Raw genomic sequence first — 57,671 nt, 5'->3', positions numbered from 1 at the left:
TTCGCGCAGGCGCTCTCGAAGCTCGACGAGCACGCCAGCCGGTACCCGAGGGGCGTGCTCTCGACCGAGCGCGAGGCGTCGCGCGCGATCGCGCTCTGCCGCTCCGGCCGCGCGTCGTCCGGCAGGGCGATCGCCGCGAGGCTGCTCGCGAAGAGCCCGGGCTCGCCGCTCGCGACGCGCGTGCGCGCCGCGTGCGGACAGGAGGAGTAGAGTGCGCGGGTGCACGTCTCAAGGTGGGCGCATGCGCCGTCGATCCTGCCGGCGCTGATCGTCGCGGCAGGGCTCCTGCCCGCGCGCGCGCTCGCGGCGCCCGCCGAGCCGCGCACCATCGATCTTCGCTGGGAAGCGCCCGAGGGGTGCCCGCCGGTCGACGAGGTCCGGAACGAGATCGCCCGGCTGCTGGGGACGTCGGAGCAGCGCCAGCCGATCGAGGTCGAGATCGCGATCGCTCGCGAGCGCGGCGAGCGCCTCCGGCTCGACCTGCGCATCCGCGCGCCGGCGCCGGGCGAGCGGGTGATCCGTGGCGACGACTGCGCGTCCATGTCGCGGGCAGCAGCGCTGATCGTCGCGATGTCGATCGATCCCGACGCGGTCGCGCGGAGCGCTGCCGCGCAGCCCGCGCCACCCCAGGCGGTCGCCGCCCCCGCCGCCAGCGCGCCGCGCCTGCCGCCTCCCGCGCCGCGCCGCCCACGTCCCGCGCCGGCGCAGCCGTCCGCTGCGAACGAGCGCGACGTGGAGGGAGCGCTCTGGGTGAGCGCGCAGCTCGAGCAGGCGCTCGTCCCGACGATCGGCGTCGGGCTCGCCGCAGGCGGCGGGATCCGCAGCGGCTGGTTCCGCGCGGACGGCGCGGCCGGCGTGGTGCCGTCGAGCTCGAGCCACATCGCGGGGCAGGCTGCAGGCGCCGAGTTCCGGCTCTGGTTCCTCGAGGTCGACGCGTGCGCGCTCCCGCTCGAGCGCCCCATCCGCGTCTACGTCTGCGCGCTCGGCCGCCAGCACTGGCTCCGCTCCAGGGGGCGGGACGTCGATGAGCCCTTCACCCTCACGACGCCGATCTTCGCAGCCGGGCTCGGGACGCTGCTCGAATGGCGCATCGCCGCTCCCGTGAGCGTCGAGGGCGCGCTGCACGCCGTCGTCCCGCTGAGGCGGCCCCGCTTCGTCGTCGAGAACCTCGACGGCATCGTTTACCGCCCCCCGGCCGTAGGCCTCAGCGCGCGCCTCGGTCTCGCGCTGGCCTTCTGAGCCTCAGGGCATGTCCGGGCCCGCGCGCCACGCGGCCTCGATCGCGCAGCCGGCCAGCGCCCCGCGGTAGAGGCGCAGCTCGTCGTAACGCCCTCCGAAATACGGATCCTGATCGAAGTGGGACCGCCCCAGCCAGTTGTTCGCGTCCTGGATGGCCGAGAGCGGAAAGCCGACCGGCGTGCTGCCGAGGAGCGCACCGTCGAGGTAAAGCGCCAGGGTCCCCGCCGCGCCGTCGAAGACCGCGGCGAGCTGATGGATCTCGGCGTCATCGAGCGTGGGCTCGGTGGTGACCTGCACCTGACCCGCGGCGCCGCTGTCGCTCGCGAGCGCGGCGATACCCGGCGGATCGAAGCCCGTCGAGGGGGTGATGACCAGGTAGGACCGCCCAACGCTCGCGTCGCCTTCGACGGGATCCTCACCTGTGCTGCCGATGCCGAAGTCGACGACGCGCAGGTACGCCCCTCCGCCGTTGCGGGCGACCCAGACCATGACGGTGACGTCGCTCAACCCTGTGAGGAGACCCGCGGGCAGATCGACGTAGTCGTCCTCTCCGTCAAGGGTGAGCACCCCTCCGCCGTCGAGGCTCGCGCCGCCGAAGATCTCGCCGTCGGCGCCGCCCACCGTATCGGCGACGACCTCCCCCACCCCGTCGAACGTGTACCGATGAGCCAGCGCCGGCAGCGCATCACAGGGGGCCGCGCCGCTGCCCCCTTCGCCGCCGCTGCCCGCCTCGCCGCCGCTCCCCGCCTCACCGCCGCTCGGCGCCCCACCACCACGCCCCCCTTCCCCGCTGCCACTACCACCTTCCCCGCCGTCGCCCACAGCCGACGTCGGAGTCATACGCCCCACCGCAATCTCCACATCTGCCCCACATCCGGATAAGCCGAGGAGCAGCGCCATCATCGTAGTCTTCCGCGCGCACGACACGGGCTGATCCTAGCGCGGGCGTGCGGTCGATTCGATCACGAAAGGCGCGCGCCCCGGCAACGAGGGGGAGAGTGCTGATTCCACACGCGGGAGCCGACCATGATGTGCCGACTTGACCGAGTGTTCGCAAGTCCCTGGCTCGTCGCCGGGGGATGTCTCTTGAGCATCTCGTGCACTGGCATCCTCGGAGCCGACGACGCTCCGGGACCGGGGCTGGAACCGGGAGACGACGCCGCCGCGCCAGGCGGGATGCCTTTGCACCACATGACAGCATCGGAGTACAACAACACGGTCGCCCACCTCCTGGGCACGCGCCTGCGGCCGGCGGACGGATTCCCGGCCTCCGGCGCGAAGGGCTTCGACGCGAACGCCAGCGCGCTCTCGAGCCTCTCGCAGGTCCTCGTCCAGGGGTACTACGACGCCGCCAAGAAGCTGGCGGCCGACGCGTTCTCGAACGAGGCGCAGCGCGCCCGGATCCTCGTATGCGACCCGGCGGAGGGCGCGGATGACGGGTGCGCGCGCGAGATCATCGAGCGCTTCGGGCTGCGCGCCTTCCGGCGCCCGCTCGAGGCGGCGGAGGTCGACCGGTACGCGGCGCAGTACGACGACGCGCGCACCACCCTCGAGATGTCCCCCGTCGAGGCGGTGCAGCACGTCGTCCGGACCCTGCTGACGTCGCCCAATTTCTTCCTGCGGATCGAGGTCGGCCCAGACTCGAAGCGATCGCCGGGCGCCCTCGGCGGCCACGAGATCGCGTCGCGCCTCTCGTACCTCCTCTGGAGCTCGCTCCCGGACGAGGAGCTCTTCGACGCCGCAGAGAGCGACGAGCTGGCCACCGAGGACGAGCTCCGGCAGCAGGTGGATCGCATGCTGTCCGACCCGAAGAGCGCCGCGTTCTTCCAGAACTTCTTCGGGCAGTGGCTCGGGACCCGCACGCTCCCGAGCCACACCGTCGACACGACGCTGTTCCCGGGCTGGAACGACGAGGTGAAGGGCGCGATGATCGAGCAGGCCAACGCCTATTTCACCGGCTTCACGACCGGCGAGCGGCCGTGGTCCGAGTTCCTGACGGCGCCCCACCCGGAGAGCCCGCTGCTCGCGCCGCTCTACGCGAACGACCCCGAGGCCGGGCGCGGCGGGTTCCTGACGCTCCCCGCGTTCCTCACGCTGTCTTCCCGCGCCGAGCGGACCTCCCCCACGTCCCGCGCGAAGACGATCCTGGCGCAGCTCTACTGCGCCGACCTGGCCCCTCCCGCCGGCGTGGATATCCCGGAGCTCGAGGCCGCGGGAGGCGACTCGGGCCCCGTCGACAACGTCCGCAAGAAGCTCGAGAAGCACCGCGAGTCGCCCGACTGTGCGGGCTGTCACGATCTCCTCGATCCCATCGGGCTGAGCCTCGAGAACTTCGATGCGATCGGCGCCTACCGGACCGAGTATCCGAACGGCGACGCTGTCGACGCGACAGGCAAGTACGGGAGCGCGGAGTTCCAGGACATCTCGGGCCTCATCCCGGAGCTCCAGAAGGACCCTCAGCTGGGGATCTGCCCCTCCGAGCAGCTCTTCACCTATGCGTTGCGCCGGCGCCCGAGCGGCGGCGACAGGGACACGCTCAAGGAGATCGCTGCGCGCTGGGAGAAGGGGACGATCGCGGATCTGGTGAAGCAGGTGGTGACCAGCGACGCGTTCCGCCTCCGCGCGGCGAAGGTCGGGGCGAAGTGAAGCCGCAGGCGTTGTTTCCTCACGGAACCAGGCACGAAGGAGCGATGCGCACATGAAACGCGGAATGACACGCAGGAACCTGTTGCGCGGCGCGGGCGTCTGCCTGGCGCTGCCGTTTCTCGAGAGCCTCGCCCCGCGCAGGGCGCGCGCCGGGGAGCCCGGCACGCCGAAGCGCTTCTTGCTCTGCACGTTCCCGAACGGGGCGCCCCACCACTGGTGGGAGACGGCGCCCGCGTTCGGCAAGACGCTGAAGGGCGCCGATTTCAAGCTGCCGAGGGTGCTCGAGCACTTCGCGCCGGTGAAATCGAAGATGCTCATGATAAGCCGCCTCGGCAACCACACGTGGAGCAAGGAGCAGAACGCGTTCCTCGAGCCGTCCCACTCGCGCTGCATGGCCGCGCTGTCGACCTGCGTGGACGCCGATGAGCTGGGGAGGGCCGCCGGGCAGGACCTCGGCGAGTGGGTGGGCAACGGCGTCTCGGTCGACCAGCTCATCGTGCAGAAGGCAGGCCCGGAGCAGGCGACCCGCATCCCGTCGCTGCAGACGGGGCTCGGGGTGAAGCCCGGCTTCTTCGACGGGCGCAGCTACGCCTACAATCAGGCCGTCTCCTGGAAGAGCCCGCGCGAGCCCCTGAAGCGCTCGGTCAACCCGAAGGCGGTGTTCGACGCGCTGATCAACGCGGGCGCCGCGAGCGCGCCTTCGGTGCCAGGGCAGACCGACGAGCAGGCCAGGATCGAGGCGGAGCGCCGCGCGGCGACCGAGAAGAGCGTCATCGACGCGGTGCTCGCGGACGCGAACTCGCTCATGCGCAAGGTAGGCTCCGACGATCGCAAGGTCGTCCAGCAGTACCTCGACGCCCTGCGAGAGACAGAGAAGAACGTGACCCGCATCCAGTCGACGATGACCCCGTCGAGCCTGGGCTGCAGCCCGATCGGCGAGCCCGGAGTCGTCCCCGAGCCGCCGGGCCAGCAGGAGGGGCTCAACGAGAACGACAGCACGGAAGCCGGCGAGTACAAACACGACGATCACGCGAACGTCATGATCGATCTCATCGTCATGGCGATTCAATGCGACGTGACGCGCGTGATAACCCACATGCTCGACGACGCGCGCTCCGAGTTCGAGTACCGGTGCATCCCGGCCGACGTCCGCGCGAAGGTGGGCCTCGAGTACAGGGAGGGCAGCAGCCTCCATTATCACGCCTGCCAGCACGGCCCCGGCAACCTGGGCACAACGGACGAGGGCGGCCGCTACGCGGTCGTCGAGGAGAGCAACCTCGATTTCGCGGCGATCAACTGCTGGCTCGGCCAGAAGACGGCGCAGCTCGCGCAGCGGCTCGACGCGATCCCCGAGGGGGACGGGACGGTGCTCGATCACTCCGTGATGGTCTACATGAGCGAGATGCGTACGCACGACCACGACGCGTACGATCTGCCCATCGTCCTCCTGGGCGGCGACGGCGTCTTCCTGAACGACGCGCACGTCGCGTATGGCCCCCTCGGCCAGGATCGCCAGCTCCGCGATCTGTGGTTCACCATCATGAACCAGTACTACAACCTCGGCGTCGCGTCGTTCGGCGAGGATCGCCGCGGCGTGCCGAACGCGCTTCTCGAGGAGATCCTGCGGTAGCTCTGCGGGTCACGGTCTCGATGGATGGGCTCACACCGGAGGTCGAAACGAGATGTTCGAAAGCCGCTCACGTCGGTTGGTGTCCGGGGGTCTCCATGTCGCGCTCGGGCTGCTCGTGACCTGCGCAGCAGAGCTCGGGTGCTCGAGCGACCCGTCGTCCGCGTCTCCCGCGCCGGAGTCGCCCTCGCCGGAGTCGCCCTCGCCGGGCGACGGGGGCGGTCGGCCAGGCGAACCGCCCTGCGTGGAGACGAGCGACGGGCCAGCGCTGCCGCAGGCGTTCGCGCTGAACTGCGGCGGCTGTCATAGCGCCCACGGCAAGCCGACCGGCGGGTTCCCCGATCTGTTCGCCTTCGACGGCACCCTGGAGGAGTTCACGGCGCAGGTGCGCACGGGGGATGCGCGCATGCCGGCCTTCGGCGAGCAGCAGATCGCGACGGCCGACATCGAGGCGATCTACGCTTATTTCTCTGCGGGAGCGCCGCCCGCGCCGGCCTGCGACGGCGGCCAGGTCGATCCCGGCGAGTGCTCCGGCGTGGACGGCGACATCTCCCCGCTGTTCCCCTCGGCGACGGAGGGCAGGCCGATCACCACGATGGCTGCCGATGGGACGATCACGCTCGAGGCCGCGGGGCGCGTGCGCGGGCGCCACGAGAAAGAGGAAGAGTTCAGCCCCTACCAGCCGCGCTATTTCGAGAACCGGAGCTACAAGTTCATCGTCGAGGACACGATCCCGGCGGGCGGCAGCACCATCAAATTCACCTGGCTCCCCAAGGCCAACGCGTCGATGAACCAGACCATCAATTTCCGCTGCTGGTACTCGGGCGAGGGCAACGTGTTCGACTCGAACAACGGCATGGAGCGCATCACGAGCACCCACTGGGAGTTCGTCGTGGATCGCAACGCCAGGGAGAGCAGGGAGATCCGCGCGGGAGATCTGCTCGAGTTCGAGTTCGGGGTGTTCCTTGACGCGGGCACCGTCGAGGGGAGGACGAGCTATTACAGCGACACGTTCCGCTACCGCGTCGGCAGCGGCGAGCTGACGCCGTTCAACGAGCCGAACGAAGTGGCCCTGTCGGGCGGCGACGGGACGATACCGTACATCTACGAGGAGCCTCATCTCTATTACGAACAGATGGCGCTCAACATCCAGGAGAGCTCGATCCAGCCCTTCCTCGAGGGGCGCCGCCTGTTCCATACGGACTTTGCCACCGGCGAGCACAGCGAGGGCGGCAACCCCGTCTTCGAGGAGCAAGCCGGCAAGGCGGGGCCGCTCTCGAACCAGGCGGCGTGCGTGAGCTGCCACGTCAACAACGGTCGCGGCGCCCCGCCCGAGCCCGGCGAGGCGATGGAGACGGCCGTCGTGAAGGTGTTCGGCGCAGGAGCGAACGCGGACGGACGGCCCACCGCAGATCCAAGCTACGGCCGGCAGCTCCAGGACAAGGCGCAAGGCGGGGGCGCCAGCGAGGGCACGGCCACCGTGGCTTACACCGAGGAACCCGGGCAGTTCCCCGATGGCACGCCGTACGTCCTGCGAAAGCCCACGTTCCGCTTCGACGGGCTCTCCGCAGGGCCGATCGCGAGCTACTCGGTCCGGGTGGCCCGCCCGCTCGTGGGCATGGGCCTTCTCGAGGCGATCGCGGAGGACGCGCTGCTCGAGCGCGCAGATGGGATAGACTGCAACCAGGACGGTATCTCGGGCCGTCCGAACCTGATCCCGGACCCGGTCTCGGGGGCGCTGCGCATAGGGCGCTTCGGCTGGAAGGCGAGCAAGGTGAGCGTACCGCATCAGGTCGCCGACGCGCTGGTGGCGGACATGGGCGTGACGACGAGCCTGTTCCCGGTCGAGGAGTGCGGCGAGGCGCAGACGGGTTGCCAGGCCGGCACGCGCGGAGATCCCGAGCTCTCCGACGACGATCTCGACAGGTTGGCGACCTACATGCGCATGCTGGGCGTGCCGCCGCGCCGCGACACGGCGGACCCGGCCGTCCAGCGCGGCGAGGCGCTGTTCAGCCAGGCAGGGTGCGCGAGCTGCCATGTCCCCTCGATGAAGACCGGGAGCCGCCACCCGCTCGTCGAGCTGCGGGATCAGCTCATCCAGCCCTTCAGCGATCTGCTCCTGCACGACATGGGAGAAGAGCTCGCGGACACGTCGACGAGCGAGCACCTCGCGGGGCCGCGCGAGTGGCGGACGCCGCCGCTGTGGGGCATCGGGCTGCTCGAGGCCGTGAACGGCCACACCCAGCTGCTCCACGACGGCCGCGCGCGGAACGTCGTCGAGGCGATCCTGTGGCACGGCGGCGAGGCGGACGCCGCGAAGCAGCGCTTCATGGCGCTCCCCGCGGAAGATCGCGACGCGGTGGTCGCCTTCCTGCGCTCGCTCTGAGCACCCGCCCTGCTGCGCTCGCTCCGAGCGCCCTCTCCCCGCCCCCGCCGTCCTTACCGCTTGGTCGGGTGCTCGACCCGCCCGGCGTTCCCGGCGCAGGGGGGCGCGCGCCGCTCAGAACCCCGAGCGGCGCGCCATCCGCTTCGAGAGCCAGCGCATCGGGCCGGGCGCCACGCGGGCAGCGAGGCTCGCGGTCTTCACGAACAGGCTCGTCTCCAGGACGTCGCGGCCCGCATCGACGGCGCGCACGATCATCTCGGCGACCTCGTCCGGGCTCTGCTTCTTGTGGCCGGGCGGGCGATAGCCGACGTTGTCGTCGGTCACGACGGAATTCGCGTGGAATGGGGTCGCGACCGGGCCCGGCCGCACCACCAGCACGCGCACGCCGCGCGACGAGAGCTCCGCGCGGAGCGACATCGCGAGCGCCTCCAGGGCGAACTTCGACGAGGCGTACGGGCCCATACGCGGCGCGGCGACGAGCCCCGCGATCGAGGAGACCATGACGATCGTGCCCTTCGTGGCCGCGAGGGGCTCGATCGCGAGCTGCGCCAGGTGCACGGGGGCGACGACGTTCAGCCGGTAGATCGCCTCGAGCTCGGCGGGGTCGATCTCGATCGACGGCGTGTAGTAGCCGCGCCCGGCGTTGTTCACCAGCACGTCCAGCCGGCCGTACGCGCCGAGCGCCCGCTCGCAGAGCGCCTTGCGATCCTCCGCGACGGTCACGTCGCCGGCCACCGCGAGGGCGTCGCCGCCCGCCGCGCGCACCTCCGAGGCGACGCCCTCGAGCGCGTCTCGCCCGCGCGCGCTCAGCACCACGCGCGCGCCGCGCTTCGCCCAGGAGAACGCGAGCGATCGACCGATTCCGCTGGATGCACCGGTGATGACGACGACGGGAGCCATGTCGGCGAGAGTACACGACATTCGGATCGCGAGGAGAGACTTGCTGCTGGCGGCCGCCTGCCGCACGGCGAGGGGGCGGGCAGCCGGCGCCGCGATCCCAGCCTCCCCGATTTCGTGCGCAGCTGCCTGAAGGCGCGGCGCCTGCTCTCGCGGGAGCAGCAGTATCGGGCGATGGCGTTCTACCGTTCCGGCACAGGACCGTCGCAGAGCTGACAGCCCAATCGTTCTCGAGCAGCGATGTGCTGGTGCTCTACCGTTCCGGCACAGGACCGTCGCAGAGTTGACAGCCGAATCGTTTTCGAGCACCGATATCCGATGCTTGCGTTCTACCGTTCCGGCACAGGACCGTCGCAGAGATGACAGCCGAATCGGTCTCGAATGGATCAGCTCACCGACCGAGGACAACAGGATCACGCCATCACAGGACACAGTTCGGTAATACGTAACACAAACTTCGCGCATTTCTTCTTCGCGCCGATTATAGTCCGCCCCACACGAAGCCGCCGGGGGGGGGGGTGGCTGGCCTTCTCCTCGCATAGCGAGCTATGATGTGTGGGTCTCGATTGCATTGACGCGCCCGAATCGCGCGAATGCGTGAGCGCTCGAGCGTGTCACCATTGCATTTTGACGCGGGGTGACCAGCGGGGGCAGGAGCGCGGCTCGTCCTCGCTCCGCCGGCTGGTAGCGTCGCGGCGGCAGTTCGCGATCGTGGGGTGACCCGAATGGGTCCGGCCATCGGCTCCATGCAGCCATGGCCGCTCAACCAACCTGTTTGGCGTGTCCGGCCGGCGCGCGGTCTCGGCGTTGCGTACTCATCGCGCGCCTGGCGCCGACACTCCACTTACGCACGGAACGTAATTTTCTCCGTGGTCATGTGGCTCGTTCTACGAGCAAGCAGGTGCGAATCGATATAGGACGGAATCCGGTTCCGGGGAGGGAATGGGGGAAGCACCGTGTGTGCACGCAGTTTGCCAACGCAGTTCGGAATGGGGCGCCGAGCGGGATCGTGACGGGCCGCTGACGAGCGTGAGCGAAAAGAGGCAGCGAGCGAGAGCGCGCGGAGCGACGCTTTCGACGAGTAACGCCTGCACGCGGCGCAGCCGCGGCATCCACAGATTCGTGACAGGAGATCTCGCGAGACGCTCTCAACCTCAAACCCTGATAGAGAATGAAATGAAGAAGAAGTCGATTGTTGCCTTGTCGATGATGGTCGGCGCCGCCCTCGTGGCGCAGGCGGAGCCCGCGAGCGCCGGGTATTGCCCGGCGGCGTCCGCGGGAGACATCACGGAGTACGCCATTCCTTCGAACGCCTCGCCGGGGAACATCACCTTCGGCCCTGACGGCCGCGTGTGGTTCACCGTGCTCTCCGGCAGCAAGATCGGGGCCGCAAATTCCAGCGGCACCGTGACCGAGTACCCGCTCGCGGCCGGCGCGAGCCCGGTCGGCATCACCGTCGGTCCGGATGGCCGGATCTGGTTCACCGACGCAGGGAGAAACCAGATCGGGGCGATCACGAAGACCGGCGTCGTGACCGAGTACGCTATCCCGACGAGCAACTCGAGCCTGTCCGCGATCACGCTGGGATTCGACGGGAATCTGTGGTTCACCGAGGTCCTCGGCAACAAGGTCGGACGCATCACGCCGGACGGGGTGATCACCGAGTTCGTGCTGCCGACTGCCGGCAGCCAACCGCGCGGGATCGCGGCGGGAGTCGACGGAAATATCTGGGTCGCGGAGTCGCGCGGGAACAAGATCGCGCGGATCAGCACGTCCGGGACCGTGACCGAGTACCCGCTGCCGCCCTCGGCCGCGCGCCCCAACGCGATGACGCTCGGTCCCGACCTCAAAATCTGGTTCACCACGGCGGGCGAGATCGCGAATATCGACACCAACGGAACCGTGACGGAGTTCGCGCTCCCCGCGCTGGGCCTCGGCGTCTCGTCCATCACGCTCGGGGTGGACGGCAATCTCTGGTTCACGGAGCAGTCCGTGGACAAGATCGGACGCATCACCACGAGCGGCGTCATCACCGAGTTCGCTCTCCCGATCGCGGGCTCTCGTCCGCTCGGGCTCACGCTGGTCCCGACGCTCCAGGGGTGTGGCTTCCTCAACCTCTGGTTCACCGAGGCGGGGGGGAGCCGCCTCGGCAAGATCCGCACGGTGACCACCCACTGAGCGGCACGCATCGGGAGAGATAGAGACTTGACCGCCTGCCGGCGAGCGTTTCGGCGGCCAGGCGGTTTTCCTTGGATTGTTGGCTCGATCGATGGGCGCCGGTGCACCGAGACGATCGAGGTGCACAGGCGCACCGTCACTCTGAACGATGGAGATGAACATGAAGAAGATGGGCAAGTTGGTCCTTTCGGCGCTCTCGGTCCTCGGCCTCGCGGCGTGCGCCGTGGGCAGCACGGACGAGGAAGTCCTCGGCGAGTCTCAGGAGGCGCTGATCAACGGCACGGAATTCTACGGGTCGGACACGCTGTTCAACGCGACGATTGACGCGATCGCTCGGGCGGGGCTCAGCGCGTCCCTCGACTACCTCGGTACCGGGTCGAGCAAAGGCGAGGAGTGCCTGGAAGGCACCGGCGCCGCCCCCTGCAACACGAAGGCGCAGACGATCGCTCCGATGTCCAGGGACCTGAAGGGCTCTTGTGACAGTGGTCAGAAGAGCAATCGCATCGCGCTCGACGCCGTCGCGCTGTGGGCGAACGCCTCCGCGCCCGTTTCCAACCTGTCGTCGGCGGCTGTCAAAAATGCGTACTGCGGGACCTGCACAGCTCCGTGGACCGGGGCAAAGCTCTATCGCCGTGACGACATCTCGGGCACGACCGACACCTTCAGGTCCCTCAACTCCTGCTCCACCACTCTACCTTATTCCTGGTGCCCGGGCATCGAGGCTGTGGAGGAGAACTCCACGACCGGACCGCGGCTCCAGAGCGACGCGGCGGGGACCTCGTCGCTCACGGGCGTGGGACTCCCCCCACTCACCCCCCCGGCCACGTGGACCTGCTTGGTCGCCGACTCGGTCACCGATTGCATGGGCAAGATCGCCGCGAAGGACGTCAACAATCTCGCGTACGCCGGCCTCGACGCGGCCACGGCGGGTGCCCAGGCGCTCAGCATCGACAGCGTTGCCCCGACCCCTACCACGATCCGCTATCTCGTCAACAACGGGGGCACCCCGTACAAGTATGCTCGCTTCCTGTACCTCAACGAGGGCAATGGATCTCGCGCTACAGCCGAGACGAACTTCCTGAACTGGATCATCGCGAACCCCGCGAACTTCGAGGACGCGCTGACGGACGCCGGCTTCATCGCGTGTGACCCGGGAAATCCTCTCGAGTGCGGTGCCACCGGCACCACGTGCCCCCGCAACAGCAGCCTGCCGTGAACTGATAGGCTGATGACGAAGGACGGAGCGCGCCGCGCGAGCCATCGCGGCAGGCGCGCTCCGTTCGACGCACATGGCCAGCGCGGCGCGCTCAGGTACTCCCCCTTCCCATCACCCACTAAGTACCGTGCGCCGCGGGAGGCAGCGACTTCACCGTCTGCCGGCGAGCGTTTCGGCGGCCAGGCGGTTTTCCTTGGATTGTTGGCTCGATCGATGGGCGCCGGTGCACCGAGACGATCGAGGTGCACAGGCGCACCGTCACTCTGAACGATGGAGATGAACATGAAGAAGATGGGCAAGTTGGTCCTTTCGGCGCTCTCGGTCCTCGGCCTCGCGGCGTGCGCCGTGGGCAGCACGGACGAGGAAGTCCTCGGCGAGTCTCAGGAGGCGCTGATCAACGGCACGGAATTCTACGGGTCGGACACGCTGTTCAACGCGATCACGGACACGATCATTCGGTGCAATTGCGCCCTCGACTACCTCGGTACCGGGTCGAGCAAAGGCGAGGAGTGCCTGGAAGGCACCGGCGCCGCCCCCTGCAACACGAAGGCGCAGACGATCGCTCCGATGTCCAGGGACCTGAAGGGCTCTTGTGACAGTGGTCAGAAGAGCAATCGCATCGCGCTCGACGCCGTCGCGCTGTGGGCGAACGCCTCCGCGCCCGTTTCCAACCTGTCGTCGGCGGCTGTCAAAAATGCGTACTGCGGGACCTGCACAGCTCCGTGGACCGGGGCAAAGCTCTATCGCCGTGACGACATCTCGGGCACGACCGACACCTTCAGGTCCCTCAACTCCTGCTCCACCACTCTACCTTATTCCTGGTGCCCGGGCATCGAGGCTGTGGAGGAGAACTCCACGACCGGACCGCGGCTCCAGAGCGACGCGGCGGGGACCTCGTCGCTCACGGGCGTGGGACTCCCCCCACTCACCCCCCCGGCCACGTGGACCTGCTTGGTCGCCGACTCGGTCACCGATTGCATGGGCAAGATCGCCGCGAAGGACGTCAACAATCTCGCGTACGCCGGCCTCGACGCGGCCACGGCGGGTGCCCAGGCGCTCAGCATCGACAGCGTTGCCCCGACCCCTACCACGATCCGCTATCTCGTCAACAACGGGGGCACCCCGTACAAGTATGCTCGCTTCCTGTACCTCAACGAGGGCAATGGATCTCGCGCTACAGCCGAGACGAACTTCCTGAACTGGATCATCGCGAACCCCGCGAACTTCGAGGACGCGCTGACGGACGCCGGCTTCATCGCGTGTGACCCGGGAAATCCTCTCGAGTGCGGTGCCACCGGCACCACGTGCCCCCGCAACAGCAGCCTGCCGTGAACTGATAGGCTGATGACGAAGGACGGAGCGCGCCGCGCGAGCCATCGCGGCAGGCGCGCTCCGTTCGACGCACATGGCCAGCGCGGTGCGCTCAGGCACGCCCCCTCCTCATCACCCGCTGAGCGCCGTGCGCCGCGAGAGATGGCGACTTTACATCTAGCAAGGATCGGTGCGCATCCACATATCCGCGCACGAGGACGTGAGACCCAGCGAGGAGACTCCGCCGCACCGCGCTGAGCGTTCAGCCCTTGCGAGGCCCGCCGACACGAAAGCTCCAACCCGCCGTCGCCCAAGCAGCTGGGCATACAATCATTCCATGCCCTCGCGTCGCATCCGGAATCTCTCGGGGCGCGGCGTTTCGCGCAGTGCGCTCCGGCGGTCACCAGGCCGCGGCCTGCGCAAGAAAGGACGCCTTTCCCATGCGAAAAACATCGATCCTATGCGCATTCGCCGTCCTGGCGATAAGCGCTTGCACCCTCGACTCCCGCACCTCGGGCTCCGGCGACGAGGGCCCGATCGGCGAGGCGGCACAAGCTATCGTCTCCGATTGCGACTACCTCAACCCCGCGTTATGGCCGTCGCTCGCCTTTCCCGTCGACTTCGACCGCGAGCTGCTCATCCGCGACGTCGCCGTCGTCGATGACCCCTGTCGCACCACCTGGTCCGGCTTCTGCCCGTTCGGCGGTACGCCGGGCGCGTGGACCTTCGGCGCGCTCATGAGCCAGATGGCGGGCACGACGCCCCCGCAGCAGTTCGTGGCCGAGTGGCTGCATCAGTGGGAGGTGCCGCTCGTCGTCAACGGCTTCGCCGCACCGGCGCGGCCCGGCATCCGGCCCGTGCTCATCGATCCCTGGCTCGTCGCCAGCGGCTGCCCGGCGGGCGCGCCCATCGTCGGCGCGGGCGCGTGCCCGCTCGATCTCCAGCAAGCGCCCTTCCGCCTACTCGCGATCCTCAACCGCGCGGATCTGCAAGACCCCGCGCCCCTCTACGGCGGCCCCCCGAGCCCGGGCGAGGTGCGCTTCGTGTTCGGCATCTTCGATCTTCCGAGCGGCAATCCCCTCCCGGCCACGGTCATCTTCGAGTACCTCCTCCCCTCGCAACGCGGCGGCGCTCCGGCCACGACCTTCGACTGGGCCAACGACTTTCACCAGCTGAGCGATCCGACGCTCGGCCCCATCGGCTCGCCTTCATACCTCGCCGTGCTCGAGTCGCTGCTCACCGACATCACCTCGCCCGGGGCCGAGCCCGGCGCGCTCAACGCAGGCAGCGCCATCGGCCAGGTGCGCACCAACGAGATCGTCTTCGGGCCCGACTGGAAGCTCCGTGAGAGCACGCTTCAGCAGGTCGGCCTCGGCCCGAACGCCGCGCTGCTCCTGCCGGACACGACCAAGCAGACGCCGGACGACTCGCTCAATGCGTCGGGCGTGCTCGACGGCTACCTCGACGCCAACGCCTTGTTCACCGGATCGATGAACCTGATTGACTTCATCCAGACGCCGGTCCCGCCCGCGATGCTCGGCGGCGAGTCGACCTCGCCCCCGCCGCCGCCCGCGCCGGGGCCGTTCTGGGATCACACCCTGCCAACTCCCCTCCTCCCGGTGGAGCGCCATCACTTCGCGTTCGCCACCTGCAACGGCTGCCATAGCCCGACCGAGCTGGCGACGCCCTTCACCCACATCCACCCGCGCCCGGCGGGCGCGCAGTCCGGCGTCTCGCCGTTCCTCGCCTCACCACCCATCCCCGCCGGCGGCCCCACGGGCCTGCCCGCGCCCGGCACCGAGCTCACCGTGCCGGACCCGGCGGGAACGGGCGCCGTGTTCTCGTACCACGAGCCCTGGCGCCGCGTCTGTGAGACGACGCGCATCCTCAACGGCGTGACCATGCCGTTCACGCGGGCCAACGGCGCGCACTGAGCCGATCCTTCTCCCTCGCTGACGCCGCCCGGGTCCGCCCCCGGCGCGCCGACGGCCAGACGTCTGGCCATGGACAGCCAGACGTCTGGCCACGGAGACCCCACCGCGCCGCCCGACCCGTGGCGTACGGCGGAGCGGTGATGGCGCGAGCTGGCACAGGTTGCGGTGATGTCGTGCCGATCCAGCAGGCGAGGGCCGCGGAGCCTTTCTCGAGGGGCGCGTAGATCGCAGTGGCTTCGGCCCGGCTCGATTCTGTGACGACCGCGGGAAACGCCCCGTAATCCTTAGCATGAGCCTTTCTCGTCCTCCGACCGCCCTGGTCCAGCACAGCGCCTGGACATCCATGCACACAACCGCCGTTCATGTCCTCCCTGGCATGCTCCGGTTCCTCGGCGTCGCCGAGGACGACCTCGACGACCTGTGCCAGGACGTCCTACTGGGCGCCTACCGCAGCTTCCCCCGGTACGACCCCATGCGCGCCAGCAGCGCGCGCGACGCGGCCCTGCTGGACTCGCCAGACACGCTGGGCTACGCCGCAGCGCCCGCGCAGGCCGCCGTCGCCGCAGACAGCGCGCCGAGCGACACACCTCCTCGCCCGCGCAGCACACCCACGGGCACGCCCGATCCATCTCGACCAGAGCGCCTCGGCGAGCACTGGAGAGCGGAGGCGTCGTGGCTCTTCGGGATCGCCTGGCGGCAGGTCCGTCATCACCTGGAGCGCGCCTACCGGTGCCGCGAGGTGCCTGTAGGGCTCGCGGACGCCGACTGCTTCCAGCGGGCAGACGCCGCGCCGAGCAGCGAGCATCACATCGCCGCGAAGGAGCGGCTCGCGCTCGCGATCCGCCTCCTGTCGGAGGTCGCGCCCGAGCGCCGCGCCATCCTCCTCCTGGCCGACGCGTACGATGTCCCGATGCGCGAGATCGCGCGCGCTCTTTCGCTCAACGAGCACACCGCCGCGAGCCGGCTGCGCCTCGCGCGCCGGGACTACCGCGCCGCCGAGAAGCGGCTGCGCCCCGAGGAGAAACAGGCGCTCCGGTCCAGCGTCCTCGTGCTCCCGCTGTTCTCCGCGACCTCCTTGCGTTCGCTCCGCGAGACGATCCTGCCCGCGAGCGACCCGGCCGCGCCGCGCTCCCGAACACGCCTCGATAGGACACGGTGGCGAGCACGCCTCACGCGGGCCCTTCGCTCGGCGCTCGGGTGGGGTGCGGCAGGCGTCGCCAGCGGCGTGCTCCTGGCCACGGCGCTCGCTCCAGCACCGGTGACCTGGGCTCGCCACCTCGGCCTCGTCGCGATACCCCTCCTCATCGCGCGGAGCACACACCCGGCCCCGGCGCCGGAGCCACGACCCCGGGGCGTCCTCGATGAAGCGCCGCGCTCCGACGACGCCACGCGCTCCGACAACACCCAGGGCCCCCGAGCGCCCGCAGCACAGACGACCGAGGGGCCAGGCCAGCGCAAGCCCGCCGCCTCGACGCACGCCCCGGCGCCCGCAGACCAAAGCCAGGATCGGCTCGGCGAGGAGCTCGCGCTGCTCGATGCGGCCAAGGAGGCGCTGTTGCACGGCGAGCGCGCCGCCGCCCTCGAGCACATCGATGCGCACGCACAGCGGTTTCCACGGAGCCGGCTGACGTTGCTGCGCGAGCGGCTTCGGTCGAGGACGGAGGCGCTGCCGGTGACGACGACCGGCGGCACGGCGGGGCACGAGCGGCGATGAGCGCAGAGCCGCCGCATCACGCGCGCGTCGCGTCGCACGCCCCTCGACGGGGAAAGCAGGCATGGCGCGCAGCGTTCGCTTGGATGGTCGCGCCCCTTGTCGCGCAGCTCGCGGCCGCGCCGGTCCGGGCCGATTCCGGACCGCGCCGGGCCCGCGTGCGGATCGAGCTCACGCGCGGCCCAGGCACCGAGCGCTGCCCCGACGCGCAGTTCCTGCGCGCGGAGATCGCCCGGCGCATGGGCTTCGACCCCTTCGACGCGGAGTCTCCGCTCGCGATGGCGACATCGATAGAACAAGCGCAGGGCGAGCTCATTGCGTCGATATACCTCCGCGATCGCCGCGGCCTGGTGCTCTGGGCCGACGACTACAGGACCCGCGGCGACTGCAAGACGCTGGTTTCGACGGTGGCTCTATCGATCGCCGTGCAGCTCGACGACACGGGCGAGCTCCCGCCGCCGCAGGCAGCGCCGGCCCCGCAGGAAGAGCCCGCGCCGCCGCCGAGCAAGGCGCCGCCCGCGCGTCCGCCAGACAAAGCGCCGCCCGCGCGCGAGCTGTCGCCGGTGCGGACGCCGCCCCCGAGCAGCGCGGGGCAAGCTGCGGCGGAGCGCTTCCGATGGACCGTTGGCGCCGGCGCCGCGATCGCGCTGGGGCTGACGCCCGGCCTTGCCGTCGGTCCAACGTTGTCGGTCGGCGGACGCTGGCCGGCATGGTCGGTCGCGCTGGAAGCCCGCGGGCTGTCGTCACTGGCGACCAACGTGGAGGGCGTGCGCGTGACGGCATCGGCGCTCACCGCGAACGGTGCCCTGTGCCTTCACCGGCACTTTCTCTTCGCGTGCGGGGTCGGAGAGCTCGGCGTGCTCCGTACTGTGCCCGAAGCTCCAAGAACCGCGAGATCGGTGATGCATCTTCGTGCCGGAATCGGCGCGCGAGCCGGCGTCAGGTGGCCGTTGTCAGAGGGCCTCTCTGGGTACGGAACTGCCGAGGCGGTTCAGCGCATGGTCGATGCGTCACTCCTCCGCCGTGGAGGCATCGCCGAATCAGAGCGCACGACCTGGAGCGCTCCCGCGCTCGGTGTGGCGTTCGGGATCGGTCTACAAATGAACCTATGAGGCGGATCCAGCGGCAGAGCTATCTGCCCTCCAAGGTGAGAAGGATGAGAAATTTTCCTCGATTCAGGGAATGCTCAACGCGCACGAGGCCTGCTGAGAGAAAGCCGCCTTGCGCTGAGGACCATCGTTCATATAGGGTACGACGCATGCGTGTGATGGGCTTCGCCTTTGCCGGAGTGCTATTAGCCGCTAGCTGCACCCAAGCCCCCGTGGTCATTGAGGGCCCATGTTCGGACGAAGAGCGCGTCCTCTATCCTGAGTGGTGCGAGAAGTACGGCGGTCAGGGCGGCACTGACGGTCAAGGCGGCGACGGCGGTCAGGGCGGCGCTGGCGGTCAGGGCGGTGACGGCGGTCAGGCGCACAGCGCGCTGTGCTCCGGTCAGTGCGTCCCCCCCGCGCCGCTCGGCTGGTCCGGCCCGGCGCTCCTCTGGTTCGGCCCGCCGGAGGCGACCCCCGACTGCCCCGCCGACGCGCCGACGATCGGGTACGAGGGCTTCGCCGATCTCCAGCAGGTGCCGAAGACGTGCCCGACCTGCGCGTGCGACCCGCCCGAGGTCTCGTGCGCGCTCCCCACCGCGTGGGCCGCCGCGTCGTCGTCCTCATGCCCCGGCGACGAGCCCGACGCTGTCGCGACGCCGTTCGCCGCGCCCGACGCATGGGACGGCGCCTGCACCGCTGATGGCGCGATCCCCGCCGGTCAGGACTGCAACGGCGAGCCCTGCGTGCAGTCGCTGGCGATCGCGGCGCCCTCGATCACGGCCGGTGCGTGTACGCCGCGCATCGAAGTCCCGCAGCCCATCCCCCAGAACGCGCTCTGGTGGGCGACGCGCGCGGCGGCCTGCGTCGCCGGGGCGCACACCGCGTGCGCCGACGCGACGACGTGCGCGCCGGCAGCGCCGCCCGCGTTCCTGACCTGCATCTACCACGAGGGCGACGCCTCCTGTCCGGACGGCTACGCCCAGAGGCACGTCTTCTACAAGGACGTGCTCGACGGCCGCGATTGCACCCCCTGCAGCTGCGGCGAGGCGACCGGCGCCTCGTGCACGATCATGGCGTCCGTTTACCGCGACGCGGCGTGCACCGACCTGGTCGCGTCGAACCTCGTCAGCTCGAGCGTCCCGTTCTGCGTTGTGACACCGCCCGGCGTAGGCCTGGGGAGCAAGTCGGCCGCGGTCGTGGCGGTGGAGCCGGGCGCGTGCGCACCGCAGGGCGGCGAGCCCGTCGGCGAGCTCCAGCCGGCCGAGCCATCCACGTTCTGCTGCATCGCCTGAGTTCGCCAGAGCCGCCGCTCCCGCCGGGCGGCGGCGGCTCCGGCGGGGGCGGCGGCCGAGCGCCGGCCGATGTCTAGGAGGTCGCGGGCGCGGGGGTCCCAGGCGCGGGCGCCGCCGGCTTGCCGTTGGCCTGTCCGGCCTCGGCGGCCTTGCGGGCCTTCTCGCGCCGGGCCGCCACGCGCCGGCGCCGCTCGTAGGCGCTCGTTACCTCACGGGCGATCTCGGGGTGGCGCCGGAAGACGTGCGCTGCGGTCTTCCGGATGGCGCCGACGCGCTCGACCATGAGGTGCAACATCTGGTTGCGGATCGTGGTCGCGGCGGCCGAGGCGACGCCTTCGGGGACCGCTTCCAGCGCTCGCCGTTGCAGATCCTCCGCGAGCTTCCTGGCCTCGGCGATGAGGCGCACGTCGAACTCCTCGTCCGCCTCGACCAGGCGGTCCTTGAGCGCCTCCGCGAGCCCCGCGTAATCGCGGAGCGCCTGGGAGAGGGCGCTGGAGCGCTGGCCGTCCTGCGCGTGGAACTCCTTGATGCGCGCGAGCTGCGCGTCCGCGGGCTCGTCGACGTCGTCGTCCAGCAGGAACTCGAGCGCGGACTCGAGCTCATCGACGACGAACCGGGCGCGCTCTCCGACATCGGTGACCGCGGGATCGACGATGAGGAGCAGCCGCGTCTGCGCCTCCTGCACGGCGTGCACGATGGAGAGCAGCTCCTCGCTGGTCGCCGCGGGCAGGCGGCTCTTGACACGCTTGAGGCCGGGGCGATCGCCGTCGGGCTCCCAGTACTTCTCCACGAACGCCGCGGCGGCGACCGCCTCGCGCACGGCGATGTCGTACGGCACCTTCAGCGGGTTGTCGGTCCGCCCCGTCTCGGCGGCGGCCTTGACCCAGCGATCGTAATCCTTTCCCTGCTTTGCCATGGCGATTGCTTGTTCCCTCCTCCTGCGTCCCGCGCCTTCTTGGCGCGGCGCGAAGCAGCAAGGATGAGCTCGCTCGCGGAGATGTCTACGACGAAAAACTGCTGGTCCGGACGCGAGCGGAGGACGCCCGGGGCGATGAGGTAGAGCCACGGCGTACGGAGCGCGGGAGCGCGCGTCCGGATGGTCCAGGGAGTGTCCGGATAGCCGGGGGCATGTCCGGATGGCCGGAGGGCGCGTCCGGATGGCCGGAGGGCGCGTCCGGATGGCCGGGGGCATGTCCGGATGGCCGGGGGCGCGTCCGGATGGCCGGGGGCGCGTCCGGGTGAGCAGAGGCCGGTGTGCGAGCGGAGCCCTGGGAACACTTCTGACCGGGAGCCGCAGGGACACTTCCTTGAGCCACGGCCCCGTGCGCCGGGAGGACTGGAGACAGGGACCGGATCCTTGTCGATGCGACACGCTCGCCGAGCTCGACCTCGGGCTCCCGGTACGTCGGAGGGTCGGGCAGGTTCGCAACGCAGCGAACTGCAACTGTAGTACCAGAATTCGTTAATCGTGGCACGTGACTGGCGAGACGAACGCATCGATGAACTGAGGTCGAGCCGACGAACCATGCAGCCGAACTCCGAGCTCAACACGGCGTCCTATGGCGCAATACAGCTTCGGCACCGGCAGCCCGAGCGGCAGCCCACCCCGCAACACCGCCCAGCGTAGGAGGTCGGGCCGGTGAACGCTTACTCCCCATCAATGGCCGGCGGGAGAGGCGAGCTTGCGGCGCGTAAATCAATGAAAGCGCAATCATCTACGTCGATGGGACCGCAATGGCGTCACGGATCCGTGACAGCCGGAATTCACGGTTGTTCCAGGAGCTCACCGGTGTCATTTCGGCCGCCGCGACGGTAGGGGGTTCGCCGCTGCGAGCCCGGGGAGCTGGCAACGATGGGTCAAGGTCGGCGTTGGGTGACGATGAGATCGATGGTGCTGTTGCTCGGGGTCGTGTCCGTCGCCGGGTACGGCTGCGGAGGTGACGACACCGGTGAGCCCCCGGGGGGCACGAGCGGCGGCGGCGCTACCAGCGGTGGTGACGGGGGCGGCAGCGGCGGGACCGGCGGCACCGGCGGGGTCGGGGGCGGCAACAACAACGGCGGCGGCGGCGGCAGCGGCGGGACCGGCGGCAGCGGCGGCAGCGGCGGGACCGGCGGCAGCGGCGGTGACGGGGGGGGCACGCAGCCGCGTCAATGCGCCCCTGCCCGATCGCACGAACCGATCCCGCAGCGCCACTCGGCGACGGTCGAAGATGCCCTCGATACCTTCAGCAACCTCTCGGGGGAGATCGAGATTCAATGTGGCAACTGCCACAAGGCCCCGGCACAGCAAGGAGATTTCTCCTACACGGGCACCCCGGAGAACCTGTGCAATGCGCGCGGCAAGAGCGGCAAGACGCCCGTTGACGTCATGCTCAGCGGGGAGATGCCCTACAAGATCGGCGGGCAAGAGGCGCTCGGCCGGCGGCTGCAGGCGTGGATCGAGCAGGGGTGCCCCGTCGGCACGTACGTCCTCCCGAAGGGCGACATACACGTCGATCCGGACGTAGATTTCGTGACCCCGCGCGAGATTGGCGATGCGCAGACGGAGCTCGGGAACTGCATCCCCGACGCCGAGATCGTCGGTCGAGACGAGGAGGTGGATGAGCGCTTCGCTGCGATGGGATCGTTCGAGGACCTCCCGATCAAGCTGTCGGAGACCGATTTCGTCTCGCTGGACGCCGAGGTGCTCGCGCGCAGGGGGACGCTCGCCTACGCGCCGACCTACCCTCTCTGGTCAGACGACGCGGCGAAGCTGCGCTTCGTGCACGTCCCGGCGGGGCAGGCCATCACGTACGACCCGGAGGCGAAGAGCCTCCGCATCCCCCCGAACACCCGCTTCTACAAGACGTTCTTCAGGGCCGTGGTCGAGCCCGACGGTGTCACGCGATACCGCAAGATGGAGACGCGCATCATCGTGACGCGCGAGCATGCCGACGACGCGATCTTCGGCACGTACGTGTGGAACGCGGAGGAGACGAGCGCGAAGCTCCTCGGGACCGGGCTCGATCCGGCGTCACCGGACAGCAGGGAGCTCTACCTGAACGGAGAGCCGTTCCCCGACTACGTCCGCCCTTACACGGGCGACGAGACCACCGGCACACTGCAGAGCTACGCCGTGCCCGGCGCGACGCGATGCGTGGCGTGCCACTCGGGCTCGGAGAGCGAGAGCTTCGTCCTCGGCATCACGCCCTTCCAGCTCCACAAGCGACCCAAAGGGGAAGGCGGCGTCTACACGCCGGACGTGCTCGCCGACGAGCTCAATCAGCTCGAGCGTCTCCTCGCGTACGGTGTCGTGCGCGGCACATTGGCGACCCTCACGCCCGACGACTTCCCCAAGCTGGAGGAGTCTGCGCTTCCCCGCCGGCCGCGCAACGCCGACGAGCTGAACATGCAGGCGTACATGGCGGGCAACTGCGCCCATTGCCATAACCCGCGCGGCTACGCGGTGGCGAGCAAGGCGACGCTCCGAGGCCTGGATATGTCGCCTGGCGGGAGCATCTTCGGGTTTCACATGGATACCGTGGGCTCGGACGGGCGGCTCTACTTTCCTGGTGTGCCCGCGTCCTTCGATGAGCTCGTCATCCAGAACTCCATCCCGGTCGGAGGTATCTACCGTCGCGTCGTCCTGCCCACGGGATCGTGGACTCCCCGTGCGTTCGGCCTGCCCGTGGACAACGAGGAGGTAAGCGCATTCTTCAACCTCCACATGCCGATGCACACGGCGTCTGTGGACTGCCGCCTGCCGGTCCTCGTGGCGCGCTGGTGGGCGTCGGTGCCGCGCGATTACGAGCGCGGCGGACGGGAGGCGCCGGAGGATCCGGAGGCGATCGAGCTCGCCATGCGCGCGGCGGACGCCGCGGAGGCGCGTGCCCTTCACGACTGCGAGGAGCATCGCGATATCGGGTGGGTACTCGAGGACACGACCGAGCGCTATCCGTACGTCCCACGCAACATCGACTGGAAGACGAAGCTCGACGAGTGGATCCGCGCGGAGGAGGTGACGAGCGAGCACGAGGCGCTGGCGAAGAAGGTCTACGCTCAGGGGTACTTCATCCCACGCTGCGCGTTTCCGGGCGACGCGCCAGAGCCCGATACGGTGGAGCAGTGGATGATCAATCCGGGGACCGGGAGGCCGCTCCGGCCGTGGAGCGCGATCTACTGGTCCAACCCGGGGGAGCATATCTACGCTGGTATCTGCGCGAACTGCCATGGGATTTATGGAGACGCCCAGACCGGCGCGGCCAGGGCGCTCCGCGCGACCTCCGGGGCGAGGGTGGCGAGCTTCGTGGACGGGCTCTTCGGCCCGCGCTGGGCACCCAACGAGAACCTCGCCACGTTCCATGGGCCCGACGCGGGGGAGGACGACCTCGGCCCCGACGGGGCGGCGAAGTACCTCGTCTGGATGGCGACCGGGGGCACCACCGTCTCGTTCGGCCGTACCACGGAGGAGGAGAGGACCTTCTTCAACGTCTTCGTCGACAATCGGATCGTGGCCGCGGTGCCGATCCCGCTCGATCCGGAGACCGCGAAGGCCACATTCAAGAGATCGAAGGCGAACATGCTCGGCGTTGCGCGCGCCGCTTGCGATGAGATCCGCACCGATGCTCATCGGTTCGGAGCCGCTTACGACGCCGCGACCGCGAGCGGAAATTGGAGTGTCATCCTGGGCAGCGCCGTGGCTCCGGAGTTCGGCGTGCCCATGTGGAGGGACATGTGCACGCTCAGGAATCCTCTCACGGCTGAGCTCCGCACCGCGGACGCGAGCTCGCCGGAGGTCGATGCATGGCTCCGGAGAGCTGTCTTCAACGCCGGCGTGATGGCCTACATCTACATGCGTGACGAGCTGACGAAGGGAGTCATCGCAGTTCCGCGTGACGCCTGCGAGCTGAAGTTCCCGCGGTAGTGAATCGTTCTGGCGCGTCCGACGCGCTACACGGAGATGTGTTACGATGAAGATGCGTCAACGATGGCTGATCATGGTGGGTGCGCTGGCCGGGCTTTCGATCTTCACGAGCGCTTGCGGGGACGACGATACCTCATCATCGTCGGGGCAAGGCGGAGGTGGGACCACGAGCGCCAGCGCCAGCACGTCGTCGGGCGGTAGCTCTGACGGCGGCGGCGGTATGGGCGGCACGGGCGGCGCTGGTAGCACGGGCGGCGCTGGCGGCACGGGCGGCAGCGACGGCACGGGCGGCGCTGGTGGCATGGGCGGCGCTGGTGGCATGGGCGGCGCTGGTGGCATGGGCGGCGCTGGTGGCACGGGCGGCAGCGGCGGCATGGGCGGTGCTGGTGGCACGGGCGGCAGCGGCGACGCGGGCGGCGCCAGCGGCACGGGCGGCAGCGGCGACGCGGGCGGCGCCAGCGGCACGGGCGGCGCTGGCGGCACGGGTGGCGGCAATCCGGAGGAGTGTGGCCTGCCGCCGGACACCGACCCTGAACCCAAGGTCCGCTTCATCAATGCCCTTCTGCCGAATCGCACGAACTTCCCGGTGGGGAGCGGCGACCCGCCTGCGCTCCGCCTCTACGTGAACGGGGCGCCGGTGCCCGACATAGAGGCAGTGTCGCCCAGCAGGGTCGCCGCGTCCGTCACGAGGTACGCCAAAGTCACGGCGGGCGCGATCACCTTCTCGGCACGAAGTGATGACGGAACCAGCGGTGGCGCAGGCGACGCGCTCACGATCCCGGCGGATCCGCTGACGATTGCCCCTGGGACGCGCTACACGATCGTGGCCGTCGGAATCCTGGGCACTACCAGCCCGACGGGGCCGCAGCTTCTCATCGCAGAAGAGAAGTTCACGACGCCTTCATGCAGCGAGGTCGCCCTGCGCTTCGTGAACGCCGACGCCAGCGCGGGGCCTCCGAAATCGTTCTACATCGACCGAAGCGACACAGCCGTCGCGGCGCTCGACGGGTTCACCGCCAGCGCTCCAGAAGGCCTGCTCGTGCCTCAGCCGCCCCGGTCGATCACGGTCACCGCGTCGAGCAGCTTCGGTCCGACGGGTCAGGCGCCGTTCTCGTTCGCTGCGGCATCGCTCGTCGGTGGGCGATCGTACTTCGTCATCGAGACCGGGGAGCCGACCCGCGTCGTCGCCGATGCGCGCGCACACGGGTTGCTCGTCGTCCCGGCGGGGGACGACTCGCCTGCCATGTTCATCAACCGGGATCCGCTCGTCTATCTCTTCCACGCATCGCCGCCGCCCACGCCGTCGCCCCTCCAAGTGTACTCGGGCACGGAGAGGATCGCCATCAACCTGACGTATGCGCAGGCGCCGACATACACCGATCTGCCGCCGGGTGAGTCGACACTCTCAGTCGTCGCGCCCGGCTCCGGTGGCGGCGAGGGCTCGGGTGACACCGTGGTCGTCGGCGCTCAGCCGACGGGCCCGCTGGAGCCCGGCGCGATCTACCTGGGAGGTCTCCTCGGCATCACCGGAGAGACGGGAGACAAGGCGCTGCAGCTCAAGCTGTGGAGGGTTCAGCCGGAGCTGCCCGAGACGGTCACCGCCACGCGCGTCATGTTGATCAACGCCTCGGCGGCAGCGCCCTCGGTGGATCTCGGCCACTGGTCGGTCAACGCAGATGGGACCCAAGGTGATACGTTTACACCCGTGCTCACGGACGTCGCGTACGCGTCGGCCAGCGCCAGCACAGCCGTCGATTTCGCGGCGCCGAGAGCCGCCGGCCGGCAATGGGTAGGAGTTCGACCGGTCGGATCGGCCGACGGCATCCGGAGCGCTGCGAGAAGCCTGTCACCGACCTGGTATGCCGCTGTCCTCCTGGGAGACTGGAGCTCATCCGACCCAGCGAGCGCCGCGCGGCTCATGTTCATGAGAAATCTCGGCATCGCCTCCTCGGCTGTTTTCGTGGCGTTGCCGACTCCCTGACCGGTCGGAATCCTGCGCCCCCGCTCGACCGTACTGGTTCTCCCCGCGCGCACCCTTACGATACGCAGCTTGCCTGACGGCCTGCCGGAGCGGCACACGCCTTCCGGCCCGCGCGGCTCGTCTGCTACTGCTGACCAGGGTGCACATGAAGAACGTCGTCGAAGCGCTGTTGATGGGCTCATGGCTCCTGGCGGCCGCCGCGTGCGGCGACGACGGGCCGACCGAGCCGCCCTCGGACACGGCAGGGAGCGGCCCGGGAGGCGGCGGGAGCGGCGGCGGTGCGCCCGGAGACGTCCGTTGCCCCGGCTCGGACATCGTGTGTCCCGGGGGCGCGCGGTGCCAGATCGACGCCGAGGGCAAGCCGTCGGGCTGCGCCGCCGCGTGCGACGCGGCGCGCGCCTGCGGCGACACGGCGTGCTGCAGCCCCGGGGCCACGTGCGTGCGCGGCGTCTGCGAGGCAGCGGACCTCGTGCTCGGGCCCCCGGAGCGAGGAGAGCCCGTCACGTTCGCCACGATCCGCGTGGACGAGGACGCGTGTGAGGTGCTGCACGGGTGCGTCGGCGCGAGCGGCCGGCGGGCGCTCATGCGCTTCCACGTCTCGCTCGAGAACGCTGGCGACGTTCCGCTCGAGCTCGGCGCGCCCTCGGAGAGCGACGTCTTCGAGCCGAACTTCTGCGAGGACAGCTACGTCGTCCCGCGCTTCTTCCGCGCGCGCCTCGGCCAGGGCGGCGCGGTGGTCGCCGAGGCCGAGCTCGACGCGCGCTGCGTCGCGATGCCAGGCGGCCAGTACGGCTGCGACGCGCAGGGCCTCGGCCCAGGAGAGCACGTCGAGCAGCCCGGTACCCTCGCGTGCAACGCACTCGACGTGACCGGCGTCCCGGCCGGGCTCTACGAGCTCGAGATCACCGTGAACCCGAACAGGACCCTCGCCGAGGCGCGCTTCGACAACAACACGATCGTCCTCCCCGTCGATTACACCGCCTGCGACGGCACGATCTGCGGCGGCGCGTGCTGCCCCAGCGGCCACGCGTGCGAGGCCGGCGTCTGCATCGTGCCCGACCTGCGCCCGGACAGGCAGCGCATCGTCGACACGATCCGGTTCTCGTACCAGACGTTCCCCAGAGACGCCTGCGAGCTCATGGAAAGGTGCATCGGAGGCCCCGGCCGGCGGCATCTCCTCGAGTTCGAGGGGCGCGTCGAGAACGCAGGGCCGGGCCACCTCGACCCCGGGCCCGAGTTCAACAGCCCGCTCTTCGAGTACGCGCAGTGCCACCAGCACTTCCATTTCCTGAACTTCACCGATTACCGGCTGGTGGACGCGGGGGGCGAGGTCGTCTCCCAGGGGCACAAGCAGGCGTTTTGCCTTGTCGACATGGAGCCTCTCGATCCTTCGTCGCCCGCGCCGCGCGGCTACCCGACCTCGGGAGGCATGGGGTGCAACTTCCTGAGCGCGGGGTGGGCCGACACGTACGACGTCGGCACGCCGTGCCAGTGGGTCGACGTGACGGACGTGCCCGAGGGGGACTACACCCTCCGCGTCACCGTCAACCCGATCGGCGCGATCGCCGAGCAAGCGATCGAGAACAACGCAGTCGAGGTGCCCGTCCATGTCCCGGCGTTCGCGCCCTGCGAGCCCGAGCCGGAGATCTGCGGGGACGCGGTGGACCAGGACTGCGACGGGCTCCCCGACGACGGCTGCCAGGGCGAGGGGTGCGCCTCCCCGGTGCCCGAGGTGTGCGGCAACGCGGTCGACGAGAACTGCAACGGCGTCCCGGACGACGGCTGCACGCCGATCCCGGGCGCCGACAGCTGCGAGACGCCGGGAGAGCTGACGGGCTCGATGGATTACGCGGCGGAGATCACGGCCGAGAACACCTCCGATGTCGCGCTGCCGTGCGGCGGCGGCGGCGGCGAGGTGTTCTTCCGGTTCACGCTCCCGTCCGACGAGGTCGTGTACCTCGGCACCCTGGCGTCGGACGTCGACACGGCGCTCGCGGTGCTCGAGGGCGACGGGTGCGGCGGCCCCCCCGTCGGCTGCGCGGCCGACAGCTGCGGCGACGCCGCGCCGGGCGCGCACTTCGCGGCCAGGCTCCGGGCCGGGACCTATACGGTGGTGGTCAAGGCCGCGCGCCCCGAGGCGCTCGGCACGGTCCGCCTCAGGTTCCAGCGCGCGTCGTGCCTCGGCGAGAGGGCCGGGGTCATCTCGGGCAGCGGCCTCATCAGCGGCGACACCACCGGGGCGCCGATCCCTCCCAGCTCCTTGTGCGGCGCGAGCAGCCCTGAGCAGACGTTCTATGTCCCTGTCTGCCCGGGGACGTCCACCGTGGTGTCCTCGTGCGGCCTGACCGGCTTCCCGATGACGATCAAGACCGCGGACGACGCATGCAATCCCATCGACATCGAGTGCTTCGGCCCGCTCAGCGCGTGCGCGGGCGAGAGGGAGGGCGTGAACTCCCGGATTTACGGGGCACGACCGGGAGGGAGCCTCGGCGCCATCACCGTAAAGGGGCGTACTCCGGTGGATTTCGGGCCGTACCAGCTCTTCGTCACGCCATTCCAGTGACAGGAGCGCAGCGCCGAGCGTGAACCACGCTGCGCTGCGCCTCTCTTTCCACGAGCGAAGATTGCGCTCGACCTCGAGCGATCTGCGCTAAAACCGCGCCCATGCGAGCCCACCATCGGTCCGAACGGACGCGCCTCCGGGCGCTCTCGTCCCTGTCGAGCGCGCTCGTCGCCGCGCTCGGCCTGACGTTGCCCGCCTACGCCGCGCCCCCGGCCGCGGCGCCGGCGCAGCCTGCGGCGGCTCAACCTGCGGCCAAGCCCGCGCCCGCGGCGGCGGCGCCGGTCGCGACGAAGGCGCAGCCTGCCGCGGCGACGACCAGCGTGAGCGTCGCGATCCCGGTCGAGAAGTACACGCTCGAGAACGGGCTCGAGGTGGTCCTGCACGAGGATCACCGCACGCCCGTCGTGGCCGTCAACGTCTGGTACCACGTCGGCTCCAAGGACGAGCCGCGGGGGAAGAACGGCTTCGCGCACCTGTTCGAGCACGTCATGTTCCAGGGCTCGAAGCACGTGGGCGAGGACATGTTCTTCAAGTACCTGGAGCGGGCCGGCGCGAGCGATCGCAACGGGACGACGAACACCGACCGCACCAACTACTTCGAGACCGTCCCCGCCAACGAGCTCGCGCTGGTGCTCTGGCTGGAGAGCGACCGGATGGGGTGGCTGCTCGACCACGCGAACGAGGCGACCTTCACGAGCCAGCGCAATGTCGTGAAGAACGAGCGCCGCCAGAACTACGAGAACGCTCCCTACGGCCTCGTGCCGCAGTTCGTCCGCGCGGCCCAGTTCCCGGAGAGCCACCCCTACCACCTGCTGACCATCGGCACGCCCGAGGATCTCGACGCGGCGCAGATGGACGACGTGAAGGCCTTCTTCCGGACGTTCTACGTGCCCAACAACGCGACCCTCGTCGTGGCGGGCGACATCGAGCGGGGCAAGGCGAAGGAGCTCATCCAGAAGTACTTCGGCCCCATCGCGAAGGGCGCCCCGCCGCCCGTGGCGACGAAGCCCGACCCCGGCGACCTCGCGACCGAGAAGCGCCTCGACATCGAGGCGGACGTGGAGCTGCCCCGCGTGACGATCAGCTGGGTGACGCCGCCGAGCTTCGCGCCCGGCGACGCCGAGCTCGACCTCGTCGCCAACGTCCTCGCCTCGGGCAAGACGAGCCGGCTCTACAAGAAGCTCGTGTACGATCTCCAGATCGCGCAGGACGTCTTCGCGTTCCAGCAATCGAGCCAGCTCGCCAGCACCTTCCAGATCACGGCCACGCTGAAGAAGGGCAAGTCGCCCGAGCAGGCCCTGAAGCTCATCGACGCGGAGCTCGATCGGCTGCGCAAGGCGCCGCCGACGCAGGACGAGCACGACCGGGCCCAGGCCAAGGTGCTCTCGGAGCTGGTCTTCAGCATGGAGCAGGTGACGGCCCGCGCGAACGCCATCAACAACTACAACCAGCTCACCGGCGATCCGGGGTACTTCCCCAGGGACGTGGCCAGGTACGAGAAGGCCACCGCCGCCGACCTGCAGAAGGCGACCGCGGATCTCCTGCCCCAGGGCAGGCGCGTGATCGCCCTCGTCACGCCGAAGCCGGGCGCTCCCAAGGCCGGGCGCCTCGTGAAGCAGACCGGGGCGGCGGCGCCCGCGACGGCGGGCGCGAAGCCCACCGCCGCGGCGCCCGCGGCCGCGGCGAGCGCACAGCCCGCGCCTGTAGCGCCTGCTGTCGCGGCGCCCGCGGCCCCGCCGGCGGGCCCGAAGCCCGCGGCGGCGCCGGCAACCGACAAACCGGCGGCCGCGCCGGCCATCATGAAGCCCGCTGGCGACAAGCCCGCGGTCGACAAGCCTGCGGCCGGACCGGCCGCGCCGAAGGGGGGTTGAGCCCATGCGCATGAAACGAACCGTCTCCGCCTCGCTCGCAGCCGTGGCGCTCGCCGCCTGCGCTCCGGTCACGTCGACGCCGCCCCCCGCGCCCCCCGGCGCGCCGCCCCCCGCCGTGGCGCCGCCCGCCGCCGCGGCTGCGGACGACTTCCGCAGATCGCCGCCTCCCCCGGGGCCGGAGGTGGTCTTCCGGCCGCCCCAGATCGAGGAGGCGAAGCTCGCGAACGGGATCCGCGTCCTCGTCGTGGAGCGGCACGAGCTTCCGATCGTGGCCGTGGACGTGACGACCGTCCGCGGCGCCGATCAGGCCGAGCCGGGCGTCGGCGCGTTCGCGGGCGCGATGCTCATGCAGGGCACCAAGACCCGCAGCGCGCTGGCGCTCAGCGACGCGCTCGGCAAGCTCGGCGCGAGCTTCTCGTCCGCGGTCGGCTTCGACGGCGGCGGCGTGGAGGGCCAGAGCGTGACGCCGCGGTTCGGGGAGATGCTCACGCTGCTCGGCGACGCGTACATGAACCCTGCCTTCGCGCCGGCCGAGATCGAGCGCGAGCGGTCGCGCCGCATCACCCAGCTCGCCGAGATGAACGATCGCCCCGCGTCGCTCCTCTCCATCGCCCAGGCCCAGGTCCTCTACCCCGAGGGCCACCCGTACAACGCGCCGCTGATCGGCACCGAGGCGGCGCTGAAGAAGATCACGGCGGGCGCCCTGGCGAAGTTCCACGCCGCGCAGTTCCGGCCGGAGCTGACGACCGTCGCCATCGCCGGGGACATCACCAAGGCCGACGCGGTGAAGGAAGTGGAGCGGGTCTTCGGCTCCTGGAAGGGCCCGGCATCCGCGCCGCCCGCCCCCGCGAAGGCGGCGCTCCCCGCCGATCCGCCGGCGCTCGCCGCGGGCGCGCCGCGCGTCGTCGTCGTCGACCGGCCTGGGCTCACGCAGTCGACCGTGACGGTGGCGCTGCCGGGCGTGTCGCGCGCGACGACGGACTACGACGCGCTGCTCGTGATGAACACCCTCCTCGGCGGGCAGTTCTCGAGCCGCCTCAACCTGAACCTGCGCGAGAAGCACGCCTACACCTACGGCGCGCGCTCCGGCTTCGACATGCGCCACGGAGCGGGCCCGTTCTCCGCGGGCGGCGCCATCGTGCGGGAGAACACGGGCCCCGCCGTGCGGGAGATCTTCGCGGAGATCGACCGGATGCGGAGGGAGCCCGTCACGAGCGAGGAGCTCGCGGACGCCAAGGCGAACCTCATCCGCCAGCTGCCGGCGCGCTTCGAGACGGCGGACGCGACCGCGTCGACGATCGCCGGCCTCGCGGTCTACGATCTGCCGCTCGACGAGTACGCGACGCGACCGGCGAGGCTCCAGCGGATCACGGCCGCGGACGTGCAGCGGGTCGCGCAGAAGTACCTCGCGCCCGAGCAGCTCCGGGTCGTCCTGGTGGGCGACGCCGGCGCTGTCGGAGAGCAGCTCTCGGCGTTGCAGCTCGGTGAGGTCATCGTGCAGAAGGCGCCAGGCGTGACGGCCGGGCCGGCGGCGGCGGCGGCCGGCAAGCCGGCGGCGGCCGGCAAGTCGGCGGCGCCCGCGCAGCCTGCCGCGCCGCAGGCCACGAGGCCCGCGGCGCCCGCGCAGCCTGCCGCGCCGCAGGCCACAAAGCCCGCGGCGCCCGCGCAGCCTGCCGCGCCCTCGAAGCCCGCAGCGCCCCCCGCAGCGAAGAAGCCGTGAGGTACGCCGCGCTGCTCGCCTGCGTGTGCGCGCTGGCGTGGAGCGCGCCCGCCGCCGCGCAGACGGGGCCGGCGGCCCCGGACTGGGCGTTCGGCACGCCGGGCGGCGAGGTGGCCCTCGCCGCGGCCTGCACCGCCTCGCTCGCGGCGTACCTGCTCCCGCAGCGGCGCTCCGGGTGGGGCGCCGCCTCCAGCGAGGAGCGCAACGACGCGATCGGCCTCGCCAGCGATATCACCGGCGCCGCAGCGGGCACGCTGCTCCTCCTCGGCAGCGGGTACGCCCTCGAGGGCAGCTACCTCGGGGGCGCCGGCGTCCCCCGCCCCTACGCGCGGGCGCTCAGGACATCGCTCATCGAGGTCGAGGCGGCGGCGCTGTCGACCGGCCTCTCGAACGTGATCAAACGCCTGGCGGGCCGGTGCCGGCCGCGCTCGTGGCGGACCGATCGGTGCGGCGAGACCGACCTCGATTTCGACGCCTTCCCCTCGGGTCACACGACCCCGGTGGCCGCCATCGCGGGCGCGCGCCTGAACCTCGCGCTGCGCACGACCGGCGACGCCGCGCCGCGCCTCGGCGCGCTCGCCCTCGCCGAGGCGGCCACGGTGGTGACGATGGCGCTGCGGATCGGCGCCGGCGCGCACTCGTGGCAGGACGTCGGCGCCGGCATGATCCTGGGCCACGTGACGGGCTTCGCCATCGCGGCCGTCCACCCGATCCAGCCGACCAAGGCCCGGTACGCGGCCGGCGTGATGCCCGGCCCGCCCCCCGAGCCCGCCGCGGTCACCTGGTCGTGGGCGTTCTGATGCGGCCGTCGAGAGGCCGCCGGGGGCCCGGCGACCGGGCTTGCGCCCCGCTCCCCGGCCGCCCGCCTCAGAGGCCCATGCAGTTCGCGTAATACGTCACGGTGGCTGGCCAGTCGGAGAAGACGCCGCGGACACCCACGTCGCGCGCCAGCACGTCGAGCATCACCATCGTATCGCCGTCGTTGTCGATGCTGTCCGCGACCGACTGGTAATAGTAGCCGCCGCCGCTCGCCAGCGGGCCCGAGCGCTCGAGCGTCCATGTGATGATGTCGAGGCCAGCGGCCTTGGCGGCCTCGGCGTAGTCCGAGGGCACGATCCGTTCTTTGCCGTCGAGCGTCACGAGCGCGAACATCGGCGGCGCGATGATCTTCACGCCCTGATCCGCGAGGCCCTGCATCCCGGAGACCGCCTCCTCGTACCCCTCGGCCGTGTCGACGCGCTCGTCGAGGTACACGGCCTGCGCGCCGAACTCCGGCTCTCTCTCGAGCCAGTAGAGCACGTCGTCGAGGCTGAACGACTGCGCGAACACCTGCTTCGGGTCGATGTCGGCCGCCTTGTACTCGTCGATCATCTGCTGCGCGAAGTCCTGTTGCTCGTACTCGCCCTCGTACGGCATCTCCACCTCCGGGACCTTGAGCTCCGGGGTGAATTTGACGCCCAGGCTCGAGAAGAGCTCGATGCTCTCGGCGTGCGTGAGCAGCGTGCCGCAGGTGGCGTAGAGGTCCGTGCGGAACGCGGGCGTCGCGGCCATGTACTCGTCGACCGTGGCAGCGTCCGGGTTCGCGGAGTCCATCTTTCCGCAGAGCCGCTTGAACTCGGCGAGGGTGATATCGCTCGTGCAGCACTTCGCCGACGCGGGCGTCCCGGCCTCCGCGTCGGCCGGCACGAACGGCTCCGAGCACTTCTCGGCGAGCTCCGGGATCGCGAGGATGTTCGTCGTCGTGTGGAGATCGCACTGGGCGTGACGGCACACGAGCTTTCGGTCCTTGGTGAAGGTCACGTCGCACTCCACGATGCCGGCGCCCATCCGGGCGGCCGCCTCGTACGACTCCCTCGTGTGCTCGGGGAACTGCATGCAAGCGCCGCGATGGCCGATGGAGAAATCGGTCCGCTGGAAGGGCCCCTCGGAGCACGAAAGGAGCTTCTCCTTCAGCTCTCCTTCTTCCATGTTCGCGACGAGGTAATACGGCCGCGGGCCGAGCTGCACGGCGTACTGCGCGGCATCGTCCTCGGCCGGCGGGGCCGGCAGCGGCGCGGGCTGCACCGACTCGTCGCCGCTGGAGCACGCGCTCAGCGCAGCGACAGGCAGCGCGACAAGCGCCATGGCAGCGCTCATTCTGGCGCTCTTCCTGATCATGAGACGCTCCCCTCTGGGTGGATTGAAGTTCGGACGGTACTCGCGTGCTCCTGTGAGAATATGTCGTCAGCGAAACAACAAAGCGACATCCCCTCTCCGGCGTGCCGTCGCCAGGAGCGGCGGCATGCGTGTGCGGTTCTCGAAGCGGGGCGCGATGCGATCCATGCTCGCGCATGCCCACCTTCGAGAAGCGCACGCGCATCGCCGCGCCCCCCGAGCGGGTCTTCGCCTTCCACGAGGAGCCTGACGCCCTCGAGCGCCTCACGCCCCCCTGGGAGCACGCGCGCGTGCTGGAGAAGACCGGCGGCATCCTCGTCGGCGCGCGCGTGGTCGTGGAGACGCGCGTCGGCCCCGTCCTGCTGCGCTGGGTCGCGGAGCACACGCAGTACGAGCGGGGCCGGATGTTCCAGGACACGCAGCGCAGCGGGCCGTTCAAGCGCTGGGTGCACACGCACCGCATGGACCCCGACGGCTCGGGCGGCTGCTACCTCACGGACCGCGTGGAGTACGAGCTCCCGCTCGGCGCGCTTGGCCGGCTCGGCGGCGGTCGCTTCGTCCGGCGCAAGCTGGAGCGGATGTTCGACTACCGCCACGAGGTGACGCGACGGGCCTGCGAAGCCCCGCCGCGGTAGCCCGCTCGCTGGCCGCCGCGTCCGCCGCGCGGCCCCCCACGCCCCCTGGTTGCCAAGGCTCACGCCGGACCCAAGTTGCTCGCAATGCCGCGGCACGCGGCGGCGAGGAGAAGGAGCATGGCTATCTACCGTTGCGGCCGTTGCGGCTCGATCAACCGGGTTGCGGACCAGAGGGTCAAGGATCGGCCTGTCTGTGGCCGCTGCAAGGCCCACCTCGACACGACGGGCGCTCCGCAGCCGGTGGACGGGGCCGCGCTCGAGCAGGCGATAGCGAGCTCTCCTGTCCCCGTCCTTGTCGACTACTGGGCCACCTGGTGCGGCCCGTGCCGTGTCGTCGCGCCGGCCCTCGACGAGCTCGGCCGCAGGAATGCGGGCAAGGTGCTGGTCCTCAAGGTCGACACCGACGCCGATCCGGCGGAGGCCGGGCGCCGGCGCATCCAGGGGGTGCCCACCTTCGTGCTCTTCAACGGAGGGCGAGAGCTCGATCGCCGCAGCGGCGTGGCCTCGCGCGCCGATCTGGAGCGCTGGATCGAGACCAAGGCCGGGCAGCCCTCCACGCGCGCGAGCCACGCTTGAGCCCGCGCCGCGGGCCCTGGAGGGAGCGGAGCTGGGGAGCGGGGAGCCGAGAGAGCGGGTGACGCGACACGACTGGTCGATGTCACAAGCGCGTCTTCAATCAAGCGTTGCGCGTCCGGCGAGGCAGGCGTGGCATTGCTCCAGCTCAAGCCGGTCGTGCTCCACCTCGGCCACGCCGAGGGCAAGGCGCTGCTCGACGAGCGCCACCCGGAGCTCGCGCTCTTCGCGGCCTGGGCCATGCAGCACCGCCATGGGCCTGGGGCGCGCGCCGTCGTCGAGCGCGCGTTCGAGCTGACCGAGCGGCTGCCGCGCGCGTTGCGACGGGCCCAGCAGCGTGCGATCCTCTCCGTGCTCAGCGAGCGAATGCTGGAGCTCCTCAGGGAGGCCTCGATGAACCCCGACAAGATCCCGGAGACACCCGCCGCCCGGAAGCTCCGCCTCTTCCTCGAAGCGCAGGGGCGGAAGAAAGGCCGGGCCGAGGGCGAGGCCAAGGGCCGGGCCGAGGGTGAGGCCAAGGGCCGGGCCGAGGGCCGTCAAGACGCGCTGCTCACGTTACTACGGGCGCGCGGGCTCTCCCCCTCGCAGGACGATGAGGCGCGCATCCGGGCCTGCGCCGACGCGGTGAAGCTCGATCGGTGGATCGCACGGGCGGCCACGGCCACGACGGTGCGAGAGGCCCTCGGGATCAGAACCCCGGCCGCGAGAGCTCGCGCCCGCACGCCGGGTCGCCCTCGGCCGGCTTCCCCGTCACGCTCCTGAGCCGCCCCCGCTTGCCTCACCTGGCACGCCGGTCCAGCGCGCCCCGCACAGCCGACCCGACGCGCTCGCTCAGCGCGCGCTCAGGTCGTCCCCGGGGCGCGCGACGCGGAGCTCGCCTCCCCTCGCCCGAACGCCGCGGCCGCCGCCCCGCCGCGCGACGCCCGGTAGCGCGCCAGCTCTCCGAACTGCGCGAGCCGCGCGCGCACGATGTTCCTGCTGATACCGAGCAGCCTCGCCGTCTGGAGCTGGTTGCGATCGCAGTAGCGGTACGCCGTCCGGATGATCGTCTCCTCGATCTGCTCGTGCAGGTTCGGCAGGTTCTGCTCGAACAGCGCGAGCAGCGCGCCCTCCAGCGCCGTCGCCTGCGGCGTCGGCCTGACCTGGGACACCGCGTCCGTCGCCCCCTGATCCGGCGGAGGAATGCTCGCCCCCGCCTTCGGCTGGAGCGCCGTCAGGCGCAGATCCGCCGGGGTGACCTCCTGGCCTTTGCAGACCAGGAGCGCGTGGTGCATCGCGTTCTCGAGCTCCCGGATGTTCCCGGGCCAAGGGTGCCCGAGCAGCCGCGCCGTCGCCTCCGCCGTGAGCACGGCCGGCCCCGAGCCGAGCCGGTGCGTGTAGAGCTCGATGAAGTAGCGCGCCAGCGGGAGGATGTCGCCCGGCCGCTCGCGCAGCGGCGGGAGCGACAGCGTCGCCACGTTGAGCCGGTAGAAGAGATCCTCGCGGAACTTCCGCGCGATCACCGCCTCCTCCAGGTTCACGTTGGTCGCCGCGATGAGCCGCACGTCGATCGGGATCGGCTGGCGCGAGCCGAGCCGCACCACCTCGCGCTCCTGCAGCACGCGGAGCAGCTTGACCTGGAGCGGCAGCGACAGATCCCCGATCTCGTCGAGGAACAGCGTTCCGCCGTCCGCGGCCTCGAACCACCCGGCCTTCGAGGTCGTCGCCCCCGTGAAGGCGCCCTTCTCGTGGCCGAACAGCTCGCTCTCGACGAGGGACTCCGACCAGGCGCCGCAGTTGACCGCCACGAAGGGCCGCCCCCGCCGGTGGCTCAGCGTGTGGATGTGACGGGCCACGATCTCCTTGCCCGTGCCGGTCTCCCCCGTCACGAGCAACGTCGCGTCGCTCGGCGAGAGCTGCCGGATCCGCTCGAGGATCGCCTGCGAGCGCGGATCCTCGAAGACAAGGGCCTTGGCGCGCACAGAAAGGGCCAACGAGCTCGTGTTGGGAAGCGTGAGCAAGGGCATCGTCATCGGGCTTCACTCACCATGATAGCGGACGGTTCATCCATTATAACGGATGCACCTGCCATGCGCCAGAGATCTTTCTCTGGCGCGACCCCACCGGTTGTCTCGGATGGCTTCGGGCCTTCCGTCATGCTGCGCCTCGATCCGTCGCGCTACGCCTCGAGGAGATAGCCGCGCACCTCGTCGACGAGGGCCTTGATCTCGTGGTCGGTGCGGGACCTCGGGCGCGGCGCGCTGACGGGGACGACGCGCTTGATCCTCCCGGGCCGCGGCTCGAGCACGACGACGCGATCGCCGAGGAACACGGCCTCCTCGACGTCGTGCGTGACGAGGATCATCGTGATCTGCTCCTCCTGCCAGATGCGCTGGAGCTCCTGCTGCAGCTTCGCGCGGGTCAGCGCGTCGAGCGCGCCGAACGGCTCGTCGAGCAGCAGGATGCCCGGCCGGTTGACCAGCCCTCGCGCGATCGCCGCCCGCTGGGCCATCCCGCCGGAGAGCTGGTGCGGGTAGGCCCGCTTGAACGCCGACAGGCCCACGAGCTCGAGGTGCTCGTCGACAGCGCGGGCCTTGTCGGCCTGCGTCCACGCCGAGCTCTCGAGCCCGAGCGCGACGTTCTGCTCGATGGTGAGCCACGGGAAGAGCCGGTGCTCCTGGAAGACGATGCCCCGATCGAGGCTCGTCCCCTCGACGCGCGCGCCGCCGACGAGGATGTCGCCCTCGTAGTCGCCGTCCAGCCCGACGAGGAGCCGGAGGAGCGTCGACTTGCCGCAACCGCTCGTGCCCACGACGCTGATGAACTCGCCGGGGTGAATGGTCAGGCCGATCCCGCGGAGGACCTCCAGCGGCTTGTCCTTGACCACGTACTTCTTGCTGACATCGCGAATGTTGATGACTCCAGGCGAGCCCATGAGTTCCTCCTCGAAGCAGACGAAGCAGACGGAATCAGAAGTTGACGACGTTGACGACGTTGACCACGTTCACACGTCGCGGACGCGCCATCGCAACAGGCGGTCTTCCGCGGCCTTGGCCAGCGCGTTCAGGCCGAAGCCCACGAGCCCGGACACGATGAGCCCGACCAGCACGACATCCATGGCGAAGCGCTCGCGCCCGTCCACCATCAAGCTGCCGATCCCGGGTGCGGGCTCGAGCAGGTACTCGGCCCCGAGCGTGCCGAGCCACGCGTAGATGAGCCCCTGGTGCACGCCCGCGAAGAGCGACGGAGCGGCGGACGGCAGGATGACCTTGCGGAGGATCTGCCACCGCGAGAAGCGGAGCACCCGCGCCACCTCGATGTGCTCGACACCGACGCTCCGCACGCCTTCATAGGTGTTCACGACGACCGGGTAGAAGGCGGAGAGCGCGATGAAGGCGACCTTCGCCTGCTCGCCCACGCCGAGCCACACCGACATCAGCGGGATCCACGCGAACAGCGCGACCTGCTTCGCGGCGTGGAAGCTCGGTGAGAACAGCTTGTCGGCGGTGCGCGAGACGGCGAGGAGGCCGCCGACGGCGCCGCCCGCCACGATGCCGAGCGCGAGCCCAAGGAGATCCCGGACGAGGCTTGCGCTCAGGTGGCCCCAGAGCTCGCCGCTCTCGTGAAGCGCTCTCGCGGCCCCCCAGACCGCGAGCGGCGGGACCAGGATGCGGGTGTTGGCGAGCTCGTAGCGGCAGACCACGATCCACGCGACGAACAGCAGGACGGGCAGGACCAGGCCGCGCCGCAGCCGCGGCTGGATCAGAGCATGGGTGATGGCGCTCATCGTTCGATCTCCGGTAAGGTTCCGGTGAGGTGTTACAGGGCGGCGCGCCGCCAGCGGAGGAGGCGGGCCTCGATCGCCTCGAGCCCCTTGTCGAGCACGAGCCCGACGATCCCCACGACGAGGATCGCCGCGAGCACCACGTCGAGCTGGAACAGCTGGCGGCCCCAGACGATCAGGAACCCGACGCCCTCGGAGGACGCCAGGAGCTCGACCGTGACGAGCGACAGCCACGCTTGCGTCAGGCCATATCGGATGCCGACGGCGATGGACGGCACCGCGGCGGGGAGCACGACCTTCCGGAGCAGCTGAGCATGGCTGAACCGGAAGACCCGGGCCACCTCGATGTACGATCTCGGCACGTTCTTGATGCCCTGGAACGTGTTGATCGCCACCGGGATGAGGCTCGCCTGCGCGATGAGGATCAGCTTGAGCGACTCGCCGATCCCCGCCACCATCATGACCAGCGGAAGCCACGCGAGGGCGGGGACCTGCGCGAGCGCCTTGAAGAGCGGGTGGACGTGCTCCTCGATCCGCCGCGAGAGCCCCATGGCGATGCCGAGCGCGAGGCCCGCCGCGCCGCCCGCGGCGAAGCCGCCGAGGACGCGGCCGAGGCTGACGGCGATGTTCGTGTGCAGATCGCCCGAGCTCGCGAGCTCGGTCAGCGTCTGCAGGACGAGCCCTGGCGCCGGCAGGATCTGCGCCGGGATCAGCTCGCGCTGCGAGGCGTAGCTCCACGCGAGGAGGAGCGCCGCCGGGAAGACGAGCCCCACGGCGACGTTGCCCAGCCGCCGCGACAGGAGCCGGGAGGCGCCGCCCGCGGGCAGCGCCACGTCGGGCGCCTCGAGCTTGTAGGCGGCCTGGGTCTGGCTTTCTTGAATTCCCTGCTGCGTCATCTTGGTTGCCTTTCTCTCGTGGCGTTCCGCCCTGCCCCGCGCTGGGCCCCTTCGCCGCGCGCTCCTCTCATGACCTCCCGGGGTGCTTGACCTTCCCGTTCACGTCGAACTCGGGCCAGTAGCCCTCGAGGTTCAGCTCCTTCAGCGCCGCGTTCAGGAACCGCAGATCGATCCAGGAGTCGACGTCGAACGTGCTCCTGATCAGGCCGAACCGCTTCGCGTCGACGACGGCCGCCTTGTAGCGGGAGATCAGGTATTCATCGAACAGGGGGCTCGCGCGCACCTTGAGCGAGTCGCCCGTCTGGTCCGCCTTGAAGTTCGAGTACGGCACCCCCGACTTGGACCAGAGCTGGTAGATCGGCGCCGGGTTGGCCTCGTTCTGCGCGATCCAGTGGGCGGCCTGCACGACGACCTTGACGACGCGCCTCGTGATGTCCGGATACTTGTTCGCGAAGTCCTCGGTGACGATCAGGTGGGCGTGCCGCAGGTAGGCCGGCGAGTCGTTCTTCGTCGAGTAGACGATCTTGGCGACCCCTTGATCCTGGAGCGTGAGGAGGTCGTATCCGCCGAAGGCGGCGTCGATGTCCCTGGTCGCCAGCGCCGCCTTCGCGGTCGCTGAGTCCATGTTGAGGATCCGGAGATCGCGCTCCGACAGGCCGCTGCCCGCGAGGATTTTGTTGACGGCGAGCTGCAGGTTCGTGCCCTTGAAGAGGGCGACCTTCTTCCCCTTGAGGTCCGCGAGCGACGCGATCGACGAGTCCGCCGGGACGGCCAGGTAGGTGTGCTGCCTCGTCGACACCCCCGCGAGGAGCTTCGTCTTGAGCCCCCCTGCCCTCCCGATGCTCGACGGCAGGTCTCCCTGGAGCGCGAAGTCGAGGAGGCCGTTCGCGTACGCCTCGTTGACGGCCGGCCCGGCGCCCTTGAAGAAGGACCACTCGATCTTGATGTTGTCCTTCTTGAACTCCTCCTCCAGGAGCCCCCGCGCGTGCACCACGCTCAAGCTGCTACCGCCGACGAACGGCCGGTTCCCGATCCCCACCCCCGCGAACGCCACCCGGATGACGCTAGGCGCGTCCGCCCGCGCCACATGCGCAGACAACGTCAAAATCGCCGCCACCAACATCTGCACAAAGATCAAAGCTCGTCTCATATTTTTCCTCACTGAATTCATTGCCACGCGTCGCCGAGCGATGCTCGCCCGCACAGGAGACGGGCCCAGATCGGCGTCTTCGGCGCGCAGGCGTACTCCGGTACGCCGAGCACCGAAGACGTCGAGGTGGGCCCGTATCCGAAGCGGGCGAGCATCGCTCCTCAGAAGCCGCCTTGGAGCTGGGCTAGGATTTCGTGCGTGGCCCCCTCGGTGCTCGTGCGGTCGTCTCGACGGTTGAGGTTGAGCTGGAACTTCGTCGTCTCCGCGAAGAAGACGTTGAAGCCGAGCGTGTAGACGTCGACCCGGTTCTCTTTCACCTCGGTGCTCGGGTCGAAGAGGTCGACGCGGAGGAACGGCTGGTAGGTCTTCGGCCACCAGTCGTCGTAGCGGCCCTGGTTGCGGTACCCCCTCAGGAACTGCTCGCCCCAGTTGTAGAAGAAGGTCGCCACGTGCGACAGGCTGGTTTGCCTCGTCTTCCGGGGGTCCTCCGCCGTCGTCCCGAGCGTCACGTCGTCCTGGCCGTAGATGAACTCGTAGGTGACGCCGATCGGATAGTGGTTGTAGTAGATATCGCCGCCGAAGCGGCGCTTGACGCCCTTTCCGGACAGCGTCTTCTTCTCGTCCTTGAGGAACGTGTTCTGCCAGCCGATGTACGCGCTCCCGCCGAGCGTGATCTGGCGGAGGATGGAGTTGTAGTCGGACGGCACGGTGAACGCGAGGCGGCCGATGATGTCCTTCTCGCTGTTGTCGTCGGCCGTGTTCGGCCCGCTCCCGTTGACGATGCCGATCGCGTAGGCGAGGATGGGCGCCCGGTAGTTGTAGCCGTAGTCCACCTGCGGCAGCACGTCGCCGCGGACGATGAGCCCGAGGTCGCGCCGGTTCAGCCCGAGCTTCGTCGTGAACTGCGCGTTGGTGATCACCGGCTTCAGCTCCTCGCTCGCGGGGACCTCCAGCCCGAACGGCAGGAGCTGCTGGCCCAGGGTGACCTGCAGGACCCAGTCCTCGGGGGCGAGGGTGGGGAGCACGGAGTACGCCAGCTGCGCGTCCAGCAGGTTGAGGAAGCTGTTGTTGCTCGCCTGCTGGGGCGAGGCGCCGAAGCGCACCGAGTAGGTCAGGTTGCGGCCTTCCTCGTAGTCCTTGTAGAGGATGCCATTGAACGTGAGGGTCGCGGCGCCCGTGTCGAACGTCACCTTGCGATCGTTCGAGGTCGCCGTGTTCACCGGCTGCTCCGTCCATCCGATACGCGCCTGGATGACGCCGCCGACGAGGAGGGAGCGGGTCGAGAGGGCGGTGTGGAGGTCGCGCTCTCGCTGCCACTGGAACTTGAAATTCTCGAGGTCGGTGACGAGCCCTTGCAGGTCGTCCCGCGTGACGACGTTGGGATCGGGCTCGACGAAGGCCTCCGCGGTCGCGTCGCCCGCGGGCGAGGTGCCAGGGGACGGCGCGCCGGGAGCAGCCGGAGCGGCGGCCGCGGCGCCCGGCGCGGCCGGTGCCGCGCCAGCAGGCGCCGCCCCCGCGGGCGTCGAAGCCGCGCCAGCAGGCGCAGGCGCCGCACCGGCGGGCGCAGGCGCCGCACCAGCAGGCGCGGGGGCCGCACCACCGGGCGCAGGTACAGGACGCTCACCCTGGGTTCTGCCGGGCGGGTTCTGCGCACTCGCCTGCGTCACGCAAAGGACGATGGTCGTCGTCGCGAGGATCGATGAGATGGCGGTTCTTGAGCGGTCGAGCAAGCGCATGAATGGATCCAGAGGGGTTCGTTGATTCACAGTTACCGTCGGGCGGGGCCGCTTCCGTCGCCCCGCCCGACGCTCCACGTTCAGGCCGCCTTGCTCTTCCGCAGCTTCTGCTCGACCGCGGTCCCGGCGAAGAAGCCGGGGTTCTTGCCGGCAAAGAAGTTGTAGGGATGGGTGAACACGAGATCGCGGAAGTTCGCCTCCGTGAGCGCCCCGCGCTCGACGAGGCTCCAGGTGTCCGCGAGGACCTCGGTCAGATCCGGCACGTCCCAGTGGCCGCTGTCCGACGCCCAGAAGGCGTTGAGCTGCACGCCGAGCGGGTTGACCTTCGTGTTGAACGCGTACGCGATCGTGGGGTCGTCCGCCTCCGAGCCGAAGTAGAAGTTCGGCACGTACCGGTCGCGGATGTCCTCGATCCGCTCGATGCCCGCCGCCGCGAAGTCGTCGAGCGCGCCCGCGTCCTGCGGCTGCCTCCGCGAGTTGTTCGAGACGCCGAGCGCCCCGCCGAGGACGGCGTTGATGTCGCCGAGCCGCGCCGCGACCTCCTCTCCACCGTACTGCTGGTACAGCGCGTACAGCAGCTTCGCGTCGATCAGATCGGGGTTGTAGTTCTGGACCGCCCTGCCGTTGCGCTTCTCCCAGTGCCCCACCAGATCCGCGAACAGCGTCGCGCCCCACGCCGCCCCTCCCTCGAGGAAGCCGACGCGGAGATCGGGGAACCGGCGGGTCACGCCGCTGAAGAAGAGCGACTTCGCGAGCGCCTCGGAGGCGGAGGCGAAGTGGCCGATGTGATTGTACATGTAGCTCGAGACCGAGCTGCGGCTGGTCCACCCCATCCCGGCGGAGTGGGTGGTCAGCACCGTCCTGAGCTCGACCGCCTTGGCCCAGAACGGGTCGTAGTTGTGCTCGCTGTCCACGCCGAACGTGTCGAGCCAGTTCGCGTGCCGCGCGACGTCCGGATGGTGCCGCGACGGGTACTTCTCGGCCACCGACCGGATCGGCCGCCGGAGGTTGCCCGGGATGAGGGCGACCTTGAGGCCGAGCTCGCGCACGGCGAACTCGAGCTCTTCGACGCCCTCCTGCGGCGTGTGCAGCGGGATGGCCGCGACAGGCGTGAGGCGGTCGGCGTACGGCCGGTACACGTCGGCGTGATAGGCATTGACCGCGCGGATGAGCACCCGGCGCAGATCCTCCTTGCCGACGTGGGTGGCGAACGTGGAGACGTTCGGGAAAAGAACCGCGTAGTCCGTCCCCGACTCGCCGAGCCGCTCGTGCAGCAGGCTGGGCAGCGACACCGTGGCGAGATCGAGCGTGTTCTTCGTCGGCAGCGCCCACCACGGCGGGCGGACCGAGCGCTGCGCCGCGCGCTGCTCGGGCGTGAGCTCGTACCACTCGTTGCTCAGGTAGCCGAAGCCCCGGTTGATCGCGTCGCGGAACTCGTCGACGGACCTCGCGCCGCCGTACTTCGCGATGTAATCCTCGAGGATCGGGGCGAACTCGATCGTGTGCAGATCGGTGTCGATCACCGGGTAATCGAGCTTGTCGCGCACCACCCGCGAGCGAGAGGTCTTCTTGCCGTCTTTCAGCGAGAGGTGAGAGGATGAGACGCTCATGACGATGACTCCATGGCGCGATCGCGCGGTCGCGCGGCGGCCATCGGCGCCGGGCAGCCGCGCCCAGGGCGCACGAGGCCGCGCGCCGACCAGGCGCCCGCTCCTGTGCTGAGAATGTGAGAGGCCTTCGAGCTAGAGCGCCGCGAGCGCGGCGCCCCTACAGCGCGTGGCGGTCCATCGCTCGACGTCAGCGCCGATCCGGCGGGGCGCGAGCCGCTGCGAGCGCCGGGAGAGCGCCTGCGCGCAGAGCTCGGAGCGCGTCGCGAGTCGACGCCACACGACGCCTGGCGCGCCCGGGAGGGCGTTCGTCAGGATCGTGCTCGCGAGGATGGCTGAGACCGCGCGGGGCGCGATCACTGGATCTTTCATGGCTCTCTTCAGGTCAACTATCGTCCTGACGCATTGCATTGCGCGGACCAAGCCTTCACCGTGGCCAGCAGAGCAGGTCGGGCGGAAGCACCGCAGATGCGCTCGGCCTTGTGGCCGCGCGCTCGCGCTCCAGCGCGCCGTCCCGGGGGAGAATTCAGAGAGGGCTCGAGGGCCCCGACGCCTCCCGGCAGCGAAGGAAACTGGCCGCGCGCGGCACACGCCGCGCACTCTGTCAGGAAAGAAGCTCGACGCTCGTCGCGCCGCTGCGGGTTGCGTTCTGCATGCGGCGTACCAGGCTTATGTCCGCTTCAAAAGATGCATATCCGTTATGTCAGACAACCCCATGCTGCTGGAGCAGCAGGCGGGTGCTGCCCGGGTGCTGCTCCAGCAGCATCCCCCGGGCAAGGTGCGTCATGGCTTGAACGGCGACGCGGGTGCCAGGCTCATCCCGGTCGCGAACGAGATCGCGCTCTGCAGGTCGCGGCGGGTCACGATGCCGGCGAGATCGATGTCGAGGTGGACGATGGCCTGGGACACCTCCGGCCGGATCCCCGTCAGGACGACCTGCGCCCCGAGCAGCCGGACCGCCCGCGCCACCTGCAGGAGGGCGCTCGCCGAGGCCGTGTCGATGTGCGGTACGCCGGTGACGTCGATGATCGCCACGCGCGCCTGCCGCTCGACCACCCTGCTCAGCAGGTTCTCCATCATCTGCTGCGCCCGCGCCGCGTCCAGCACGCCAACCAGCGGCAACACGAGGACGCCCTGGCTGATGGGAACGATGGGCGTCGACAGCTCCAGGAGCGTCTTCGCCTGAAGCCGGAGCGTATCCTCGAGCCGCTTCCGGTCGGTGATCACCTCCGTGAACAGCATGATCCCGCCGATCTCGCCGGTCGACTTGTACCAGGGAAAGATCTTCCAGCGCACCCAGTCGACGCTCCCGTCGGCCCGCGGGAAGGGCTCCTCATCATTCGATTCCGTGGCTCCTGCGAGGCAGCGCCGGTGGATCGCCCTCCAGTGCTCGGGGATCTCGGGGAAGAGTTCGTAATGGCACCGGCCGATGATGTCCTGCTCCTTCATGCCGAAATCTTCCCGCCAGCGGTGACTGGCCAGGATGTAGCGCATGTCGTTATCGAACATGGCCACCGCAGCCGGGCTGTAGGTCACAAAGACGCGCGCATGCTCCTCGCTCTGGCGCAGCGCCGCCTCGAGGCGATCCCGCGCCTCCTCGGCCTCCTCCAGCTCCCGGATGCGCTGCTTCAGCTGCTGGTTCTCGGCAACGACAGCCGCGTAATCCACATCACCGTTCATCCGTACCCTCGGTTCCGTCCTGGTCTGTGTATCAAAGAAGCGCGGTACGTGGCGCTCGACCGGCACACGCGTGCGCTACCGAGGGGTGAGACAAGGTTGCAGCCGTCGAGGCCGGCCGCTCGTGCTCGTGCGGGGGATCAAGCGGGGCGCCCTGCGCCAGCGTTCAGCGCGCTTCGTGCGCGGCCTTGAAGCCGGTGCTGTCCAGGTCCCCCATGTTGAGCATCGCCTCGGGGAACCGGGCCGCCTCCTCCGCATACCAGAGGTGCGGCGTGATCTCGTTGGCCCTGGTGCTCGCCTAACGCTCCTCTCCGCTCGAGTCGAAGAGGACAGCGAACCCGCCCCAGATCATGCGCTTGGGGTCGAAAGGTGGACTCTCCGTCATCTGCATGCGCGGGTCGTCCTTCATCTTCGCGCCCGCCTGGTCGCGCACCTCCTTCGATGGCCACACGATCCAGGAGAACACGATGGTCTCGCCTGCCTCGGCCTTCACCGCGCCCTTGAAGTCGGTGATCTTGCCGTCGGGCACGTCGTCGCCCCAGCACTCGACGACGCGCGTCGCACCATACTCCTTGAAGACCTCCGCGGCCTTCACGCAGGCCTCGCGATAAGCTGCCTTTTTGTCCGTGGGCACAGGAGTGACAAAGCCGTCGATGTAGCTCATGGGCGCGATTATGCAGACCTGCCGCTCACGGCGTCAAGCGCGGCTCCTCCACGCAAATGGCGGACTCTGCAGTTCACGCAGAGGCCGTCAGTCCCGAGGCAGGCACAGCAAATCGCGGCAAACAGGCCCTGGCGCGGGCGATGATCCGGAGAGAGAGAAATCGAGATGCGTACTCGCAATGCGCCCTGCGCGTCGTCGAGGACGCCAACCGCCGCGCCTGCCGTGCTGGCTTTGGGCGCACCGGATCACGGCGTGCGCCTCGACGTGCCCATCGCTAGCGGTAGGGCCCGCCCCCGGGGCCGCGCAGGAGGTTGCGCTCGATCCTTGCGCGCACCTCGTCGAGCGTGTCGATGGCCCACACCATCGTCTCGGGCGCGATCGAGGAGGCGATCGGTCCCACGGTCACGCCGCGATCATCGATGGCGACGGGGCCAGCGCGCTCGTCGAGGGCGAGGAGGGCCCTACGAGCGCCAGGGTCGAGCAGCTCGGGGGCTCGGTCGGTCTGCCGCGGATCCACGCGCACGAGGAAGCGACGATCGAACGCCTCGTCGTCAACGACGATGTCCTGCCCGCCCAGCATCGTGACGAGGCCGTCGAGGAGCCGTTCACGCCGGACGGCGAGGCCGAGGCCGAGCTCGGTCTCGAAGCTCGCCCGCGCGATGACCCGGTGGCGATCGCGCGCCGCGCGCTCCGAGCCGATCTCGATCGGGCCCCCCTCGATGCGGCCCGTGACCGAGAGCGGCGCGCTCGCGAAGGCGAGGCCGCGCGCCGCGGCGAGCGCGCGGAGCACCTCGGCGTGTCCGGCGAGCGACGCGGCGGCGCGGAGGCCAGCGCGCGCGCCGTCGAGGAGCTCGACGGTCTGCGCGGCGCTGTGGACGGCGCGCACGATCCACGCCTCGTCCATGCCGAAGCTGTACGGCTCGGAGAGCGTACAGCCGCCATCGTGGATCCGGACGTCGTAGGGCGCGCGGTGCAGCGCGACGAGGTGCTCTCGGAGCGCCACGGTGAAGAGATCCCCTGTTCGGGAGGGATCGTCACCCGCGATCGAGAACTCGCTGTCGAGATCGTCGCTGCCGGTCACGACCGCGTTCACGAACCCCAGCACCACGTCCCGACGGTGCATCTCGAGGCCGAGATCGAGGGGCGGCTGGAGCCAGCCGTGGACGAGGACGTGCGCTTGCCGTTGGGCCCAGCTGATCTCCACGGAGACGAGGCGCCCCTCCACGAGGCCCCTCGCCTCGCGGTCCCGTGCGGCGAGGCCGAGCGTCGCGGCCGCGGCCTGGACCTTCTCCCAGCTCCCCATTTACCCACGCTATCCGCGCGAACCACCGGGCGCAATCATCGCAATCCCACGCACCTCCGGCTACTGGTCCAATTGAACAGGGAGACGGGGAGGCAGGGAGAAAAACTCAGTGAATCTCCCTGTCTCCCTGTGATCTTCCTCGGGCAAAGTTGACCACCGTCCACCCATGGGGGGCCCCGAGTCTCCCTGAATGTGCTGCTGTCGTGCTGCACAGCCGCCCGGTCGCGTCCCGACTGGCAACGTCACGCCCCCCGCCGAGCTCGCTGGAGATCATCGAGGTGGGTCGCGATCCTTGTCGGGGGTTCGCGCCCCACGCCTTCAGCGTGAGTCATGGTTAGCCGGGCAGGACGTCGAGCGCCTGGGCTTCTCGTCGCACCTCCCGCAGGAGGGCGGCGGCGACGACGCCGGGGTGCGTTCGCTCCGGCGCGGCGCCGAACGCGGCGAGGACCTCCGCGAGCGGGCGGGACGCGTCGTCTTCAGGTTCAGGAGGCGGCCCGCCGAGGCGGGCTGCCCCGAAGAAGAAGCTCGCGGCGTAGAAGGCGAGGGCGATGGCGCGCGCAAGGCGCGCTCGCGCGCGCTCGCCGTCGTTCGCGGGCCTCCCGAGGTACGCCTCGAGCAGCGCCTCCCGCTGCTCGGGCCGCGGGTACGCAAAGACACCGAGCTGCGCGAGATCGATGAACGGATCTCCCGCGCCCGCGTGGGTCCAGTCGACGAAATACACGCGCTCGGCCGCCACGAGCACGTTGTTCGGGTTGAGGTCGCGATGACACGCGGCCGCGTGCGCGTGGGGCGCGCTCACACGCTCCAGCTCGGCGATGGTGCGCACGAGCTCGGCTGGCAGGCCCACGCCTGCGAGCGCGGCGCACTGCGCGTCGAGGAAGCGCAGGAAGTCCATGCGCGACGGGCCGCGCGGGAACGGCGGACCGTCGTGGAGCCGCCGCAACGCCGCCGCGACCCGCTCGATCTGCGTCGGATCGCTCGTCGGGCGGAGCGGCGTCCCCGCGATGCGGTCCATGATCGTCACGCCCGTCCGCGCGTCCGCGTGGTGCAGGCGCGGCGCGACGCCGCGCTCGGACGCGACGCGCATGCACGCGCTCTCGCGCGCGGCGCGCTCAGGATCGCTCGGATCGAGCGCGAAGCGCTTCGCGACGTAGGGCGCGCCGTCGACGACGAACGCGATCAGCGCGGCGCCGGAGAACCCGCCGGAGAGCGAGGTCACGTCCTGGACCGGGCGCCCCGGGAACGTGGCCTCGAGCGCGGCGGTGAGGTCCGGGTGCAGCTCCGGAGCGCTCATGCCCACCCCCGCATCGAGGCGAGCCGCTTTGCGTAGAGGCGGCTCCGCGCGGCGAGATCGGCAGGCCGTGCCCAGTCCCACCCGATCGCCTGCCAGTCCGGGTCGTCGGGATCGAGCCCGAGCGACGCGACGAACGCGCGATCGGCGACGAAGAAGTGGTGTTTGTACGCGAGGAGATAGCCGGGCGACGCCTCCGGCAGCGCCTCGACGTGGGCGCGCGCCTCCTCGTAGGTCGCGAACCAGTGGTGCAGCACGCCGCCATCCCGGCCGTAGAGCAGCGTCCCGAGCTCGGGCGCGCCGGGCTCTCCCGCGAGGGCGAGGCGCGCGCTCTCCCAGCTCGAGAAGCCGCACTCGCGCGCGACCACCGCGAGGCAGTGCTTCCGGCGGATGCCGGCGACGGCCGCGGCGAGCGCGGCCTCGTCGGCGCGCCCGAGCTCGGGCAGCGCGCGCAGGCGCAAAAGCGCCTTGGCGTCGTTCGACGCGAGCTGCTTGTGCAGCAGCTCAGCGCGGGTCTTCAGCTCGCGAACGGGATCCATCATGGACGTCTCCTCTCGAATCGGCCGCTACCCGCTCCCTCGGCCCGAGGATGTCGACGTGGTCATGACGGTGCGAGGTGGCTCGCGGTCGTCGCGTCGCAGGGTGAAAGGCTTCTTTCCGGCGGGGAGGGCGCCCCTGCGCACCCTGGCCAGACGCTAGCGCTTCGCGCCGGGGCGCGCCAGACCGAATCCAGGAGCGTGCGGGCTGAACGCGCGAACGGGCGTCGGTGCGCCACCTTCTCCACCTCTTCTGAAGGTGTGACCGCACCCTCGCGGCCTCACGCGGGCCCGCACCAGGACTCGAGCGCGCTCCTCAGATCGGCGAGGCGCGTCGCCCGTCGGGCAGCGTCGCTCGCCCACGCGACGTGCCCGTCCGGCCTCACCAGGACCGCATCGACGGCGGCGAGATCGCTCTCCGGGGCGGCCGTCGCGCGGACGACGTCGACGCGATCGCTCCACGCCGCGCCTGTCTCCCGGAGATCGACCGCACCGGCGAGGTCGAGCAGGACGAACCGGCCCGAGTGGAGCAGCTCGTACAGCCGCGCGGCGCCGCGGTCCGTCACGAGCGCGCGATCGGGCGCCCGCCTGCCGACCCAGGGGTGCGCCGCCGCCGTGTCGCCGGGCGGATACGCGACATCCAGCGCGCTCACGAGCTCGGAGATCCGCCGATTGACGGGCTCCATGGCGAGCAAGTCGCTCATCATCTTCCGGAGCGCCAGCCCCGCCTCCGAGACGTCGCCGAGCTTCGTTTGAATCTCCGTGTTGCGCCCCACGGCCAGGCCCACGGGGTGGCGCTCGTCATGATAGCTGTCCAGGAGGCGGGGCGGCGCCCAGCCGTTCAACTCGGCAGCGAGCTTCCATCCGAGGTTCATCGCGTCTTGCAGCCCGACGTTGAGCCCCTGGCCGCCGGCGGGAAAGTGGATGTGCGCCGCGTCGCCCGCGAGCAGGACCCGCCCACGCCGGTACCGCTCGGCGACCCGCGTCGCAGTGCCGAAGCGCGACAGCCACCGCGGATCGCGCATCCCGAAGCCCCTCCCGACGATCCTCGCGACGCCGCTCTCGAGCTCCCCGAGCGTGACCGGCTCGGACGTGGGCACATGAGCCCGCTCCGGGTCGAACACGACGAAGCGCTGCTCGACGCGATGGCGGAGGCCATGCTGGCGGGCTGCGCGGAGAGCGTGCCGGTAGCGCTCTCGGGGATGGAGCGCGCGGCGGACATGGGCGAGCGGCTCCGCCGGGCGCTCCTCGCGCACCGCGACGGGGCGCGGGTGTTCGCGGGGACCTACGTCGCGCAGGACATCACGCTGCGGGTCTCGGAGGTGCTGATCGGCGCGCTGAGCGACGCCGGTCTCTCCCCGCGCGCCGCGGCGTGGGGGTGCTGGTCGATCGTGTATTACGTGATCGGCTTCGCCCTCGAGGAGCAGGCCCTGGTGGTCCGCCCGGGAGCGGACCCCGGCAAGGCCGATCCAGCGCTCTTCCGCGAGGCGGTGGAGCGAGGAGCTTACCCGCACCTCGCGGCGGCGCTCCCGCACCTCCTGAGCGCCGACACGGACGCGCGGTTCCGGTACGGACTGGAGCTACTCCTCAAGGGACTTGAAGCGGAGCTCGAAGGGGCGCCGCGACCGAGGGAGTCCAGGAGCTCGCCGCACGCCGGAGCCAAGAAGCGGGCGCCCCGCCGGAGCGGCTGACCGCCGCCGGCGGGGATGGCCGGACCGCTCGGGCCGACGGTCGCTCCCGACCTGGGCCGCGCGGCTGCGGATCCTGTGCTGCGGCTGCGCTTACCTGGGTCGAATCGCCGCGATCACGCGCGGAGACCCATCCTCGTGCGGGAGTTCACGAGGGGCGAAGCGGCTCCGCGAGCCAGCGCACCAGCGCGTCGGCCTCGAGATCGAGCAACGCATCCTCGACCTCGCCCGGGCCGATCGCGCGGGCTCGCTCGATGATCGAGCGCTCTTCTTCGGCCGTCGGTCGCCGCCCGATCCGCCGGGCGAAGAGCCGGCCGAGCAGCTCCGCGATCGCCTGCTGCTTGCCTCGCTCCTCGCCGCGTCGCTCCCCGCGCTCCTCGCCGCGTCGCTCCCCGCGCTCCTCGCCGCGTCGCTCCCCGCGCTCCTCGCCGCGTTTCTCTCCTCGTCGCTCGGCCTCGATGATCATCTCCCCGATGATCGGCGTGCGCCGGAGCAGCCCCTCTTCCTTGTCCTCCACCATCACGACGAGCTCCTTCAGCAGATTATGCCCCCAGGGATCGATGGTGGCCATCACCAGGAGCGCCGTGTACAGCTCGGCCCGCTCCTCGGGGGTGGCCGCCCCCGTATGGATCTCCGCAACGATCTGCCTCAGCGCCGCCAGGGTCGCGTTCCGGGCGAGAGGCGCGAACACCAGCCAGAGCACGCTGCCGCGCGCGCGCAGCTCGGAGACCGTGCGCTGGTAGACGGCGTCGACGCGGAAGTGCGCGCCGCTGAACGGCCGCCCCGGCCATGCGATACAGCGTTTGCCCGTCGCCGGTAGTCGCCGCCTGCGGCCCGACAGGACCACGGCGACGCTCTCGATCGGCGGCACCGCCTCCCCGTGGGCATCGAGGCGCAGCGCGGCGAAGAGGAAGCCGAGGTACTCGAAGACGCGATCCGGAACGTCATCGCGGAGCGCGAAGCAGAACTCGACGTGCAGCACGCGCGGCTCGCCGTCGATCCGCAAGCGAATGGCCTTGTCGAGGCGACGCTCGATGTTCGTGACCTGGCTGTCAACCCAGCCGAGGACCTCAACGGGACGGCCCTCCGGAACGAGAGCGCGCACCAGGTCCTCGGGGCGCCTCCGGGCGAGGTGGCGAAGCGTGATGTCGGCGTCTCCCATGCGCGGCATCCATGGCAGCGCGCGTACCAGGGGCGCAGGCAGCCGAAATCAGCGGAATCCAGGGTGTGGCGTGGCGCCAGGCAGGTGGCGGCGCCATGGCGGGCGCGGGTCGGCCGACCGGCGAGCGCGCCTCGGATAAAGCCGACCGGGCAGCGCCGCGATCGCCTGCTGCTGGCCACGCTCCCGTCCTCGTCGCTCCCTGCGCTCTTGCCCGCGCGCGACGTCGGGATCGATGCCCCGGCGCGAGGCCGGTGACAGGATCATCTCACGCGGCCGGTAGCATGGCCGGCCAGGAGGGGCTCGATGCGAACGTTGATCTCGACGGTTATCTTGCTCGCCGCGCACTCGGCGGGCTGCGCGGCGGAGCAGGCGGGAGCGCGGGGCGACACCTCTGCTGGCGCCGGCGCGAGCGCCGTCCGCCTGCCCGAGGGCGCGCGGCTCGTCGACCTGACCTATCCCTTCGACGACAAGACCATTTACTGGCCCACGGCGACGACCGGCTTCGCCCACGAGACGGTGCACCACGGCAAGACCGAGGGCGGCTACTTCTACTCCGCATACACGCTCTGCGCGCCGGAGCATGGCGGCACGCACCTCGACGCGCCCATCCACTTCGCCGAGGGCAAAACGACCGCAGACGCCGTGCCCCTGTCGCGCCTCGTCGGCTCCGCCGTGGTGGTGGACGTGTCGGCCGCCGCGTCCAGGGACAGCGACTACCTCGTGACCAGGGCGGACATCGAGGCGTTCGAGCGGGCGCACGGCGCCATCGAGCCGCGCACCATCGTGCTGATCCGGACGGGCTGGGGCGCGCGCTGGCCTGACAAGAAGAGCTATCTCGGCGACGATCGACCTGGCCACGCCGAGGCGCTGCACTTCCCCGGCATCGGCGAGGACGCCGCGCGGGCGCTCGTCGCGCGGAGCGTGGGCGCAGTCGGCATCGATACGGCGAGCATCGACCACGGCCCGTCGAAGGATTTCATCACCCATCAGGTGCTGCTCGGGGCGGATATCCCCGCGTTCGAGAACGTCGCCTCGATGGAGTCGCTGCCCCCGCGGGGCGCGCTCGTCATCGCGCTCCCGATGAAGATCCGCGCCGGCTCCGGCGGGCCGCTGCGCATCGTGGCCGTGCTGCCGCGCTGACCGCCGGATCCGCGCCGGCGCCCGGCCCGCGCTGCCGCGCGGGGAAGCCCGCGAGCGCCCGGACCTAGAGGTTGATCTTGTAGTTCAGCTTGACCTCGTCGCCGTGCATCCCGCGAAACCCCCAGTCGTGGGGAGGCGACTCCGAGATGCATATCTCGATGTCCTGGTGGTCGATCCCGACCTCATCCCGGATCTTGTCGAACAGCAGCCGCACGAGCTTCTTCTTCGTCTCCACGCTGCGTCCGGTGATCATCGATATCTCGATGATCGTATAGGCGTCTGTACGCCCGCCCGGCGCCAGCATGTCCTCGCGCTCCATCGGGAAGAAGCGATGCGCCCGCTTGTCCTGCGGCATCTGCAGCGCCTCCATGACGCAGGCGTGGATCACCCTCGACAGGGCCTCCTTCACCGGATTGAGCTTCTCCTTGATTCCGTAGATCTTCGCCTGAGCCATGCGCGGTTCTCCTGGAACAACGTCAAATCATTCATGCCACTCTGCTCTCGTCTCTCGATCGCGCTGAAGGCGCGGTCCGCCGGCTCTCCGGCTCTCGGGCGCCCCGCTCGGCGAAGCGACGCCGGGCCGCGGCCGCGTGCCCTCCGGCGACGCCATCCCCGTCTGCGCGCGCTCTCTTCAGTCGTCCGCGTCGTCGCCCTTCGGCCCGGACTGCCCCGCGGCGGCCTCCTCGCCCTCGTCCTCGGGGAGCCCCGCGTCCGCCGCGCCCGCCGCCTCCGCGGCGAGCGCCATCCGCTCGGCGAGGGGCCGCTCGGGCAGCGTGAGCAGCGGGCCGTCGCCGAGATCGCCGATCATGTTGAGGTACGCGTTCATCGCGTGGCACACCGAGTCGGTGCGCACGTAGCGATCCCTGACGCTCCAGAACACGCCGCCGGCGGCCGCCTGCGGGTTCTTCACCACGAACGAGCTCTCCGGACCGTAAGTGTACTGCAAGAGCAACCGGATCGCGGCGACCACCGCATCCTTGTACCGATCGCAGCCCTCGGTGCCCTTCTTCCGGCAGTGGTGGTACACCTCCGACATCACCTCTGCGAGCCAGCCGCTCCCGCTGCTCGACAGCGACCGCTGCCAGCGGCCGTAGCGGTAGGCGTCCTCGGGCCTGCGCCACTGCCGCTTCACGAGGTCGTCGGCGCAGCGGAAGACGGTCTGCTCGACGCGCTGGTCGCCGCCGGCCTTGGCGAAGTCGAGGAGCGACTGGACCGCCCACGAGCTCGAGATCGGGTTGGGCTTCCTGTAGTCGTCGCCGAGGAAACACCCTTTCTCTGCGATCCTGGCGAGCAGGTAGTCCGCGGTCCGGGCCGCGGCGTCGAGGTACTTCTTGTTCTTCGTGGCCCGGTAGGTGCGCGACAGGGCGGAGAGGACCTGCCCCGTGTAGAGCGTCGAGTCCTTGCCCTGGACCTTCCACGCTCCGCCCTCCTGCCCGATCAGGGCCGAGCGCACGCTGCCGTCCGGCCGCTGCATCGAGATCAGCCACTCGGCCGCGAGCACGGCGGACTCGAGGTACCTCTTGTCCTTCGTGACGCCGTGGAGCTCGAGGAGCGTGAAGATCGACTTCGACGCCGTGCCGACGACCAGCCGGCGCTCGGGCCGCTCGCGCTCCAGGTCGAACGCGTAGAAGAAGCCGCCGGCCGTGCGATCGCGCGCCTCGCGGCTCTGCATGCCCATCATGAAGCCGGCGGCCTCCGTCGCCAGGCGGAGCAGGCGCTCGTCGGGCTTGTAGGCGTGCAGCTTGAGCAGCGTCAGCGCCGTGGACGCGGTGTAGATCGTGTGCAGCTCGCGCTCGAACCGGTCCGCGGGGGCGTGGTAGTACTTGTGAACCCCCTTGTGCCGCGGATCGATGACGCGCAAGAGATAGCCTTTGCCGTCCTCGATGCGCCGCGCGAGGAGGGCCTTGTCGAGGGCGCGGACCGGCACGAGCCCCTCGACGAGCTCGACGCCCTTCCCCGGGCGCTCGACGCTCTCCACCATCGACTCGTGATGATCCGGCAGCTCCACGACCAGCCGCGCGCCCGCGAGCGCCTCGCGCGCGCCGCCCGCCGCGGCCACGGCCCTGCGCGCGGCGTCCTTCAGCGCGACGCAGAGCCCCGCGTCCGACGCCTCCCCGCGGGCGATCTGCTTCCCCTCCCGAAAGCCCATCACGACGGCGCGGAAGGGGCGTTTGGACGAGAGGGCGAGATCGCACGTCACCTTGTCACCGCCCGCTGCCACCCGACGGACGAAGGCGACGGCGCGATCGCGGAAGGAGTCGTTGTCGAGCTCGTCGCCCGCGCCCCCGTTCTCCGGCGCCTGGATCACCGGGTCGGGCACCCGGGGTAGGTTCGCCGCGATCTGCGCCGCGAAGCGGTCGTCGCCCGGGGAAAGGGCGCGCTGTCCACCTTCCGCACCTTCCGCGGCGCTGGCCGTCGCGGAAGGTGCAGCGGCGGGCTTCCCGGCCGCGGGGTCCTCGCTCGGCTTGCGGCCGTCACAACCGCTCGTGACCCCACACGACAGAGCGGCGAAGGCCGCCAGGGTTGCGATGGAGAGCACGCGAGCAGACGGCATGGACAAGGACCCCGAAGCAGCGATTCGACGCGTATCAAGAACCCAGAGGTCCCGCAAGGCCGAACGGGGTAGCCGCGCGCCTCGCGATGCGCCCGCACGCGCGCCTCGCGATTCGGCCACATGCGCCCTCGCTATTCGCCTGCATGCGCCCCGCGCTATTCTGCCCGCATGGGACCCGCGCAGATCAAGGGCAAGAACGTGGACATCAAGCTGTGGACCCGGCCGGACGAGGTCGAGGCGATCGCGCTGGAGCAGCTGCGGAACATCAGCGCCCTGCCCTGGGCGTTCCACCACGTCGCCGCCATGCCCGACGTCCACTTCGGCAAGGGCGCGACCGTCGGCTCGGTCATCGCGATGCGGGACGCGGTCGCGCCGGCCGCTGTCGGCGTCGACATCGGCTGCGGGATGGGCGCGCTCCGCACGAACCTCACCGCGGCCGATCTGCCCGACGATCTCCGGCGGATCCGCAGCGACATCGAGCGGGCGATCCCCGTCGGGTTCGCCGCCCACGACGCCCCGCCGGAGGGGTTCGAGCGCCTCCCGCTCTGGGACGAGTTCGCGAGCCTGAGCCCGAAG

The 57,671-nt window shown here is 70.3% G+C and carries 45 protein-coding genes (2 of these 45 only partly in view); 24 read left to right on the top strand and 21 right to left on the bottom strand.

What is annotated here, in order from left to right; translation table 11 throughout:
- Positions 1–210 carry the 3' end of a hypothetical protein gene (locus tag WMF19_RS07580; RefSeq protein ID WP_437898465.1) on the top strand. Its footprint begins 705 nt before the window's first position, so the window shows 210 of its 915 coding nt (coding positions 706–915); the start codon falls outside the window, past its left edge; its stop codon occupies positions 208–210.
- 9 nt (positions 211–219) lie between these two features.
- Positions 220–1,239 (top strand): hypothetical protein, encoded by a 1,020-nt coding sequence (locus tag WMF19_RS07575; protein ID WP_437898464.1) that lies wholly within the window; start codon positions 220–222, stop codon positions 1,237–1,239.
- Positions 1,240–1,242: 3 nt separating this feature from the next.
- Here the strand turns inward: WMF19_RS07575 and WMF19_RS07570 are convergent, their stop codons facing one another.
- Positions 1,243–2,079, bottom strand: a complete 837-nt coding sequence (locus WMF19_RS07570) for a LamG domain-containing protein (protein ID WP_437898463.1) — start codon at positions 2,077–2,079, stop codon at positions 1,243–1,245.
- Between the two features lie 351 nt (positions 2,080–2,430).
- On the opposite strand from WMF19_RS07570, the gene WMF19_RS07565 reads away from it, so the two are divergent.
- From WMF19_RS07565 to WMF19_RS07555, 3 genes are all read left to right on the top strand, one after another.
- Positions 2,431–3,885 carry a DUF1592 domain-containing protein gene (locus tag WMF19_RS07565; protein ID WP_437898462.1) on the top strand — a complete coding sequence of 485 codons (1,455 nt, stop codon included), beginning with the start codon at positions 2,431–2,433 and terminating at the stop codon, positions 3,883–3,885.
- Positions 3,886–3,937: 52 nt separating this feature from the next.
- Positions 3,938–5,515, top strand: coding sequence for a DUF1552 domain-containing protein (locus tag WMF19_RS07560; protein ID WP_437898461.1), 1,578 nt, complete (start codon positions 3,938–3,940; stop codon positions 5,513–5,515).
- Between the two features lie 79 nt (positions 5,516–5,594).
- Positions 5,595–7,898, top strand: a complete 2,304-nt coding sequence (locus WMF19_RS07555) for a di-heme oxidoredictase family protein (RefSeq protein ID WP_437898459.1) — start codon at positions 5,595–5,597, stop codon at positions 7,896–7,898.
- A 114-nt stretch (positions 7,899–8,012) separates the two neighbouring features.
- On the opposite strand, the gene WMF19_RS07550 is transcribed toward WMF19_RS07555, so the two are convergent.
- Positions 8,013–8,798 carry an SDR family NAD(P)-dependent oxidoreductase gene (locus WMF19_RS07550; RefSeq protein WP_437898458.1) on the bottom strand — a complete coding sequence of 262 codons (786 nt, stop codon included), beginning with the start codon at positions 8,796–8,798 and terminating at the stop codon, positions 8,013–8,015.
- A gap of 1,173 nt (positions 8,799–9,971) precedes the next feature.
- Between WMF19_RS07550 and WMF19_RS07545 the strand changes: the two genes are divergently transcribed.
- The 7 genes from WMF19_RS07545 (at position 9,972) to WMF19_RS07515 (ending at position 19,528) form a co-directional block, all read left to right on the top strand.
- A complete protein-coding gene (locus tag WMF19_RS07545) occupies positions 9,972–10,973 on the top strand; it encodes a Vgb family protein (protein ID WP_437898457.1) in 1,002 nt (333 codons plus the stop codon).
- Positions 10,974–11,127: 154 nt separating this feature from the next.
- Entirely contained in the window at positions 11,128–12,189 is a 1,062-nt protein-coding gene (locus WMF19_RS07540; RefSeq protein WP_437898456.1) for a PstS family phosphate ABC transporter substrate-binding protein, read from the top strand.
- Between the two features lie 276 nt (positions 12,190–12,465).
- Complete coding sequence (locus WMF19_RS07535; protein WP_437898455.1) at positions 12,466–13,521, top strand: hypothetical protein; 1,056 nt, start codon at positions 12,466–12,468, stop codon at positions 13,519–13,521.
- A gap of 419 nt (positions 13,522–13,940) precedes the next feature.
- Positions 13,941–15,434: a hypothetical protein gene (locus tag WMF19_RS07530; protein ID WP_437898454.1), complete on the top strand. Its 1,494-nt coding sequence runs from the start codon at positions 13,941–13,943 to the stop codon at positions 15,432–15,434.
- Between the two features lie 343 nt (positions 15,435–15,777).
- Entirely contained in the window at positions 15,778–17,148 is a 1,371-nt protein-coding gene (locus WMF19_RS07525) for an RNA polymerase sigma factor (protein ID WP_437898453.1), read from the top strand.
- Positions 17,149–17,231: 83 nt separating this feature from the next.
- The gene (locus WMF19_RS07520) at positions 17,232–18,257 is read left to right on the top strand and encodes a hypothetical protein (RefSeq protein ID WP_437898451.1); all 1,026 of its coding nucleotides are present in this window, start codon (positions 17,232–17,234) and stop codon (positions 18,255–18,257) included.
- A gap of 209 nt (positions 18,258–18,466) precedes the next feature.
- A complete protein-coding gene (locus WMF19_RS07515) occupies positions 18,467–19,528 on the top strand; it encodes a hypothetical protein (RefSeq protein WP_437898450.1) in 1,062 nt (353 codons plus the stop codon).
- Positions 19,529–19,601: 73 nt separating this feature from the next.
- Here the strand turns inward: WMF19_RS07515 and WMF19_RS07510 are convergent, their stop codons facing one another.
- A complete protein-coding gene (locus tag WMF19_RS07510) occupies positions 19,602–20,444 on the bottom strand; it encodes a hypothetical protein (protein WP_437898449.1) in 843 nt (280 codons plus the stop codon).
- Between the two features lie 972 nt (positions 20,445–21,416).
- Between WMF19_RS07510 and WMF19_RS07505 the strand changes: the two genes are divergently transcribed.
- The 6 genes from WMF19_RS07505 to WMF19_RS07480 all read left to right on the top strand — a co-directional run bounded on the left by WMF19_RS07505 (position 21,417) and on the right by WMF19_RS07480 (position 33,366).
- Entirely contained in the window at positions 21,417–24,431 is a 3,015-nt protein-coding gene (locus WMF19_RS07505) for a hypothetical protein (protein WP_437898448.1), read from the top strand.
- A 46-nt stretch (positions 24,432–24,477) separates the two neighbouring features.
- Positions 24,478–26,412, top strand: coding sequence for a DUF4397 domain-containing protein (locus WMF19_RS07500; RefSeq protein ID WP_437898447.1), 1,935 nt, complete (start codon positions 24,478–24,480; stop codon positions 26,410–26,412).
- Between the two features lie 145 nt (positions 26,413–26,557).
- Positions 26,558–28,975 carry a lysyl oxidase family protein gene (locus tag WMF19_RS07495; protein ID WP_437898446.1) on the top strand — a complete coding sequence of 806 codons (2,418 nt, stop codon included), beginning with the start codon at positions 26,558–26,560 and terminating at the stop codon, positions 28,973–28,975.
- A 101-nt stretch (positions 28,976–29,076) separates the two neighbouring features.
- Positions 29,077–30,846, top strand: coding sequence for a M16 family metallopeptidase (locus tag WMF19_RS07490; RefSeq protein WP_437898445.1), 1,770 nt, complete (start codon positions 29,077–29,079; stop codon positions 30,844–30,846).
- Between the two features lie 10 nt (positions 30,847–30,856).
- On the top strand, positions 30,857–32,566 hold the full coding sequence (locus WMF19_RS07485) for a M16 family metallopeptidase (protein WP_437898444.1): 1,710 nt from the start codon (positions 30,857–30,859) through the stop codon (positions 32,564–32,566).
- On the top strand, positions 32,563–33,366 hold the full coding sequence (locus WMF19_RS07480; RefSeq protein WP_272100992.1) for a phosphatase PAP2 family protein: 804 nt from the start codon (positions 32,563–32,565) through the stop codon (positions 33,364–33,366). The genes WMF19_RS07485 and WMF19_RS07480 overlap by 4 nt, the downstream gene beginning before the upstream one ends.
- 67 nt (positions 33,367–33,433) lie before the next feature.
- Here the strand turns inward: WMF19_RS07480 and WMF19_RS07475 are convergent, their stop codons facing one another.
- On the bottom strand, positions 33,434–34,690 hold the full coding sequence (locus WMF19_RS07475; RefSeq protein ID WP_437898443.1) for a glycerophosphodiester phosphodiesterase family protein: 1,257 nt from the start codon (positions 34,688–34,690) through the stop codon (positions 33,434–33,436).
- Between the two features lie 206 nt (positions 34,691–34,896).
- Here WMF19_RS07475 and WMF19_RS07470 point away from each other — a divergent pair, with 206 nt between their 5' ends.
- The 3 genes from WMF19_RS07470 (at position 34,897) to WMF19_RS07460 (ending at position 36,690) form a co-directional block, all read left to right on the top strand.
- Positions 34,897–35,355 (top strand): SRPBCC family protein, encoded by a 459-nt coding sequence (locus WMF19_RS07470; protein ID WP_437898442.1) that lies wholly within the window; start codon positions 34,897–34,899, stop codon positions 35,353–35,355.
- 117 nt (positions 35,356–35,472) lie between these two features.
- Positions 35,473–35,931 (top strand): thioredoxin family protein, encoded by a 459-nt coding sequence (locus WMF19_RS07465; RefSeq protein ID WP_437898441.1) that lies wholly within the window; start codon positions 35,473–35,475, stop codon positions 35,929–35,931.
- Between the two features lie 129 nt (positions 35,932–36,060).
- Entirely contained in the window at positions 36,061–36,690 is a 630-nt protein-coding gene (locus WMF19_RS07460; RefSeq protein ID WP_437898440.1) for a hypothetical protein, read from the top strand.
- Between the two features lie 80 nt (positions 36,691–36,770).
- Here WMF19_RS07460 and WMF19_RS07455 read toward each other — a convergent pair whose 3' ends face one another.
- The 14 genes from WMF19_RS07455 to WMF19_RS07390 form a co-directional block, all read right to left on the bottom strand.
- Positions 36,771–37,934, bottom strand: coding sequence for a sigma-54 interaction domain-containing protein (locus WMF19_RS07455; RefSeq protein WP_437901603.1), 1,164 nt, complete (start codon positions 37,932–37,934; stop codon positions 36,771–36,773).
- Between the two features lie 152 nt (positions 37,935–38,086).
- Entirely contained in the window at positions 38,087–38,842 is a 756-nt protein-coding gene (locus WMF19_RS07450) for an ABC transporter ATP-binding protein (RefSeq protein WP_272100985.1), read from the bottom strand.
- A 69-nt stretch (positions 38,843–38,911) separates the two neighbouring features.
- The gene (locus tag WMF19_RS07445; RefSeq protein ID WP_437898438.1) at positions 38,912–39,694 is read right to left on the bottom strand and encodes an ABC transporter permease; all 783 of its coding nucleotides are present in this window, start codon (positions 39,692–39,694) and stop codon (positions 38,912–38,914) included.
- A gap of 32 nt (positions 39,695–39,726) precedes the next feature.
- Positions 39,727–40,587 carry an ABC transporter permease gene (locus tag WMF19_RS07440; RefSeq protein ID WP_437898437.1) on the bottom strand — a complete coding sequence of 287 codons (861 nt, stop codon included), beginning with the start codon at positions 40,585–40,587 and terminating at the stop codon, positions 39,727–39,729.
- A 67-nt stretch (positions 40,588–40,654) separates the two neighbouring features.
- Positions 40,655–41,737 (bottom strand): ABC transporter substrate-binding protein, encoded by a 1,083-nt coding sequence (locus tag WMF19_RS07435; RefSeq protein WP_437898436.1) that lies wholly within the window; start codon positions 41,735–41,737, stop codon positions 40,655–40,657.
- 161 nt (positions 41,738–41,898) lie between these two features.
- Positions 41,899–43,473, bottom strand: coding sequence for a hypothetical protein (locus WMF19_RS07430; RefSeq protein ID WP_437898435.1), 1,575 nt, complete (start codon positions 43,471–43,473; stop codon positions 41,899–41,901).
- Between the two features lie 80 nt (positions 43,474–43,553).
- The gene (locus WMF19_RS07425) at positions 43,554–45,083 is read right to left on the bottom strand and encodes an amidohydrolase family protein (RefSeq protein WP_437898434.1); all 1,530 of its coding nucleotides are present in this window, start codon (positions 45,081–45,083) and stop codon (positions 43,554–43,556) included.
- Between the two features lie 132 nt (positions 45,084–45,215).
- Positions 45,216–45,452 carry a hypothetical protein gene (locus tag WMF19_RS07420; protein WP_437898433.1) on the bottom strand — a complete coding sequence of 79 codons (237 nt, stop codon included), beginning with the start codon at positions 45,450–45,452 and terminating at the stop codon, positions 45,216–45,218.
- Positions 45,453–45,863: 411 nt separating this feature from the next.
- Entirely contained in the window at positions 45,864–46,760 is an 897-nt protein-coding gene (locus WMF19_RS07415; RefSeq protein WP_437898431.1) for an STAS domain-containing protein, read from the bottom strand.
- Positions 46,761–47,055: 295 nt separating this feature from the next.
- Positions 47,056–47,421 carry a DUF1428 domain-containing protein gene (locus WMF19_RS07410; protein ID WP_437898430.1) on the bottom strand — a complete coding sequence of 122 codons (366 nt, stop codon included), beginning with the start codon at positions 47,419–47,421 and terminating at the stop codon, positions 47,056–47,058.
- A 274-nt stretch (positions 47,422–47,695) separates the two neighbouring features.
- Positions 47,696–48,724 (bottom strand): hypothetical protein, encoded by a 1,029-nt coding sequence (locus WMF19_RS07405; protein WP_437898429.1) that lies wholly within the window; start codon positions 48,722–48,724, stop codon positions 47,696–47,698.
- Between the two features lie 334 nt (positions 48,725–49,058).
- The gene (locus WMF19_RS07400) at positions 49,059–50,018 is read right to left on the bottom strand and encodes a phosphotransferase (RefSeq protein ID WP_437898428.1); all 960 of its coding nucleotides are present in this window, start codon (positions 50,016–50,018) and stop codon (positions 49,059–49,061) included.
- Complete coding sequence (locus tag WMF19_RS07395) at positions 50,015–50,557, bottom strand: hypothetical protein (protein ID WP_437898427.1); 543 nt, start codon at positions 50,555–50,557, stop codon at positions 50,015–50,017. The genes WMF19_RS07400 and WMF19_RS07395 overlap by 4 nt, the downstream gene beginning before the upstream one ends.
- Before the next feature lie 275 nt (positions 50,558–50,832).
- Entirely contained in the window at positions 50,833–51,675 is an 843-nt protein-coding gene (locus WMF19_RS07390; RefSeq protein WP_437898426.1) for an FAD-dependent monooxygenase, read from the bottom strand.
- Here WMF19_RS07390 and WMF19_RS07385 point away from each other — a divergent pair.
- A complete protein-coding gene (locus WMF19_RS07385; RefSeq protein WP_437898425.1) occupies positions 51,652–52,242 on the top strand; it encodes a TetR/AcrR family transcriptional regulator C-terminal domain-containing protein in 591 nt (196 codons plus the stop codon). The genes WMF19_RS07390 and WMF19_RS07385 overlap by 24 nt on opposite strands.
- A gap of 145 nt (positions 52,243–52,387) precedes the next feature.
- On the opposite strand, the gene WMF19_RS07380 is transcribed toward WMF19_RS07385, so the two are convergent.
- A complete protein-coding gene (locus tag WMF19_RS07380) occupies positions 52,388–53,401 on the bottom strand; it encodes a hypothetical protein (RefSeq protein ID WP_437898423.1) in 1,014 nt (337 codons plus the stop codon).
- A gap of 303 nt (positions 53,402–53,704) precedes the next feature.
- Between WMF19_RS07380 and WMF19_RS07375 the strand changes: the two genes are divergently transcribed.
- On the top strand, positions 53,705–54,541 hold the full coding sequence (locus WMF19_RS07375; RefSeq protein WP_437898422.1) for a cyclase family protein: 837 nt from the start codon (positions 53,705–53,707) through the stop codon (positions 54,539–54,541).
- A 64-nt stretch (positions 54,542–54,605) separates the two neighbouring features.
- Here the strand turns inward: WMF19_RS07375 and WMF19_RS07370 are convergent, their stop codons facing one another.
- Both WMF19_RS07370 and WMF19_RS07365 read right to left on the bottom strand, forming a co-directional pair.
- The gene (locus WMF19_RS07370) at positions 54,606–54,995 is read right to left on the bottom strand and encodes a tautomerase family protein (RefSeq protein WP_437898421.1); all 390 of its coding nucleotides are present in this window, start codon (positions 54,993–54,995) and stop codon (positions 54,606–54,608) included.
- Between the two features lie 177 nt (positions 54,996–55,172).
- The gene (locus WMF19_RS07365) at positions 55,173–57,095 is read right to left on the bottom strand and encodes a D-glucuronyl C5-epimerase family protein (protein WP_437898420.1); all 1,923 of its coding nucleotides are present in this window, start codon (positions 57,093–57,095) and stop codon (positions 55,173–55,175) included.
- A 168-nt stretch (positions 57,096–57,263) separates the two neighbouring features.
- Between WMF19_RS07365 and WMF19_RS07360 the strand changes: the two genes are divergently transcribed.
- Positions 57,264–57,671, top strand: partial view of an RtcB family protein gene (locus WMF19_RS07360; protein WP_437898419.1) — the beginning only. It continues 759 nt past the right edge of the window; 408 of the gene's 1,167 nt are visible here — the first part of the coding sequence; it begins with the start codon at positions 57,264–57,266; its stop codon lies off the right edge, out of view.

Source organism: Sorangium sp. So ce124, assembly GCF_051525235.1.
Lineage (GTDB): Bacteria > Myxococcota_A > Polyangia > Polyangiales > Polyangiaceae > Sorangium > Sorangium atrum.
Note: the sequence above shows the minus strand (reverse complement) of the source record. Positions and strands in the feature narration are given on the sequence as shown.

Bases quoted from the DNA above. Each gene is read 5' to 3' on its own strand.
- WMF19_RS07570 (WP_437898463.1), bottom strand. From the start codon at position 2,079: ATGACTCCGACGTCGGCTGTGGGCGACGGCGGGGAAGGTGGTAGTGGC.
- WMF19_RS07565 (WP_437898462.1), top strand. From the start codon at position 2,431: ATGACAGCATCGGAGTACAACAACACGGTCGCCCACCTCCTGGGCACG.
- WMF19_RS07560 (WP_437898461.1), top strand. From the start codon at position 3,938: ATGAAACGCGGAATGACACGCAGGAACCTGTTGCGCGGCGCGGGCGTC.
- WMF19_RS07550 (WP_437898458.1), bottom strand. From the start codon at position 8,798: ATGGCTCCCGTCGTCGTCATCACCGGTGCATCCAGCGGAATCGGTCGA.
- WMF19_RS07545 (WP_437898457.1), top strand. From the start codon at position 9,972: ATGAAGAAGAAGTCGATTGTTGCCTTGTCGATGATGGTCGGCGCCGCC.
- WMF19_RS07540 (WP_437898456.1), top strand. From the start codon at position 11,128: ATGAACATGAAGAAGATGGGCAAGTTGGTCCTTTCGGCGCTCTCGGTC.
- WMF19_RS07535 (WP_437898455.1), top strand. From the start codon at position 12,466: ATGAACATGAAGAAGATGGGCAAGTTGGTCCTTTCGGCGCTCTCGGTC.
- WMF19_RS07530 (WP_437898454.1), top strand. From the start codon at position 13,941: ATGCGAAAAACATCGATCCTATGCGCATTCGCCGTCCTGGCGATAAGC.
- WMF19_RS07525 (WP_437898453.1), top strand. From the start codon at position 15,778: ATGCACACAACCGCCGTTCATGTCCTCCCTGGCATGCTCCGGTTCCTC.
- WMF19_RS07520 (WP_437898451.1), top strand. From the start codon at position 17,232: ATGGTCGCGCCCCTTGTCGCGCAGCTCGCGGCCGCGCCGGTCCGGGCC.
- WMF19_RS07510 (WP_437898449.1), bottom strand. From the start codon at position 20,444: ATGGCAAAGCAGGGAAAGGATTACGATCGCTGGGTCAAGGCCGCCGCC.
- WMF19_RS07505 (WP_437898448.1), top strand. From the start codon at position 21,417: ATGGTGCTGTTGCTCGGGGTCGTGTCCGTCGCCGGGTACGGCTGCGGA.
- WMF19_RS07500 (WP_437898447.1), top strand. From the start codon at position 24,478: ATGAAGATGCGTCAACGATGGCTGATCATGGTGGGTGCGCTGGCCGGG.
- WMF19_RS07495 (WP_437898446.1), top strand. From the start codon at position 26,558: ATGAAGAACGTCGTCGAAGCGCTGTTGATGGGCTCATGGCTCCTGGCG.
- WMF19_RS07490 (WP_437898445.1), top strand. From the start codon at position 29,077: ATGCGAGCCCACCATCGGTCCGAACGGACGCGCCTCCGGGCGCTCTCG.
- WMF19_RS07485 (WP_437898444.1), top strand. From the start codon at position 30,857: ATGAAACGAACCGTCTCCGCCTCGCTCGCAGCCGTGGCGCTCGCCGCC.
- WMF19_RS07475 (WP_437898443.1), bottom strand. From the start codon at position 34,690: ATGGCGCTTGTCGCGCTGCCTGTCGCTGCGCTGAGCGCGTGCTCCAGC.
- WMF19_RS07470 (WP_437898442.1), top strand. From the start codon at position 34,897: ATGCCCACCTTCGAGAAGCGCACGCGCATCGCCGCGCCCCCCGAGCGG.
- WMF19_RS07465 (WP_437898441.1), top strand. From the start codon at position 35,473: ATGGCTATCTACCGTTGCGGCCGTTGCGGCTCGATCAACCGGGTTGCG.
- WMF19_RS07455 (WP_437901603.1), bottom strand. From the start codon at position 37,934: ATGCCCTTGCTCACGCTTCCCAACACGAGCTCGTTGGCCCTTTCTGTG.
- WMF19_RS07450 (WP_272100985.1), bottom strand. From the start codon at position 38,842: ATGGGCTCGCCTGGAGTCATCAACATTCGCGATGTCAGCAAGAAGTAC.
- WMF19_RS07445 (WP_437898438.1), bottom strand. From the start codon at position 39,694: ATGAGCGCCATCACCCATGCTCTGATCCAGCCGCGGCTGCGGCGCGGC.
- WMF19_RS07440 (WP_437898437.1), bottom strand. From the start codon at position 40,587: ATGACGCAGCAGGGAATTCAAGAAAGCCAGACCCAGGCCGCCTACAAG.
- WMF19_RS07435 (WP_437898436.1), bottom strand. From the start codon at position 41,737: ATGAGACGAGCTTTGATCTTTGTGCAGATGTTGGTGGCGGCGATTTTG.
- WMF19_RS07430 (WP_437898435.1), bottom strand. From the start codon at position 43,473: ATGCGCTTGCTCGACCGCTCAAGAACCGCCATCTCATCGATCCTCGCG.
- WMF19_RS07425 (WP_437898434.1), bottom strand. From the start codon at position 45,083: ATGAGCGTCTCATCCTCTCACCTCTCGCTGAAAGACGGCAAGAAGACC.
- WMF19_RS07420 (WP_437898433.1), bottom strand. From the start codon at position 45,452: ATGAAAGATCCAGTGATCGCGCCCCGCGCGGTCTCAGCCATCCTCGCG.
- WMF19_RS07415 (WP_437898431.1), bottom strand. From the start codon at position 46,760: ATGAACGGTGATGTGGATTACGCGGCTGTCGTTGCCGAGAACCAGCAG.
- WMF19_RS07410 (WP_437898430.1), bottom strand. From the start codon at position 47,421: ATGAGCTACATCGACGGCTTTGTCACTCCTGTGCCCACGGACAAAAAG.
- WMF19_RS07405 (WP_437898429.1), bottom strand. From the start codon at position 48,724: ATGGGGAGCTGGGAGAAGGTCCAGGCCGCGGCCGCGACGCTCGGCCTC.
- WMF19_RS07400 (WP_437898428.1), bottom strand. From the start codon at position 50,018: ATGAGCGCTCCGGAGCTGCACCCGGACCTCACCGCCGCGCTCGAGGCC.
- WMF19_RS07395 (WP_437898427.1), bottom strand. From the start codon at position 50,557: ATGATGGATCCCGTTCGCGAGCTGAAGACCCGCGCTGAGCTGCTGCAC.
- WMF19_RS07385 (WP_437898425.1), top strand. From the start codon at position 51,652: ATGAGCCCGCTCCGGGTCGAACACGACGAAGCGCTGCTCGACGCGATG.
- WMF19_RS07380 (WP_437898423.1), bottom strand. From the start codon at position 53,401: ATGGGAGACGCCGACATCACGCTTCGCCACCTCGCCCGGAGGCGCCCC.
- WMF19_RS07375 (WP_437898422.1), top strand. From the start codon at position 53,705: ATGCGAACGTTGATCTCGACGGTTATCTTGCTCGCCGCGCACTCGGCG.
- WMF19_RS07370 (WP_437898421.1), bottom strand. From the start codon at position 54,995: ATGGCTCAGGCGAAGATCTACGGAATCAAGGAGAAGCTCAATCCGGTG.
- WMF19_RS07365 (WP_437898420.1), bottom strand. From the start codon at position 57,095: ATGCCGTCTGCTCGCGTGCTCTCCATCGCAACCCTGGCGGCCTTCGCC.